The sequence below is a fragment of the Saprospira grandis DSM 2844 genome, from assembly GCF_000275825.1.
Lineage (GTDB): Bacteria > Bacteroidota > Bacteroidia > Chitinophagales > Saprospiraceae > Saprospira > Saprospira grandis_A.
On sequence record NZ_JH719942.1, the window covers coordinates 138,797 to 196,467 of the forward strand.

48 protein-coding genes and 1 riboswitch (2 of these 49 running past the window's edge) are annotated in these 57,671 nt (G+C 45.4%); of the genes, 23 read left to right on the forward strand and 25 right to left on the reverse strand.

Annotated features, from left to right (window positions below; all coding sequences use genetic code 11):
- From SAPGRDRAFT_RS00805 to SAPGRDRAFT_RS00820, 4 genes are all read right to left on the reverse strand, one after another.
- A protein-coding gene (locus SAPGRDRAFT_RS00805) for a S41 family peptidase (RefSeq protein WP_002656393.1) crosses the window boundary here: on the reverse strand, positions 1-1,340 show its 5' portion. Its footprint begins 307 nt before the window's first position; 1,340 of the gene's 1,647 nt are visible here — the first part of the coding sequence; its start codon is at positions 1,338-1,340; its stop codon lies beyond the left edge, outside the window.
- Between the two features lie 30 nt (positions 1,341-1,370).
- The gene (locus SAPGRDRAFT_RS00810) at positions 1,371-3,005 is read right to left on the reverse strand and encodes a S41 family peptidase (protein WP_002656395.1); all 1,635 of its coding nucleotides are present in this window, start codon (positions 3,003-3,005) and stop codon (positions 1,371-1,373) included.
- Between the two features lie 181 nt (positions 3,006-3,186).
- Positions 3,187-4,023, reverse strand: coding sequence for a glutamate racemase (gene murI / locus SAPGRDRAFT_RS00815; RefSeq protein ID WP_002656397.1), 837 nt, complete (start codon positions 4,021-4,023; stop codon positions 3,187-3,189).
- 383 nt (positions 4,024-4,406) lie between these two features.
- A complete protein-coding gene (locus tag SAPGRDRAFT_RS00820; protein ID WP_002656399.1) occupies positions 4,407-5,051 on the reverse strand; it encodes an alpha/beta hydrolase in 645 nt (214 codons plus the stop codon).
- A 36-nt stretch (positions 5,052-5,087) separates the two neighbouring features.
- Between SAPGRDRAFT_RS00820 and SAPGRDRAFT_RS00825 the strand changes: the two genes are divergently transcribed.
- The 3 genes from SAPGRDRAFT_RS00825 (at position 5,088) to SAPGRDRAFT_RS00835 (ending at position 8,941) form a co-directional block, all read left to right on the forward strand.
- Positions 5,088-6,503, forward strand: coding sequence for a hypothetical protein (locus SAPGRDRAFT_RS00825; protein WP_002656401.1), 1,416 nt, complete (start codon positions 5,088-5,090; stop codon positions 6,501-6,503).
- A 45-nt stretch (positions 6,504-6,548) separates the two neighbouring features.
- Positions 6,549-8,006 (forward strand): leucine-rich repeat domain-containing protein, encoded by a 1,458-nt coding sequence (locus SAPGRDRAFT_RS00830; protein WP_002656403.1) that lies wholly within the window; start codon positions 6,549-6,551, stop codon positions 8,004-8,006.
- Positions 8,007-8,128: 122 nt separating this feature from the next.
- The gene (locus tag SAPGRDRAFT_RS00835) at positions 8,129-8,941 is read left to right on the forward strand and encodes a DUF6089 family protein (RefSeq protein ID WP_002656405.1); all 813 of its coding nucleotides are present in this window, start codon (positions 8,129-8,131) and stop codon (positions 8,939-8,941) included.
- Between the two features lie 204 nt (positions 8,942-9,145).
- On the opposite strand, the gene SAPGRDRAFT_RS00845 is transcribed toward SAPGRDRAFT_RS00835, so the two are convergent.
- Positions 9,146-9,493, reverse strand: coding sequence for a DUF5684 domain-containing protein (locus SAPGRDRAFT_RS00845; RefSeq protein ID WP_002656407.1), 348 nt, complete (start codon positions 9,491-9,493; stop codon positions 9,146-9,148).
- 100 nt (positions 9,494-9,593) lie between these two features.
- On the opposite strand from SAPGRDRAFT_RS00845, the gene rpiB reads away from it, so the two are divergent.
- Positions 9,594-10,043 (forward strand): ribose 5-phosphate isomerase B, encoded by a 450-nt coding sequence (gene rpiB / locus SAPGRDRAFT_RS00850; protein WP_002656410.1) that lies wholly within the window; start codon positions 9,594-9,596, stop codon positions 10,041-10,043.
- Positions 10,044-10,302: 259 nt separating this feature from the next.
- A complete protein-coding gene (locus tag SAPGRDRAFT_RS00860; protein ID WP_253271238.1) occupies positions 10,303-12,501 on the forward strand; it encodes a VIT domain-containing protein in 2,199 nt (732 codons plus the stop codon).
- A gap of 57 nt (positions 12,502-12,558) precedes the next feature.
- On the opposite strand, the gene fabD is transcribed toward SAPGRDRAFT_RS00860, so the two are convergent.
- Positions 12,559-13,440 carry an ACP S-malonyltransferase gene (gene fabD, locus SAPGRDRAFT_RS00865; RefSeq protein WP_002656413.1) on the reverse strand — a complete coding sequence of 294 codons (882 nt, stop codon included), beginning with the start codon at positions 13,438-13,440 and terminating at the stop codon, positions 12,559-12,561.
- Between the two features lie 199 nt (positions 13,441-13,639).
- Positions 13,640-14,734 carry an Mrp/NBP35 family ATP-binding protein gene (locus SAPGRDRAFT_RS00875; RefSeq protein WP_002656415.1) on the reverse strand — a complete coding sequence of 365 codons (1,095 nt, stop codon included), beginning with the start codon at positions 14,732-14,734 and terminating at the stop codon, positions 13,640-13,642.
- Between the two features lie 108 nt (positions 14,735-14,842).
- On the opposite strand from SAPGRDRAFT_RS00875, the gene SAPGRDRAFT_RS00880 reads away from it, so the two are divergent.
- Positions 14,843-15,676 carry an ion transporter gene (locus tag SAPGRDRAFT_RS00880; protein ID WP_002656417.1) on the forward strand — a complete coding sequence of 278 codons (834 nt, stop codon included), beginning with the start codon at positions 14,843-14,845 and terminating at the stop codon, positions 15,674-15,676.
- Positions 15,677-16,166: 490 nt separating this feature from the next.
- Here the strand turns inward: SAPGRDRAFT_RS00880 and SAPGRDRAFT_RS00890 are convergent, their stop codons facing one another.
- The 3 genes from SAPGRDRAFT_RS00890 to SAPGRDRAFT_RS00900 are packed head-to-tail and all read right to left on the reverse strand — an operon-like array spanning position 16,167 to position 19,490.
- Positions 16,167-17,108: a hypothetical protein gene (locus SAPGRDRAFT_RS00890; protein WP_002656420.1), complete on the reverse strand. Its 942-nt coding sequence runs from the start codon at positions 17,106-17,108 to the stop codon at positions 16,167-16,169.
- A gap of 41 nt (positions 17,109-17,149) precedes the next feature.
- Entirely contained in the window at positions 17,150-17,797 is a 648-nt protein-coding gene (locus SAPGRDRAFT_RS00895; protein ID WP_002656421.1) for a hypothetical protein, read from the reverse strand.
- 10 nt (positions 17,798-17,807) lie between these two features.
- Positions 17,808-19,490 (reverse strand): 1-acyl-sn-glycerol-3-phosphate acyltransferase, encoded by a 1,683-nt coding sequence (locus SAPGRDRAFT_RS00900; protein WP_002656423.1) that lies wholly within the window; start codon positions 19,488-19,490, stop codon positions 17,808-17,810.
- 294 nt (positions 19,491-19,784) lie between these two features.
- Here SAPGRDRAFT_RS00900 and prmA point away from each other — a divergent pair, with 294 nt between their 5' ends.
- Positions 19,785-20,615, forward strand: coding sequence for a 50S ribosomal protein L11 methyltransferase (prmA, locus tag SAPGRDRAFT_RS00910; protein ID WP_002656425.1), 831 nt, complete (start codon positions 19,785-19,787; stop codon positions 20,613-20,615).
- A gap of 342 nt (positions 20,616-20,957) precedes the next feature.
- On the opposite strand, the gene SAPGRDRAFT_RS00920 is transcribed toward prmA, so the two are convergent.
- From SAPGRDRAFT_RS00920 to SAPGRDRAFT_RS00940, 5 genes are all read right to left on the reverse strand, one after another.
- Positions 20,958-22,202 (reverse strand): NAD(P)/FAD-dependent oxidoreductase, encoded by a 1,245-nt coding sequence (locus tag SAPGRDRAFT_RS00920; protein ID WP_002656429.1) that lies wholly within the window; start codon positions 22,200-22,202, stop codon positions 20,958-20,960.
- Positions 22,203-22,305: 103 nt separating this feature from the next.
- Positions 22,306-22,602: a thioredoxin gene (gene trxA, locus SAPGRDRAFT_RS00925; protein WP_002656431.1), complete on the reverse strand. Its 297-nt coding sequence runs from the start codon at positions 22,600-22,602 to the stop codon at positions 22,306-22,308.
- A 3-nt stretch (positions 22,603-22,605) separates the two neighbouring features.
- The gene (locus SAPGRDRAFT_RS00930) at positions 22,606-22,812 is read right to left on the reverse strand and encodes a hypothetical protein (RefSeq protein ID WP_002656433.1); all 207 of its coding nucleotides are present in this window, start codon (positions 22,810-22,812) and stop codon (positions 22,606-22,608) included.
- Entirely contained in the window at positions 22,796-23,236 is a 441-nt protein-coding gene (locus tag SAPGRDRAFT_RS00935) for a rhodanese-like domain-containing protein (RefSeq protein ID WP_002656435.1), read from the reverse strand. Before SAPGRDRAFT_RS00935 ends, SAPGRDRAFT_RS00930 begins: the two co-directional genes overlap by 17 nt.
- 9 nt (positions 23,237-23,245) lie before the next feature.
- Entirely contained in the window at positions 23,246-23,557 is a 312-nt protein-coding gene (locus SAPGRDRAFT_RS00940) for a rhodanese-like domain-containing protein (RefSeq protein WP_002656437.1), read from the reverse strand.
- Between the two features lie 337 nt (positions 23,558-23,894).
- Here SAPGRDRAFT_RS00940 and SAPGRDRAFT_RS00945 point away from each other — a divergent pair, with 337 nt between their 5' ends.
- Complete coding sequence (locus SAPGRDRAFT_RS00945) at positions 23,895-24,434, forward strand: DUF6794 domain-containing protein (protein ID WP_002656438.1); 540 nt, start codon at positions 23,895-23,897, stop codon at positions 24,432-24,434.
- Between the two features lie 229 nt (positions 24,435-24,663).
- Here SAPGRDRAFT_RS00945 and SAPGRDRAFT_RS00955 read toward each other — a convergent pair whose 3' ends face one another.
- From SAPGRDRAFT_RS00955 to SAPGRDRAFT_RS00970, 4 genes are all read right to left on the reverse strand, one after another.
- A complete protein-coding gene (locus SAPGRDRAFT_RS00955; protein ID WP_002656439.1) occupies positions 24,664-26,997 on the reverse strand; it encodes a TonB-dependent receptor in 2,334 nt (777 codons plus the stop codon).
- A gap of 221 nt (positions 26,998-27,218) precedes the next feature.
- Positions 27,219-28,049 carry a hypothetical protein gene (locus tag SAPGRDRAFT_RS00960; protein ID WP_002656441.1) on the reverse strand — a complete coding sequence of 277 codons (831 nt, stop codon included), beginning with the start codon at positions 28,047-28,049 and terminating at the stop codon, positions 27,219-27,221.
- 97 nt (positions 28,050-28,146) lie between these two features.
- Positions 28,147-29,439 (reverse strand): LVIVD repeat-containing protein, encoded by a 1,293-nt coding sequence (locus SAPGRDRAFT_RS00965; protein ID WP_002656443.1) that lies wholly within the window; start codon positions 29,437-29,439, stop codon positions 28,147-28,149.
- Positions 29,440-29,505: 66 nt separating this feature from the next.
- The gene (locus SAPGRDRAFT_RS00970; protein WP_002656445.1) at positions 29,506-30,261 is read right to left on the reverse strand and encodes a hypothetical protein; all 756 of its coding nucleotides are present in this window, start codon (positions 30,259-30,261) and stop codon (positions 29,506-29,508) included.
- A gap of 1,281 nt (positions 30,262-31,542) precedes the next feature.
- On the opposite strand from SAPGRDRAFT_RS00970, the gene SAPGRDRAFT_RS00985 reads away from it, so the two are divergent.
- The 11 genes from SAPGRDRAFT_RS00985 (at position 31,543) to SAPGRDRAFT_RS01040 (ending at position 44,769) form a co-directional block, all read left to right on the forward strand.
- Positions 31,543-32,835 (forward strand): AAA family ATPase, encoded by a 1,293-nt coding sequence (locus SAPGRDRAFT_RS00985; protein WP_002656447.1) that lies wholly within the window; start codon positions 31,543-31,545, stop codon positions 32,833-32,835.
- Positions 32,828-34,006, forward strand: a complete 1,179-nt coding sequence (locus tag SAPGRDRAFT_RS00990; RefSeq protein ID WP_002656449.1) for a hypothetical protein — start codon at positions 32,828-32,830, stop codon at positions 34,004-34,006. The genes SAPGRDRAFT_RS00985 and SAPGRDRAFT_RS00990 overlap by 8 nt, the downstream gene beginning before the upstream one ends.
- 3 nt (positions 34,007-34,009) lie before the next feature.
- Positions 34,010-36,046 carry a DUF262 domain-containing protein gene (locus SAPGRDRAFT_RS00995; protein WP_002656452.1) on the forward strand — a complete coding sequence of 679 codons (2,037 nt, stop codon included), beginning with the start codon at positions 34,010-34,012 and terminating at the stop codon, positions 36,044-36,046.
- A 521-nt stretch (positions 36,047-36,567) separates the two neighbouring features.
- Complete coding sequence (locus tag SAPGRDRAFT_RS01005; RefSeq protein ID WP_002656454.1) at positions 36,568-37,323, forward strand: glycosyltransferase family 2 protein; 756 nt, start codon at positions 36,568-36,570, stop codon at positions 37,321-37,323.
- A 17-nt stretch (positions 37,324-37,340) separates the two neighbouring features.
- On the forward strand, positions 37,341-38,336 hold the full coding sequence (locus SAPGRDRAFT_RS01010; protein WP_002656456.1) for a GDP-mannose 4,6-dehydratase: 996 nt from the start codon (positions 37,341-37,343) through the stop codon (positions 38,334-38,336).
- 3 nt (positions 38,337-38,339) lie between these two features.
- On the forward strand, positions 38,340-39,245 hold the full coding sequence (locus SAPGRDRAFT_RS01015; protein WP_002656458.1) for a GDP-L-fucose synthase family protein: 906 nt from the start codon (positions 38,340-38,342) through the stop codon (positions 39,243-39,245).
- 672 nt (positions 39,246-39,917) lie between these two features.
- The gene (locus tag SAPGRDRAFT_RS01020; protein ID WP_002656461.1) at positions 39,918-40,328 is read left to right on the forward strand and encodes a DUF7793 family protein; all 411 of its coding nucleotides are present in this window, start codon (positions 39,918-39,920) and stop codon (positions 40,326-40,328) included.
- A gap of 84 nt (positions 40,329-40,412) precedes the next feature.
- Positions 40,413-41,048, forward strand: a complete 636-nt coding sequence (locus SAPGRDRAFT_RS01025; protein ID WP_002656464.1) for an STAS domain-containing protein — start codon at positions 40,413-40,415, stop codon at positions 41,046-41,048.
- A gap of 310 nt (positions 41,049-41,358) precedes the next feature.
- Positions 41,359-42,405, forward strand: a complete 1,047-nt coding sequence (locus SAPGRDRAFT_RS01030) for an NAD(P)H-dependent glycerol-3-phosphate dehydrogenase (protein WP_002656465.1) — start codon at positions 41,359-41,361, stop codon at positions 42,403-42,405.
- Position 42,406: 1 nt separating this feature from the next.
- A complete protein-coding gene (locus SAPGRDRAFT_RS01035) occupies positions 42,407-43,267 on the forward strand; it encodes an SGNH/GDSL hydrolase family protein (RefSeq protein WP_002656467.1) in 861 nt (286 codons plus the stop codon).
- A gap of 5 nt (positions 43,268-43,272) precedes the next feature.
- Positions 43,273-44,769, forward strand: a complete 1,497-nt coding sequence (locus SAPGRDRAFT_RS01040) for an MBOAT family O-acyltransferase (protein WP_002656469.1) — start codon at positions 43,273-43,275, stop codon at positions 44,767-44,769.
- Positions 44,770-44,829: 60 nt separating this feature from the next.
- On the opposite strand, the gene SAPGRDRAFT_RS01045 is transcribed toward SAPGRDRAFT_RS01040, so the two are convergent.
- From SAPGRDRAFT_RS01045 to SAPGRDRAFT_RS01070, 5 genes are all read right to left on the reverse strand, one after another.
- Complete coding sequence (locus SAPGRDRAFT_RS01045; protein WP_002656471.1) at positions 44,830-46,101, reverse strand: T9SS type A sorting domain-containing protein; 1,272 nt, start codon at positions 46,099-46,101, stop codon at positions 44,830-44,832.
- 104 nt (positions 46,102-46,205) lie between these two features.
- A riboswitch (cobalamin riboswitch) is annotated at positions 46,206-46,324 on the reverse strand.
- A 255-nt stretch (positions 46,325-46,579) separates the two neighbouring features.
- The gene (locus SAPGRDRAFT_RS01055; protein ID WP_002656473.1) at positions 46,580-47,569 is read right to left on the reverse strand and encodes a DUF2279 domain-containing protein; all 990 of its coding nucleotides are present in this window, start codon (positions 47,567-47,569) and stop codon (positions 46,580-46,582) included.
- A 292-nt stretch (positions 47,570-47,861) separates the two neighbouring features.
- The gene (locus SAPGRDRAFT_RS01060; RefSeq protein ID WP_002656474.1) at positions 47,862-48,908 is read right to left on the reverse strand and encodes a LamG-like jellyroll fold domain-containing protein; all 1,047 of its coding nucleotides are present in this window, start codon (positions 48,906-48,908) and stop codon (positions 47,862-47,864) included.
- An 88-nt stretch (positions 48,909-48,996) separates the two neighbouring features.
- A complete protein-coding gene (locus tag SAPGRDRAFT_RS01065; protein ID WP_002656476.1) occupies positions 48,997-50,028 on the reverse strand; it encodes a LamG-like jellyroll fold domain-containing protein in 1,032 nt (343 codons plus the stop codon).
- A gap of 146 nt (positions 50,029-50,174) precedes the next feature.
- Complete coding sequence (locus SAPGRDRAFT_RS01070) at positions 50,175-51,017, reverse strand: hypothetical protein (protein WP_002656478.1); 843 nt, start codon at positions 51,015-51,017, stop codon at positions 50,175-50,177.
- 80 nt (positions 51,018-51,097) lie between these two features.
- Between SAPGRDRAFT_RS01070 and SAPGRDRAFT_RS23735 the strand changes: the two genes are divergently transcribed.
- The 3 genes from SAPGRDRAFT_RS23735 to SAPGRDRAFT_RS19755 are packed head-to-tail and all read left to right on the forward strand — an operon-like array spanning position 51,098 to position 53,589.
- Complete coding sequence (locus SAPGRDRAFT_RS23735; RefSeq protein ID WP_002656479.1) at positions 51,098-51,220, forward strand: hypothetical protein; 123 nt, start codon at positions 51,098-51,100, stop codon at positions 51,218-51,220.
- 55 nt (positions 51,221-51,275) lie between these two features.
- Entirely contained in the window at positions 51,276-52,949 is a 1,674-nt protein-coding gene (locus tag SAPGRDRAFT_RS19750; protein WP_002656480.1) for an AAA family ATPase, read from the forward strand.
- Between the two features lie 10 nt (positions 52,950-52,959).
- Positions 52,960-53,589: a retron system putative HNH endonuclease gene (locus tag SAPGRDRAFT_RS19755; RefSeq protein WP_002656481.1), complete on the forward strand. Its 630-nt coding sequence runs from the start codon at positions 52,960-52,962 to the stop codon at positions 53,587-53,589.
- Between the two features lie 44 nt (positions 53,590-53,633).
- Here SAPGRDRAFT_RS19755 and SAPGRDRAFT_RS01085 read toward each other — a convergent pair whose 3' ends face one another.
- Positions 53,634-55,556: a tetratricopeptide repeat protein gene (locus tag SAPGRDRAFT_RS01085; RefSeq protein WP_253271239.1), complete on the reverse strand. Its 1,923-nt coding sequence runs from the start codon at positions 55,554-55,556 to the stop codon at positions 53,634-53,636.
- 1,565 nt (positions 55,557-57,121) lie between these two features.
- Between SAPGRDRAFT_RS01085 and SAPGRDRAFT_RS01095 the strand changes: the two genes are divergently transcribed.
- Positions 57,122-57,671, forward strand: partial view of an efflux RND transporter permease subunit gene (locus tag SAPGRDRAFT_RS01095; RefSeq protein ID WP_002656486.1) — the 5' portion only. The gene runs 1,721 nt beyond the window's last position; 550 of the gene's 2,271 nt are visible here — the first part of the coding sequence; its start codon is at positions 57,122-57,124; its stop codon lies off the right edge, out of view.

Here is a 57,671-nt window from a genome sequence, read left to right on the forward strand (position 1 = left end):
TAGGCGTTTTTATCCATCAAGGCCATAAAATCATCAAAGTCTTTGGCCTGAAGGCTCCAGTTATCCAAATCTTCGGGCAATTTATGCTGGCTGCGATAGGCCACGCCAAAGTCAAAAATAGCGGGACTAGCCAAAAGCTGCTTTTTCAAGCTCAGCCACTCCTGATTCTCATGCACTAAATCGGGGCGAATTCCACCGCCATCATAGACCTTTCTGCCCGCTAGGGTGCTAAAGACCTGTCGCAGAGAGTCGGCAATCACTTTTGGAGCTCCATTTTCATATTCTAGAGACTGGATACAACGGCCCGAGGGAATATAATAACGAGCCGTGGTTAGTTTGATTTTGGCCCCATGCGGAAGATCTACCGTATTTTGCACCAAGCCCTTTCCAAAAGAACGCTGCCCCACAATAACCCCTCGATCCAAGTCTTGGATCGCACCCGCCACAATTTCTGAAGCAGAAGCCGAACGCTCATTGATCAGGACCGCCAAGGCAATGCTGCTATCAATAGGCATATTAAGGGTTCTAAAGATTTGCTGTTGCGATTTCTCTCTCCCCTGAATAGAAACCACCTCCCGCCCTCTGGGCACAAAAACATTGATCACATTGACGGCCTCGCTCAATAAGCCGCCCGTATTGCCTCTAAGGTCGAGAATCACGCCATTGAGCTTTTCTTTTTCTTGCAAGGCCTCTAGGGCTTCTCCCAAATGCTGCCCCGCCTTTTCTGAAAAGGTGCTGAGCGAGAAGTAGGCAATTTTGCCCGGCAAGACCTCATAATGCGGAAGGTTATTGATGAGGATATTTTGGCGGCGCAGACTAAATCTCAGCTTTTTGCTCTGCCCTGGCCGATGCACCGTCAATTGCATGGCCTGCCCCATTTTTCCTCTCAACTCTTGGCTAATTTCGGAAAGGGCTTTGCCTTTTAAAGATACCTCATCGATAAAAAGGAGGGTGTCTCCGGCCATAAGGCCCGCCTTATGGGCAGGCCCCTTAGGGTATACTGCCGTAATTAGACCGCCCGAAGCCGTAACCCGTACTCTGGTCCCTATCCCCGCATAACTACCTGTAATAGAAGAGCGAAAACGCGCTACTTCCTCAGCTGGAATATAAGTGGTGTAGGGGTCCAAGCTCTTGAGCATGGCATCTAAGCCCGATTTCATCAAATCTTCAGGTGGCACCTCATCTACATAGTAGGTATTGAGCTCTCTAAATACATTAGAGTAGAGCTCTAAATTCTTAGCAATTTCAAACTCATCGGTTAGGGTGGTGGCCAAAGCCATCCCGCCCCCCAAAATGAGGAAAGCGAAAAATAGTTTCTTGGCTGATTGTATAGCAAACATCTCTGTAATCGGTTTTAATGTGGAGTGAATTTACTTTTTTGGCGCTTCCAAAAGCTGACCAAAGGCCTTTGCATCCCCAAAAAGAGCAATGGCGGCCTTTACTTCTTTATCTTCTTTCAATCGAGCCATAATAACTTGGTCCTCGCTATAATAACGACGCAAAATGGCCTGGCGAAGCTGAATGGATAAGGCCTCCTTTTCTTGATTCAATAGCCGCTTTTTTTCGGCTTGGATTTTTAGCCGCAAGGCCTCAAAAGCCGCCTTTTCCGAGGCGTATTTTTTCTCTTCTTTGGCCGTTTTTTCTAGCTTGGCCAACTCTTTTTCCGAAGGCAACTCAAAAGCATAGTTCTTCTGGGCCAAAAACTGCAGGTAGTCCGCATACAACTGCTCCGATACCTGAAACTCCAAGGCCGGAGCAATGCTGTCTACCTGCTGCCGAAAATCATTGGCAAACTCAAAGAGTAAGCGGCTTTCCGTTATCGCATCCAATAAATATTTGGTCTCGGCCAAGGCTATTTTATGATCCGGCTCCAACCCCCCCCCATCAAATACTTCTCGGCCATTTTCGGTGCTAAAACTGCTCCGCAAAGAGTCTTCCATCCGCTTAGACTTCCCTCCTTTGTAGGCCAAGGCCTGAATACAACGGCCCGAGGGAATATGATAGCGGGCAGTAGTCAGCTTTACCTTAGAGTTGTAACCAATATCATAGGTGTTCTGCACCAAACCTTTACCAAAAGAACGCTGCCCCAACAAAACTCCACGGTCGTAGTCCTGTATGGCCCCCGCCACAATCTCAGAAGCCGAGGCCGACTGCCCATTGACCAAAACAATCAAGGGAATCTGGCTGTCTAATGGCTGGCTTCTGGTGCTAAACGAACGGTCCCAATTGGCTACCTTATTTTTAGTGTAAACAATCAGCTTGTTTCTAGGCAAAAAGACGTTGCAAAGATTCACCGCCTCAATCAAAAGCCCCCCGCCATTGTTTCGCAAATCTAAAATGACTTGCTTGGGGTTGTGTTTTTCCTGCAGTTCTTGCAAGGCATTAGAAACATTGCCCCCAGCTCGCTCCGTAAAGGTGGTCAAAATAATATAGGCCGTGCTATCATCCAACATACTATAATAAGGAACGTTTTTCCGCTCTACCTTGGTCCGCGTCAAATTGTGCTCCTCCGAGGCAGCCACTCCCCTACGGGTTTCTACCAATACCTGCGTGCCCGCTTTTCCATGCAAACTCCGCTCGATATCCTCTAGCTTTTTGCCCGAAATATCGCTGCCGTCTATCCGCAAAAGCTCATCGCCAACCTGAATGCCCGCCGCCTTAGCCGCCGAACCATCCACCAATTCATTCACCAATACTTGCCCATTATATTCAATGAGCTCCATGCCGACCCCATCCCAAGAGCCCTTAAAATTGATGCGAAACTGCTCAATCTGGGCCTCGGAAAAGTAGTTGGTGTAGGGGTCCAAACTGCCATTCATAGAGTCTATGGCAATCCGCATCAGGGCCGTCGGCTCAGGCTCTTCTACATAATAGCGGTTCACGGCGCGATAGGCGGCTGCAAATATTTCCATGCTCTGGGCCAAACGAAGCAACCGGCCACCACTGGCCAAACTCAGCCCCGCTAAAAGTACTAGCCCTAAAGGCCAAAATTTTCTGTATTTCATACTGTTTTTTGTTTCTATTTTTGGGGCTTCCCCGCCCTGCGGGCGGGTCGGGCTCTGTCGCAGCTCGCTACTCGCTCGGCCCTTCGCTTTTTTTCGCTATCGCTTCAAAAAAGCTTGGTCTGGCCCTGCGGGCCACTGCTATCCATCCCTAAGCCTGCGGCCGCTTCGCGGCCTGTAGGACCTATGTTTTGGCAAAGCTCAAGCCCTCTTCTTTCCAATCCAATTCTTGTAAATGCAGTTTGCGCTTATAAAAAATTGCGGTGGCCTTCTCAAAAGAAGGCGTATAATCAGTAACATAAAACTGGGCCAAGGGCGCCAGATCTGTTTTGGCTTGCATATCATTTTGGACCAACTGCGCTTTTACTTCTTCTACTACTGCCGCAATAGAATCAAAAACAGCCACTCGGCCCTCATAAAAGGCCTCTATCTCTGGCCGAATGAGCGGATAATGCGTGCAAGCTAATAAAAGCGCCTCGATATCCTGAAAATCAGGATAGCTGAGGTACTGATGTAAAACAGCCTGACTCACCGCATTGTTAATAAAACCTTCTTCTATCATAGAAGCCAACATGCCCGTAGCCAAAGAACTAACGGCAATATCTGGCCTTAAGGCCTGCAATTGCTGGGGGTATTGGTCAATCCGAGTAGTGACTTTGGTCCCAATTACCCCCACTTTTTTATAATTTTTTTGGGCCATGCTCTTTACTAAGGGCCTAATTACATCAACTATCGGTAGACGATCCCCCCAGTAGGCTTTGAGCCGCCCCAAAGCCGCAGCCGAAGCCGTATTGCAAGCAATGACCAACATTTTGCAGCCTTGCTCTACCAAAAATCGACTAATGTGCAGGGCATAATTGGCGATGGCCTCTGGGCTCTTCTCCCCATAAGGTAAATGAGCCGTATCGCCCAAATAAATAATAGACTCTTGAGGAAGCGCCTGGCTAATCCCCGCCGCCACGGTTAGTCCACCTATACCCGAATCAAATATGCCGATAGGGCCATGTTTAGCTATTGCCATAAAGAATATAAAAAGATTTTGGGCGAATGCCCGTTTGTGCTGCAGATTTAAGTTTTTCTTTGCTTAGGCCTAAATATAAGCTTGAACTTAATTAAAACCAACTGTCCTTTGCCCTCAAGGCTATTTTTGCCCTCTTGAGTCTGTTTTAAATTTTGTGTTTGCCCTTTTTGCTGATCCTCTCATAAAATTCATAGGGGCCTAAAAACAAAAGCCAAACTGCCGCAGAAAAAAGCTAAAAGAAAAAAAATGGATGAGCGGCCTAGCGATGTGCAAGGGTGGCCGTCAGGCCAGACCGAGCCAGCGGAGCTGGCGAAGGGCCGAGCAGACCTGCGAGCCCTGAAACGTAGCGCCGCAAGGCGAAGCCGCAGCGGAGGCCCCAACCCTTAATCATTATCTTCATGAATAGCCTTGAGGACCATTTTATTGATGCGGTGTGGGCCATCAAAAAGTTGGATATGGGGGGGCTGGGGCAAGTTTTTCCAGAAAGCGATTTGTTGTTCTAGGCGTTCTTTGGGGAAATAGGCATCTTGCTGGCCACAGACCCAATGGAACTGAATTTGGGTTAAAAACTTGTTCTGAACATCTAGTTCGGGCGGGGCATCGGCGGCCCAGATGATCAACTTATTTAGCCTTTGGGGTTGGCGGTGCAAGGCCCAGCGGAGGGCCGTGGCGCCTCCTTGCGAAAAGCCTAGGAGATGGAACTTGGCCTGTGGGGGGAATTTGGGGAGCAGATGCGCATAGAGTTGGTCTAGGTAGGCCAGATAATCTTTAATTTCGTCTTCTCGGTGGTTTTTGGTCATCCAAGAATGGCCAATTTGGCCGCTACTGGCCTTGCAGTAAAAAGAAGAGAGTGCCTCGGGGGCGATAACAAAAGTATGGGGTAGTTCGGCAAACTTTTGGGGCAGGCGGCTGGCATCTTGGCCATAGCCATGCAGGGCCAAATAAATATGCTTAGTTTGGGGATTCAGCTTGCCTAAAGTGTGGTAGTGAGCGGTTTTTTTAACGGTCAGACGTTCTATTTTCTGCATAGTTTTTACTTTTTTGGGGGCTAAAATAAGAAATTCATGCATTCTTCTTCCCTCTCTTCTTCTCGGCCTTGGGCCAAGATAGTTGCTTATAGCCTATCTGCACTGCTTATCGTCCTTGTTTTTGGGCTACACAAATGGACTCAGGCCTCTCCTATTATGTTTGACATTTGGTCTTACTATGCCTATTTGCCTGCTACTTTTATAGAGGGTGATTTGAGCTTAAGTTTTTTGGATGAGCATCCGGAGTACATTGACTTATACTATCAGCCTGTTTATACGGAAGATGGGGAGCGGATCATTAAGATGAGCATGGGGCTGGCAGTTATTTACTCGCCTTATTTTTTCTTGGGGCATCTTTGGGCACATTTGCATACGGGCATGGCGGCCAATGGATTTTCTCAGCCCTATCAGATTACGTTGATGTTGGCGGGGCCTATTCATTTGCTCATTGGGCTATTGAGTTTGCGAAAATTCTTGTTGGCTTATGTGAGTGAAAAAGTAGTAGCTTGGACCTTCATATTCATTGTTTTGGGCAGTAATTTGGCCTATTATGCCTCTAATGAGGGGCCGATGTCTCATGTTCATACTTTTATGCTCTTTAGTTTATTTTTAAGAGGGACACAACTTTGGTTTAGGGAGCAGAGCTGGAAGCATACGCTTTGGCTGGGGCTATTGTCTGGCCTCATCGTTTTGGTTCGGCCCAATAACGTCTTAATTGGTCTGAGTTTTATCTTCTTTGGGGTATATCATTGGCAGAGTTTGAAGGCGCAGCTACAGTTATTTTGGAAAAACGCCCCCAAGTTGGGGGGGCTATTGGCCGTGGCCTTTTTGGTCCTATTGCCGCAGCTCTTCTACTGGAAATACATTTCTGGCGACTGGATTTGCTACTCTTACAAAAATGGCCAATATACAGAGGGTTTCTTCTTTGATCGGCCTAGAATTTACCTAGGGTTATTTTCCTATACCAAAGGTTGGTTACTCTATAGCCCCTTGATGCTGGTGGCTATTTTGGGTTTATTTCGCTTGCCCAAAGGGCTTCGCTGGGCCTTTCCGATCTACCTATTACTCAATGGTTACATCATTTTATCTTGGTGGTGTTGGTGGTATGGGGGCAGCTTTGGGCATCGGGCCTTTATTGATGTTTATCCCTTTTTGAGTTTGGGCTTTGCCCTTTTCTTTCAGGCTTTTTTTAGTTGGTCTAGGCTATTGCGTTGGGGAGTGGGTAGTGTATTGGGGGTATTTTTAGCCTTCAGTATGTTTCAGACTTGGCAGTACATAGGGGGTATTATACACTGGGACAGCATGTCGAAAAAGACCTATTGGGATCATTTTTTACGGACCAAAAAGACGGCAGATTATAAGGACTGGCTCATTAGTCCCGACTATGAAGCGGCCTTAAAGGGAGAAGTTTCTTATTGGAACGACTACCGAAAAAAGGAAGAAAAAGAGTAGAAAAGGTTTTTTATCTTTGTGGCTAAACCATACAAATCCACTAAGATGAGACTAATCTTTTCGCTCTGCCTCTGGCTATTGAGCGCTCCTATTTTATTGGGCCAGCTTAATATGAGCCCAGGGCCCGCTGGCCAAGCCAAGGCCGTTAAAGAACAGTATTTGGTTCTAGAAGATGGCCGTCAATTTTTGAAGGCCGAAAATTTAGCCGATTTAGATATTAGCTGCCAGGCCCTTATATTAGAAGAGGAGGAGCTTGCTGAATTGCCGGCCAAAATTGGCCAATATAGCGAGCTGCGCTACCTTTCGCTTTGGGGGCAAGAAGCGCTAGAAGAGCTGCCCGAAGAAATTGGCCAACTGCAAAATTTAGAAGTCTTAATCCTAAATAGTACGGGGATAAAGCGTTTGCCCGCCAGCATTGGGCAGCTCCAAAACCTCCAAATTTTGGACCTAGGCAATTGCCAACTGCAGGAGCTCCCCGAAGAGCTGGGCCAACTACAAAACCTAGAAGCCCTTAATCTATCGGCAAATCAATTAGAAGAGCTGCCCCCTAGCATTGGCCAATTGCAGGCCCTAAAAATGGCCGATCTAAGCAGCAACCGCCTGCAAGAGCTGCCCAATGAATTTTCTCAACTGACCCAACTAGAAGAACTGGCCCTAGCAAACAATCTGCTCTCTTTTCTGCCCTCCAATTTTGGGCAGCTTCAGGCCCTAAAAACATTACAACTCTCCGAAAATCAACTGGACCAACTTCCCGCCTCTCTTGGCCAACTAAAACAACTAGAACTATTAGAGCTCCAAGATAATGACCTTGGCCAAATCCCCGCCCAAATTGGCCAGCTCCAAAGCCTAGTAGAGCTAGATCTCTCGGATAACTTTATCCAACAACTGCCCCCAGAAATTGGCCAACTCCAAGCCCTGAAAAGCCTATTTATTACAGAAAACGAACTAAGCCAACTGCCCCCAGAATTTGCCCAGCTCAAAAACTTGCAAGAACTACAACTGCAAGAAAATAAATTGATAGCACTGCCCATCAATTTTGGCAAATTGAGCCAGCTAGAAGAACTGCAGCTCTCCGAAAATAAGTTGGAGGCCCTCCCAAAATCCATCAAAAGACTCAAAAAACTATCTAGCCTGAATTTAGGCAATAATGAAATCTATCTCTTCCCCAAAAATGCCTGTAATATCAAAAATTTATTGGCCCTAGACCTAGAAGGGAATTATATAGAAGAACTGCCCGAAGAGATTAGTCAGCTCCAAAACCTAGAGTTTCTCATCCTTTATGATAACGAACTCCGCAATTTGCCCCCCTATTTACAAGATTTAACCGCCCTGCGCCGTTTAGAAATTAGCGATAATGAATTTGAAACGTTTCCAGAGGTCCTCTACCAAATGCGCCAACTCAACGACCTTATCCTAAATGTAGATCAGTTTGATCCCACTAAAATACAAACCCTCAAAAATCGCCTACTCAACTGTAATATAGGGCCCTATGAAGGCGACTAAACCCTTTTCTATCCTCACTCCTTTAAAAACAATAGCGATCGATTCAAATTTTACCTTTTCTTGCATATTTTTTGCGCCACGCCCTAATTTAGCAACTGCGCAAGCCTGACTAAACGAGTACTATGAAACGATTTGCATTGCTTTTTATCTTTGCCGCACTCTCTCTAAACTCCCTATCGGCCCAACGCAACTGGGAACTAGGCGCCGGAGTGGGCCTCGCCTCCTATTTTGGCGACCTCAACCCCTTTTTTACCGTTAAACACCCTGGCCCAGCCCTTAATATCTTGGCCCGAAAAAATTTTGATGGCCGAATCTGCCTGCGCCTCAATGCCGGCTTTGCCCATGTTTGGGCCGATGACGCCCAATCCGCTAGCGATTATGCCCAAGCCCGAAACCTCCGATTTCAATCTAATGTCCTCGAAGGATCAGCCATTATCGAGTTTAATTTCCAAGATTTTCATGGCGATAGCCGAGACGATGCCAATATCTCCCCCTACCTTTTTGCTGGGGCCGGCATGATGTATTTCAACCCCCAAACCCGCTACAATGATGTGCTCTACGACCTACAACCCCTAGGCACCGAGGGCCAAGCTCCCGGCCAAGAATATAGTCTTTTTAGCCCGGTCGTGATTCTGGGCATCGGCCTCAAATTTCATGTCGATTATCACTGGAGCTGGAACGTAGAGTTGGGCCACCGAGCTACTTTTACCGACTACCTCGATGATGTCAGCGGGAGCTACGCCAATGTGCAAACCATTGGCGATTATAACGGCACTATCGCCGCCGCCCTCTCCGATCGCTCAATCGAGATTTCAGATGTTCGCCTAGGTGGCACAGACCGACAAAGAGGCGATAGCAGCACCAAAGATAGCTATATGATGCTTACGGTGGGCTTTTCTTACCGCTTTATGCCCCTGCATTGTCCTGCTTATTAAAAGGTTTTGGGGCTTGCCCGCCCTGCGGGCGGGCCGGGCTGTGTCGCAGCTCGCAGGTCTGCTCGGCCCTTCAGCCCTTCGGGCTTCGGTCTGGCCTGACGGCCACTGCTTTCCATCCCTAAGCCAATCGAAAAGGCGGCGATGCCGCCAAAAGAAAAAGGAGCAAACAGAAAATTTTCTGTTTGCTCCTTTTTTGCGCCTCCCCTACTGCCCAAAATGGTCCAACTCATCTACTTCTCCTTGATAATGAGCCTCGCCAAAGCCAAGTAAAGGGAGAAAAACAAAGGGTAAAAAAATCATCCCCATCGCAAAGCCCGTTCCCTTGCCAAAACGCTTGGCAATTTCTATAGGCACCACAAAAACGGGAATAATCGGTAGGATAATCCACCAAATGGGCTTTTCGGCAATCTCTAAAGCCACAATAATATTGTAAATAGGCACAATAGCCGCCCAGCCGGGCTTGCCCGCCTTCTCAAAAATTTTCCAGCTCCCCGCAATGATGCCAAAAACAACCAAGAGGTAGACAATCAGGAGTACAATTATACTTGCCATAGTAATTAAGTTCTTCTTTTTAAACAGTTGCAAAACATAAATTAGGTATTTTTGCCCGTAAATTGCCGCTTATTCTATTAAAACTAAAAAAATATATTCCATGCTAAGCAGTACTATTGCCCTAGCAGGCGACCATGCCGGATTTGATTATAAAGAAGCCCTCAAGGCGGTTCTGATTGAAAAAGGCTATAGCGTAAAAGACTTTGGTCCAAATGCTAGTGATTCTGTAGATTATCCCGACTATATCCACCCCATGGCCCAAGCCATGGAAGAAGGCGATTTTAAGCTGGGGATTATTGTCTGTGGCAGCGGCAATGGGGTGGCCATTACCGCCAATAAATATCCGCATATTCGGGCCGCCCTTTGCTGGTTGCCAGAGCTAGCCAGTCTGGCCCGCCAACACAATGATGCCAATGTTTTGGCCCTGCCCGCTCGCTTTATTGAACTAGAGGCCGCCAAAAATATTCTGGATCACTTTTTAGCTGCCGACTTTGAGGGAGGGCGCCACGCCCGCCGAGTGGCCAAAATTGCCGATGGCCTTAATTTTTAAGCCCAGAGAAAGAAAAAAAAAAAAGAGAGCTCGGGCTCTCTTTTTTTTGGCTGAGGGATGGACAGCAGTGGCCGAAGGCCAGACCCAGCCAGCTTGCTGGCGCAGGGCCGAGCGAACAGCGAGCTGCGAAACAGCCCGACCCGAGCGAAGCGAGTGGGCAGCCCCAAAAAAACAATCTTAAAATTGTTCTGCGCTGCGCCAAAATGGCCATACTTGCATCTAATAAGGTATAGATTCAATTCACTTAACTGCTATCCTTATGAAATTATTGATGTCTTTTTGTCTGCTGCTGCTCAGTCTCCCCCTTTGGGCCAGTGGCTTTTTGATTGTGATGCCCGACGGTAGTGGCAATGGCCGACAGGTTTTGTTTCCACTAGAAAACCGCAGCACACAGGTCGAAGTAGAAATTAGCGACTTTATGGCCTCTACTTCCATTAAACAAACTTTTTATAACCCAACAAACAGCCGCTTAGAAGCTTATTTTTTGTTTCCTGTGCCCAAAGAGGTCGTGATTCAGCGATTTGCCATGACGGTGAACGGAAAAATGCAGGAGGCCGAGCTGCTAGATGCCAAAAAGGCCAAGCAAATTTATGAGCAAATTGTGCGGCAGGCCAAAGATCCCGCCCTGCTCGAATACTATAATCAAGAGCTGTTTAAGGTCCGAATTTTCCCAATTGAGCCCCGCTCCGAGCAAAAAATTGAGCTTACTTACCATCAAGCGCTCAAAAAAGATGATGGCAGTTTGAGCTATCGACTGCCCATGAATAGCGCTAAATTTTCGGCCAAACCCATCCAAAATATCAGCCTGCGCTTAAAACTCAACAATAAGCAAGCGATCAAAAATGTGTATAGCCCCAGCCATGAAATCGAGCTCATCCGCAAAGGCGAAAAAGCCGCTAGCGTAGGTTTTGAGCAAAAAAATGTACGGCCCGATCGAGATTTCGAGCTCTATTGGCGGGCAGAAGATAAGGCCATTAGCAGCTCTTTGTTGCAATACCAAAAGGGCAAAGAAGATGGCTATTTCTTCCTCAATTTGAGTCCGGGCTGGACCGATCCCAAAGCCGTGATGGCCAAGGATGTCGTCTTTGTTTTTGACAAATCGGGCTCTATGTCGGGCAAAAAAATGGAACAGGCCCAAAAAGCCCTAAAATTCTGCGTCGATAATCTGGGGCCAGAAGATCGCTTTGAGCTCATCCCCTATTCTACCGAGGCCCAAAGCCTTTTTGGGCAGCTCAAAAGCAATAGCAAAACCAACAGAGAAGAGGCCAAAGAATATATTGACGAGCTGCGGGCCATTGGCGGCACCAATATCGAAGAAGCCCTACAAATGGCCCTCAATCGCAAAGAAAAAAAGGCCAAACGCCCCTTTTTCGTCATCTTCATGACCGATGGCAAACCCACAATTGGCGAAATTGAGCCCCAAGCCCTTTTAGATAAATTGGCGGGCTACCAAAAAGATCAGGTGCGCATTTTTACCTTTGGCATTGGTAGCGATATCAATACTAAATTGCTGGACCAAATGACCGAGATGTCTAAAGGCTACCGCGATTATGCCCTAGAAGACGAAGATTTAGAACTCAAACTCTCTAACTTCTACCTCAAGGCCGCCTCTCCCGTCCTCAGCAATATCGAATTGGTCTTTGATAAAAAGGTAAAGGTAGAACAACTCTACCCCCGCAAAACCGAGGACCTCTTCCGTGGCGAAAGCCTCAACATTATGGGCCGCTACAAGGGCGATGGACCCACTAAACTCCAACTCAAAGCCCTAGTCAATGGGGAGGAAAAAACCTTTGAGTTCCAACTGAACTTTAAGAAAAAACAGGAAGAGCACAGCTTTATCCCCGACCTCTGGGCCCTTAGAGCCGTGGGCTATCTCTTGGACCAAATCCGCTTTAATGGGGAACAAGAAGAGCTCAAACAAGAGGTCATCCGCCTAGCCAAAAAGCACGGCATTATTACCCCCTACACCAGCTATTTAATTGTGGAGGACCAGCCAATTGCGATAAATCCAGGCATTCGTCCCATTCCTCGCCCTAGCCCTCAGGTTTTTCAGGAAGAACTAGACGATCAGGCACAGAGAGAAGCCGCCCAAGGACTCAAAGAGAGCTCTGGAACGGCCTCTGTCCGTGCTTCTCGACGATTCAAAAAGATGAATCAGGCCCAAAATATGGCCGAAATGGAGCAAGAACGAGCCGAGCTAAACAATAAAGACTTGGCCCAAGATAATGCCTCGGCTATTGTCAACCGCGCTGGCCGGGCCCTTTACCGACAAGATAACAATTGGGTAGATGCCAATTATTTACTATTGGATAAGGCGCCCAAAAACCTACGTAGAGTGGCCTTTAATTCTAAGGAATACTTTAAGCTACTCGAAGAAGATGGCCTGCAAGAAATTCTGGCCCTCGGCAATAACATTACCTTCGAATGGAAGGAGGAATGGATCGAAATTTATGAATAAAGCAAAAAGGCCAGCTCTTTCCAGAGCTGGCCTTTTTTATCGGTCCAACATGCGCAATTACTTGAGCATTTCCATACCTACGCTACGGTCAATTTTGCGAAGCATACCCAACAAGATGCGGCCACGGCCACCTACTTCGGTAAACTCCTGCATACCGTCCGCAATCATTTTTTCTACCGATTGCTGCCAGCGTACGGCCCCAGTCAATTGCTGAATCAAATTCTGCTTGATAACTTCTGGGTCTTGGCTTGGACTAGCCGTTACATTTTGGTAAATGGGACAAAAAGGCGCATTAAATTGCGTCTGCTCAATAGCCGCCTGCAAACGGTCTTGGGCCATTTTCATCAAGGGAGAGTGAAAAGCCCCGCCTACCTTGAGGGGAATCACCCTAGCGCCCGCTTCCTTCAATGCTGCAGAGGCTTTGGCCACCCCTTCTACAGAACCCGAGATCACCAATTGGCCGGGGTTGTTGTAGTTGGCTGGCACCACAGCTTCTTCCACTTCTGCGCAGATTTTCTCCACCAGTTCAATATCACGGCTCATGATAGCCGCCATGCTTCCCTCTACCGCTTCACAGGCTGCTTGCATAGCCAAAGCCCGCTCAGAAACCAACTTGAGGGCCTCTTCAAAAGAAAGAGCGCCACAGGCAACAAGGGCCGTAAACTCGCCCAAAGAATGGCCCGCCACCGCTTTGGGACGATCCGTCTCTTCTACCTTGGTCAAATAAGTAATAATGGCATGCAAAAATACTGCTGGCTGCGTAATTTTGGTCTGTAGCAAATCCTCTTCGCTACCCTTGCGCATGACTTCCGTAATATCAAATCCAAGAATCTCATTGGCTTGAGCAAAAAGGGCTTGGGCCTGCTCAGAACTTTGGTAAAGCTCCTCGCCCATGCCTGCAAATTGGGCGCCTTGGCCCGGAAAAATAAAGGCTTTCATATAAAGGTTGAGTTATTTCTAATGTTATTTTGGGGCTGCCCCGCCCTGCGGGCGGGTCGGGCTGTGTCGCAGCTCGCTACTCGCTCGGCCCTGCAGTTTTTTTCGCTTCGCTTCAAAAAACTTGGGTCTGGCCCTTCGGGCCCCTGCTGTCCATCCCTCAGCCGAATTGGCCCCAGAGGGGCCAATTTTGGACCAGCTCTTAAGATTGAACATTGACCATAGAAGTGGGCGGCATGGCCTCATTTCTAATGGCTATCTGCCGCAAAGTCTGACGGGCCACATTCATAAAGGCTTCTTTGGTCATAGGGTCTTCATTCAAAATGGCGGGCAAGCCATTATCTCCCCCCTCTCGGATGGCCTGCACCAAGGGGATCTGGCCCAAAAGCACGCTATTAGATTCTTTGGCCAATTGCTTGCCCCCTCCTTGTCCAAAGATGTAGTATTTGTTGTTGGGCAGTTCGGCTGGCGTAAACCAAGCCATATTTTCCACTACCCCCAAAATAGGAACATTCACATTGGGCAGACGGAACATATTCATGCCCTTAACCGCATCGGCCAAAGAAACCTCCTGTGGGGTAGTGACCATCACGGCTCCAGTTACGGCTACCGTTTGGACCAAAGTGAGCTGCACATCTCCGGTGCCTGGAGGCAAATCAATAATCAAATAATCGAGCTCGGGCCATAGGCAATCTTGAAAAAACTGCTTGATGATGCCCGCCAAACGAGGCCCACGAAGTACCACGGCTTGCTCAGGCTCAATAATATACCCCATAGAAATAGAGGGAATGCCATATTTCTCAATAGGGACAATTTTAGGCTGCCCATTGATATCCTTAATTCTAGGGCGCTGCTTTTGCAAACCCAACATCGTTGGCAAAGAAGGACCATAAACATCGGCATCCATAATGCCCACTCTAGCGCCAAGGGCCTTTAGGCCTAAAGCTAAGTTGAGCGCTACCGTGCTTTTCCCTACGCCCCCTTTTCCAGAGGCTACAGCAATGATATTCTTAATCTGGGGCACAATAGAAGTCGGGGCCGTTTGGACCACCGTCGTTTTTACATGTATATGCACCTCGGCCTCTGGAAAAACCGAATTGACGGCTGCTATACAGGCAAAGTTGAGGCTGTTTTTGGTCCCACTATCCATATTGGCGGGCAGGAGTAGACTAAAACTGACATTCTGCTCATCAGTTTCGAGCTGCTCCACCATCTGGGCCGAGATAATGTCCTCGCCAGATTTGGGGTCTTTTACCTCTCGGAGCGCCTCGATAATTTTTTGTTTATTCAGTTCCATAAAATGAACGCTTTTTTAGATGACTGGCTTTTGCTATCTTCAGGCAAACGCCCCCCATCTGAATATGTTTGACAAAAGGGGGCTCAAAACTACGCAACAAAAATTAAAATGAAGAGAACAGAGCGCCCCAAAAATTGGACAGCTTGGCGAGAACGCCTGCATGTGATTATCTTTGAGGCCGATACCTTGGGCGGAAAAACCTTTGATATCTTGCTGCTCATTGCCATCTTTTGCAGTGTTTTGGCGGTTTCTTTAGAGAGTGTGCAGGAGTATCAAAAGGACTATGGAACGCTATTTTACATCCTAGAATGGGTCTTTACTATTTTCTTTAGCCTAGAGTATATCTTACGGATTATGGCGGTTTATCAGGCTAGGCGCTATGTCTTTAGCTTTTTTGGCATTATTGATTTACTGTCTATTTTGCCTACTTATTTGGGCCTCTTTTTTCCTATTTCTGGCGGCTTATTGACGGTTCGGGCGCTGCGGCTTATTCGCATTTTTCGGATTTTCAAGCTGGGGGGCTTTCTCAATGAGGGCAATCTCTTATTGGGGGCGCTCTACCGCTCTAGGGCCAAAATTACCGTTTTTCTGAGCTTTATTAGTTTGTTGGTGGTGGTTTTGGGCAGCCTGATGTACCTAATTGAGGGGCAGGCGGACTCTGGTTTCACCTCTATTCCCCGCAGTATTTACTGGGCCATTGTCACCCTCACTACCGTGGGTTATGGCGATATTGCCCCTGCTACTCCTTTGGGTCAATTTGTGGCCGCCCTCATTATGATTTTGGGTTATGGCGTGATTGCGGTCCCTACGGGCATGGTCACGGCCGAAATCATACAGCAAGAGAAAGGGAGTACGCCTAGCACCCAAGTTTGCAAAGCCTGCCTAAAAGAGGGGCATGCTCAAGATGCAATTTACTGTAAATATTGTGGCGAAGAATTATAAGCTCATGGCAAGACTTCCTTTTTGGAGGTCTTTTTTTTGGCCTCCCTTGCGGATTCTGCGGCCTTAGGTTTACTCCCGATGCTCGTCGAACTGGCGCAGCTATAAGGGCTTATCGAAGCTCGCTAGGCCAAATGCACCCCTGATTTAGCTGACAAGAACCTGTTCGCAATAAAAAAGTGGTCCATGCTGCAGGAAAGAAGCAATCTGAGAATTACAAATCCACTCAAGAGGCTTAATTTTACGGTTTTACAGGCCCGAAGGGCCGCAGGCCTAGCGATGTGCAACAGTGGCGCGCAGCGCCAGACCGAGCAAAAACTTGTTTTTTGCGAAGGGCCGAGCGAACAGCGAGCTGTGGAACGACAACAAGGCCTTTAGGCCGCAGTTCGACGACCAAAGGGAGTAACCGCCGCAGCTTTGCTGCGGAGGCCCCAAAACAGAAAAAGGCCTAGCTCCTTGCAGAACTAGACCTTTATATTGGAGAGGGATCCTCTTATTTTTTGACAATCACAACGATTTTGTCGGTTTTCCAGAACTCCTCGGCATTATTGACCTCTAGGCGGTTGCCATTGATGGTATAAGAGCTTTCGGGGCGGGCGGGAAGCACGGCAATGATATCGCCTTCGGTGCCACATTCGATTTGGTTGCTCTCAAAATAATTGATGCTAGAGCTATTGGCTCGGACGGCAGACTGGTACTGCTTGGTCAGCTTCATGCTAAAGCGGCTAAGGATGCCTTTTCGGCGGAGGGTTTTCTTACTACCGCAGGCCACATAACCTTTAGCTTGCTCATCGATAAAGACATTTTTTCGGTTGAGTTCCTCGATAGTGGTGGTGAGTTGGCGGTTCGTGCTTTCGAGGTCTTCATTTTTAGTTTTGAGTTCCTCATAGGCTTCTGATAGATTGCCTTCGCTTTCTAGCAGCTGCGACTCCATTTTAGAGAGGGCGGTACGGAGGCCATCGATTACGCCCTGGGCTTCTTCTAGTTCCTTTTCTTTGGCCATCACCTTTGTTTCGGCCTGAGAGATCATTTTGCGGAGCTGTTCATTTTCGATGCGGAAGCTATTGAGGCGGGCCTGCATTTGGCGGGCTTGGCCGTTAGACTTTTCGTTGGCATCTTTGAGGGCTTGGAGGCGGGCGATAATTGTTTGGCGTTGCGAGATATCGCCAGACATCTCTTTGCTTTGGCTCAGCTTCTGAATTTCCTTATCGCGGGTTTCGATAGCGCGTAGGGTATCCTCAATAGCATTGAGTGTTTCGATTGTTTCGGAGTATTCGCCACGAATTAGGCGGTCCTCCTCGCTCATGGCATTGAGTTTTTGTTGAATTGCTGAGTTTTCGTCTAGCAACTGTTCGTATTCTGACTTATAATTATTGCAGGCTGAAAAGAGGAAGCTAGCGAGTAATAAAAAGCTAAAAAGGTAGGTGGTACGCATAAAAAAGCTACTACATTAGAAAGTGATAATAATAGATGGTTTTACTTGAGTCGCCAGTATTGTTTGGGGTCTACCGACTCGATAATTAGCTCTCCATTTTTAAGGTATGGCAGAGCTGGCGAGAGGTCGAGGACAAAATCCTGTTGTTCTCCCACTTGCTCGAGGAACATGATGGTATAGGGGGCTTGTTGTTCGATACGGCCAGTAACTTGGCAGCGGATATCGTTAGAGAGGTGTACATCGGCTAGGAAGCTTCCATCGGTTTCCTTAATTTCGACAAACTTCATAGAGAGAATTTCCTTATCGGCGGCATGTTCGTACTCTACTTTGCCTACAAAGGGCTTGGCGGTTAAGATTTCTTTGGAGGGTAATTTAATACTTTTTTGAATATTTGCGAGGGCCTCTTGGGCTTCGGCTTTTCGTTTTCCTTCTGGAAACTCGGCCAAGTACTTTTTATAAAAATAGACGCGGTTTTCCATTTGGGCCTGAGCAAAGAGCAGGCGTTCTTTTTTGTTGGCTAGTTCGTCTTGGAAGCTATGCTCGGGGTATTGGCTGGCAAAGCTATCGAGGGCGGCTAAGCTATTGGCTTTTTCGGCAGTTTGCCAGGCGGCCTCTTCTTCTGGCGATACAGTGGGGCCGCAACTAAAGAGCAGCAGGGCTAGGGGCAGCCATAGGATACGGTAATACATCTTTAGGGTTTTAAATTTTAATCAATCGGTGCAGGCCGTAGGCCTTCATGCGGTTATGGTAATAATATAGCAAATTGAGGTCTTCACTTTCATAGCAGTTCTCTTTTTTGTTCCAAAAGAGAGGTTTATTAACATGAAAGGCGCCAATATTTTGCAGGCCATCGGCCACCAATTCTTCTAAGCTGTTTTTGGCCAACATCTCTGATAGCTTAAGTTCTCCCTTAGCTTCTAGCTCTTTTAGAGCAGTTCGGAGCAGCTTCAAATTATCAAAGAGCAGGGCTTGGCTAATTTGGCTTTCTTCTTTTGGCAAACGCAAGATACCGTATAAATCTTGTTCTTTTTGTCTTGCTTTAATAATATTGAAGGCCGTAAAGGCCAAAAGATGGCTAGAGAGGACCACATTTTCTACCCTAAAGCGTTCGACAATTTTCTGGGCTAAACGTTCTGTATAGACTTCATTGCGCTGACGATCATAAGTCAATTTCTCCCCAGAGGTGTAATAATCCCGAATATCTATCTCTCGACCATGCGCATCTAAACTATGCCCCTGCTCATCCACAAAATTGCCCATAACGTCCATAGGTTGGCCAAAGTTGACCAAAATCTCGGAGCTATTATAGACAAATTGCCGCAAATACTTCAGGATACCCATAGCGCTAAATCCGCTACCTTCAGGGATATAGAGTTCCTTGCCGGTATACTTCAAATGCTGTTCGATCAGGCTTTTGGCCTCTAGCACAAAGTGATAATTGAGGACCACGGGCACAATGTAGACCTTATTTTTTTCGCCTCTTTGCAAAACCGCTCCTTGGGCATCAATGGCTGTACCGAGCAGGCCCAATTTCAGGCGTTCTTCTAGGGCGCCATCTCTAGAGCGGGTACCGCCCGGAAAAAAGAGCGAGTGCACCCCTCTTTCAATAGAGAGTTGAGAAAAAGACTTCAGGCTTTCTAGGTAAAAGGGGTTTTTCTTTCGCCGGTCTAGGGTATAGGCCCCCAATCGGCTAAAGAAATAGGACATAATTTTATTATTGAACAGATTGAGCCCAGCCCCATAAGAAAAGGCCAACATACCAATTCTATCGGCGGCCCAGCCAATCAGAATAGAATCTAGATTAGAAAAATGCGTAGGCACAAAGACCACCGTTCCCTTATCGACCAAAGATCGGAGCTCTTCCACATGCCCAGAAATCCGCAATTTTTTGCGCAAATCCGCCTTGCGGATCGTTAGGGTATTAAGGATAGAATTGAAGAGCATGGGCAGAAGAATTCGGGCCAATTTATAGGTAGAAATCTTAAAATTGCCTGTAATTTCTTCTGTGTAGCGTCTCAAAATTCGCTCAGAGAGTTGCTCATGATGCGCTTGGGCTTCTGCCCCTTCCAATTTGGCCCCTTTGACCAATTTTCGGCGGATATCGCCCCAAAAATCGAGTTCGTCTGGGGGGTCTACTTTCCAAGGGTTTTCTAAAATTCGTTGTCGTTCTTTATAGACTACGGCCGCAATTTTCTGGGCCAACTCCCCCCCCTTTTTCTGCGCAATCAATTGGTCTTGCGTAAAGGCCACCAGCTGGTCCATAAACGCTTTTTTATCTCGATACAATTGATTGATGGGCCATTTATTGAGGTCCTCAATCACAGAGGGCAAGGGATAGGCTTTTTCTGCCTGATAAGACTGATCCTCTTGTTCTATTTTCATGTAAAGGGGGTTAAATGAAAAATTAAAGTGTATTTTTGCAGGCCAATAGGGGCCTAAATTACTCTTTTTTTATTTTGGGGCCTCCCCTCGCCCTTAGGGGCTCGGGGCGCTACGTTTCGGGGCTCGCAAGTCTGCTCGGCCCTTCGCTACTTTTGGGCTTCGCCTCAAAAGCAGCTTGGTCTGCGGCTTCGCCGCCCCCCTACACATCGCTAGGCCGTTCGGCCTAGGGCCGCTTGAGAGAGGGCCTTTTCTAATTTATGATATTTTGCTTGGCTACAAACATATAAAAAACTTATGCAAACTTACCTTTCTTTTTCCTTTTCGGTAGCTGAAGAAGACCAACAAGAGCAGTTAATTGCACTTTTGGCCGATTTTGCCTTTGAGGGTTTTCAGCAAGAGGAGGAGGTCCTAACGGCCTTTTTGCCTCAATCTGCCCTAGATGAGCCCTTAAAAAGCTTTTTGGCCCAATTGGCGCCCAAATGGCCAGAGGCCCAAATTACAGAAATTGCGCCCACCAACTGGAATGCCCCTTGGGAGTCGGACTATCAGCCGGTTGCGGTAGATGACTTCTGTCTTATTCGGGCCAATTTTCATGCCCCTGCTGCAGCGCATATTGAGCATGAGATTGTCATTACGCCCAAAATGTCTTTTGGCACAGGGCATCATGCTACTACCTATATGGTTTTGCAGGCCATGCGTCCTTTGGACCTAAAAGGCAAAAAGGTGATGGATTTTGGTTGTGGAACAGCGGTTTTGGCCATCATGGCGGCCTATTTGGGGGCCAAAGATATTTTTGCCTTTGATTTTGATCCTTGGGCCTATGAAAACTCGGTAGAGAATGTGGCCAACAACTGCCCCGAGGCGCCTTTGCGTTTGGCCCAGGGGGGAAGTGAATTATTGGAAGGGGAAACGGATTATGATTTGATTTTGGCCAACATCAATCGCAATGTAATTTTATCTTCTATCTCGGATATAGTGGCGGCCTTAAAGCCTGGCGGGCGGTTGATCTGCTCTGGTTTTTTGGAGGAAGATATTCCCTTGATTATAGAAAAGGGCCAAGGGCTCCGTTTATTGGAGCAAAAAGCTCGAGAAAAGTGGCGTTGCCTCATTTTTGAGAAAGGCTAAATGAGAAAAGCAGAGGAAGATATCCTCTGCTTTTTTTTGGTCCAAATTCTGGGTGTAGGGGCGAGCGTAGCGAGCCGGCTGAGGGATGGGCAGCAGTGGCGCGAAGCGCCAGACCAAAGCGCTGAAAGCGCTGCAGGGCCGAGCGAACAGCGAGCTGCGATACAGCCCGACCCGAGCGCAGCGAGTGGGCAGCCCCAAAAAAGGATTAGCCTCTTGATAAAAAAAACGAAAGCCAGCAACCGTAGTTACTGACTTTCTATCCTGACAATTACACCATCCATCCTTAAATTCTTCTATGATTCAGCAAGAGGAAACAGAGGCGAATGGATAAAAGAGGAACGCCTAAACTTGTTTTCCTTTCATCATATAGTTCCAGTACAAATAGGGAAGCATATATTTTTTGAGTATCCAGAGACGCCAGTGTTCCTTGGCCGAGTCAAAGACAAGCATTTGCTTGAGTTTGGGGTCGGGGATAAAGTTATTTTTATAGTCAAATTCGGCTAGGGCCATTTTTCCGTAGCCAGTAACGAGGGGGCAAGAAGAGTAGCCATTGTATCGTTTGGCGCTAATATCTTGGCCTTTCATGAGGCGGAGAATACTTTCTACCACGATAGGGGCTTGTTTGCGGATAGCGGCACCTGTTTTTGCGGTGGGCAATTTGGCCACATCGCCTAGGCTAAAGACATTGGGAAACTTGACATGTTGCATTGTTTCGATATTCACATCCACCCAACCTGCCTCGGAGGCCAAAACAGAATTTTTGACAAAATCGGGAGCGGTTTGTGGTGGGGCGAGGTGCATCATATCATAATGAATACCTACTAGGCCGTCTTTTTCTTCAATTTTGGCATTAGAGTTTTCATTATAAAGGCTTTTGTGGTCGGCCATTTCGAACCAAGCGATTTGGTTGGGGCCATCTACCTTAACCAAGCGGTGGCCAAAACGGAGATGAATATCTTTGCGGTCTACTACCTTCATCAGGGTTTCGGCGATAGGTTTCACGCCAAAGATCTTAGAGCCGGGAGAGGCAAAAACGATATCTGTTTTATCCTTCAGGCCAGTTTTTTTAAAGTGGTCTGCGGCTAGGTACATAATTTTTTGGGGAGCGCCACCGCACTTAATGGGCGTAGTGGGCTGTGTAAAGAGGGCTGTACCGCCTTTAAAGTTTTGGAGGACCTTCCAAGTATGTTTGGGGTCGGTATAATTGCTACAAACGACTCCTTTATCGATTGCTTCAGAGAGGCCTTCCACCAAAGAGCAGTCGATTTTGATACCGGGAGCGACCACGAGGTAGTCATAAGTATAGTCTCCTTCTTTACAGTGGAGTTTATTATTATCGGGATCGAAGCCTGTTGCGTAATCTTGGATCCAATCTACGCCAGCGGGAATAAGGCTAGCCATAGGGCGGGCGGTATCCTCATAATTATAAGTATTGGCACCGACTAGGGTCCATGCGGGCTGGTAATAGTGTGTTTTTGCGGGTTCTACTAAGCCGATAGAAAGGCTAGCATTTTCTTTTTTGAGTTGGGAAGAAACCATAATTCCGGCTGTTCCTCCACCGATGACAAGTACCTGATAGTGTTTCATAATATATTGGATAGTTGCTGACTGTCTGGCTCGGTTAAACTGGGCGTTCCTCTAAGCAGAGCAGGCAGTCATTGGTGAATAGTCAGTATAAATAATATAAGGCCTAGCTGTGGGTCTTAATTACTTTTTGCAGTTGGTCGGCTGATGCTACTCCGGCCTGTTGCCAAAGGGCTTTACCATTTTTGAATAGCATGATTGTGGGGATAGAGCGGATACCATATTGGGCAGATAACTTTTGGTTTTTATCTACATCAATTTTGATAATGCGGACCGCATCGCCCATTTTATCTTTTACTTCTTTGAGGATGGGGGGCATCATTTTGCAGGGGCCGCACCAGACTGCGTAGAAATCTACGAGTACGGGGGTATCGCTACTAATAATTTCCTGAAACTTGCTCATAACTTATGATTCTTTTAGGTGATTGTTTTTGGGAGAGTAAGGCAGTTGGCAACTGCCTAGGCAGGGTTTATGGAAAACGCCTTGATAGAGAAGGAGTAGGCCTAAAATCAGCATCCAGGGGCTGTGGCTATAGTAGACATCTATGAGAAAGAAGATGGCCATAGTCAGGCGGAGGATACGCAGAAAGGGCCATTTATTTGACCACTTCATAGCCTGCTCTTTGCCAAGCCATAATTCCTCCATTGAGGTTATAGACTTCTGTGAATCCTAGGCTTTTCATCCGGGCCATAGCACGGCCAGAACGAGCGCCAGATCGGCAATAGATATAGACGGCTTTTGTTTTGTCTAGTCCTTCTATATTTTGGTCAAAGGCGGAGTCATTCCAATTGATTTTATCGGCTCCTTTGAGGGTACCTTGGGCCCATTCTCTGGGGGTTCGGACATCCACTAATTGGACCTCTGGGCCGGCGGCTTCTACTGCGGCTTTAAAGTCGGCGGCAGCAATATTTTTAGCTAGTTGTGCCGAGGCTGCAGTAGCGGTTTCTTTTTTATCGAGCTCTTGTACTTTTTGGGCTTCTTGGGCATTGCAAGAGACAAAAATAAGAGCGGCTACAAAAAGCGATAGATATTTCATTCTACAGATTTAGAGTTGTTTATTCAAACTGCTCCAGGCGCCGCCATTAACGGCTTTGATGCCCCAGGCATTGAGTTGGTTGGCGGCTTGGCCGGATCGGTTTCCGGAGCGGCAGCAAGTAATGATTGGGCTGGGAAGTTGTTTTAACTTTGCCTGAAAGTCGGCCAAATTGCCCAGAGGCATATTGACACTCCCTTCAATATGGCCCATGCCATACTCCATAGGTGTGCGTACATCAATGATAGGGCAGCCTTTTTCAATGGCGTCTTTGACTTCCTGAGGGAGTTCTTGTGGTTTGAACAAAAAATCGAAAAATCCCATTTTATCTTTATTTTGAGGGTGAAGAGAGCAAAAAGCAGCTGTACTTCTTGCTTTTCTTAACCTAAAATTAAAGCATGGCTTATACTTTATTGGTGACAGTCGTCACATCGAAATAGAGCGATGGGCTAAAAATGGGGCGAGATTTTGGTCTAGACTTCAGAAAATGAGGCAAATAAGCCTCTTTAATTAGCGAAATTAAAATGGGGGAATAAAGCTTTGGTCCAAATTTTTTTTCTTTTTCTCTACCTTTATTACTAACCTCTCTACATTTTTGGCACTATTCTGTAACAGGCTGAGCTTATCCTGTATTTCTATTTTATTAAAAACAGATTCTAGTATGCGTCCATTTATGTTTTTGATTTTCTCGCTTTTCTTTCTGCCCCTAAGTTGGGGTCAAATAGAAACAGCCACCGATAATAGTGGGGCCGAAAAGCGGATGTATATTCGTCGGCAAGTGGGGCCTATTGAAAAGCGGATGGATTCGCTTTATCAGCAGCGGATTACCGAAAGAGAAATCAATGGGATTTATATCCCCAGAGACCTTTATGATTGTTTTCGGGTATTGGATGGGGCCATGGAAGATGACTTTAAGGAGTATTTTATGAGTTTATCTGATGAGGAAGTAGATGCTCGCACCCATGGCAGCCTAGGGCTTTGGATGAAGCACCGTTGGCAATTGATGGAAGGTTCTCGTTTGTCTGATTATTTTAGGAAGATGGGAGTTCCTCATCCGGAGTATGCGGTGGGGATTATTATTCAGAGCTATCATAGGAAGTTGCACCAAAGAGATTTGGGGGTAAAGGAGTTGGTGGAGAAGTTTCAGAAGATTTGGGCCAAAAAGCAAGCGGAGGAGGCCAAAGCCCTGTTGGGGCAGTAATTTTGGTCCAAATTAAGGGAAAAGCCCGCTGGCCTTCAGGCCAGCGGGCTTTGTTGTTTGGCTGGGGGCGAAGCCCCCAGGGCCCGAAGGGCCAATGGCCCAGCGCTGCGGAGGGGTGGCCGAAGGCCAGACCGAGGAGCGAAGCGACGAAGGGCCGAACAGGCCTGTGAGCCCCGCAGCATAGCGGCGGCCGCCCCAAATTGAAGGGCGGCCGCGGGCCCCAAAACAGCTACTTTTGTCTCCATTTGAAATTCCAACTGATGGAAGGAATAATGGGAAAAAGCGAGACTTTATAGGATTTGAGTTCTAAATTGCCAGAGTCTTCATTTTCCTCGGGCAGGGTGTAGGTAAAAAAGACATTTTTGCGGTTGTAGACATTATAGATCGAGAAAACGAGAGTTGAGCTAAAGCGTTTTTCCTTCTTTTTGTTGAGGCGGAAAGAGGCCGAGAGGTCGAGGCGATGATAGGCGGGCAGGCGGGCCGAATTGCGCAGGCCGTATTCTAGAACGGGGTCGCTACCGATGATGTAAATGCTTTTGATGGGGGTATAGGGGCTGCCAGAGCCAAAAATGAAGCTCGCGCCGAAGTTCCAGCGTTTATAATCATAGCTACCGACGATAGACAAATCGTGTAGGCGGTCGAAGCGAGAGGGATATTGATTGCCTAAAATGCCCTCAAAATTGCGAGTAGAGCGGGCCAAAGTGTAGGCGATCCAGCCCGTAAAATCGCCTTTTTGTTTGCGTAAAAACAGCTCTAGGCCGTAGGCTTGGCCTTTGCCAGAGATAAACTGTTCTTCTACAACTTGATCGATTGTGGGGGTATAATTTTCGGCATAATCGAGCTGTTGTCTGAGGTCCTTATAATAGGCCTCTACCGAAAACTCATAGGTATTTTCTTTAAAGTTTTGGAAATAGCCCAGGGCATATTGGATGCCCCATTGCGGTTGGACCAGCTCGCCAGAAGGCAACCATAAATCGGTGGGTAAGGTAGTGGCCGAATTAGAGACTAAATGCACATATTGGCGGCCAATATTGATGCCTGCTTTGATAGAAGAGCGCTTTGTCAGGCTGTATTTGCTGCTAATTCGGGGTTCTGGTCCATAGAAGGTTTTAACCGGCTCGAAGCGGCCATAAACCGTACTATCTAGGCTAGAGGTATAGGGCCCCAACTGCTGAAAAATAGAAAATCGCAGGCCTGCATTGAGGGAAAGGCGGTTAGAGATTTTCCAATCGTCCAGAATATAAAGTCCCGCCTCTTGGGCATATTTTATGGGTGGCGCAATATCAAAAGCCTGCTCGCCAGAAACGGCCTCGGCAATATTGGGGGTAAATTGGTGGTGGGTATAATCGCCACCAAACTTAATACGATGCTTGGGGTTGGGGTAATAATCAAAGCTTAGCTTTCCGCCCCAATCGCGGATGCCCGAATTGAGAGAAAAGGAAAATTGGTCCTGTCGGCCCTTGCTACTAAAGTCATAATCATTAAAGATAAAGCTGGCATTCATAAAGAGTTTATCGCCAAAAAGGTGGTTCCAGCGAACGGTAGAAGTGGCATTTCCCCAATTGAGGCCAAATTCTAGGTCTCTGGCGGGGTTATTCAAATTGAGGACATCTCGGCCAAAGTAGCCGCTAAGATAAATGCGGTCTCTGGGCGAAAGTCGATAATTGGCCTTTAAATTTAGGTCATAAAAGTAGTAGTTGGTCCCTTCAAAGGGGCTGCCTTTGAGAAAAGGCTGGGCCAAATCAAACAGGTAAGTTCGGCGGCCAGAGACCAAAAAAGAGCCTTTATTTTTTATAATTGGGCCTTCAAAAGTCAGTCGAGAAGCCACCAAACCGATACCGCCCTCGGCCCCAAACTTTTGCTTATTGCCATCTTTCATTTGGATATCGATAACCGAAGAGAGTCGCCCCCCATAATTGGCCGGCATTCCGCCTTTAATCAGGGTCGTATTTTTAATCGCATCGCCATTGAAGACCGAGAAAAAGCCTAGCAAATGCCCTGCATTATAGACCACCGCCTCATCGAGCAAAAGCAGGTTTTGGTCCACTCCACCCCCACGCACATAAAAGCCCGTATTGCCTTCTCCAGCGGCCAAAACGCCCGGCAAAAGCTGAATGGTCTTTAAAATATCGACCTCGCCCATCAATACCGGCAACTTTTTGATCTGCTCCATGGGCAGGTCAATTGTCCCCATCTGCGTATTATTCACATTGGCATCGCCGCGGACATCGGTCACCACTACTGCCGAATCGAGGGTAATTCCCTCTTCATTGGATAGCGAAAAATTGATGCTCGTATCGGCTTGTAAATTTAGCAAAATGCGCTTTTCGGTATAGCCCGTATAATTCACTTGGATTTCGTATTCGCCAGCGGGCAGGCTCAGAGAATAAAAGCCGTAGACATTGCTCACCACCCCGGCATTGGCCTGAGGGGCATAAACGGTGGCCGAAATCAGGTCTTCGCCAGAGTTGGCATCTTGAATTTGGCCGCTAATTGTGTATTTCTGGGCCATCAGGCTGGCCATTTGCAGGCAGCAAAATAAGAGGACTAAGGGGAATTTCATTAGTTATAGTTTTAAGTTTTTTTTGGGGGGCTGCCCCTTCGGGTCGGGCTGTGCACTGGCTCGCAGGTCTGCTCGGCCCTGCAGTTTTTTCGCTTCGCTTCAAAAACTTGGGTCTGCGGCTTCGCCGCCCCAGTTTCCATCCCTCAGCCAAGGCGCTTCGCGCCTTTCTAGACGCAAAAAAGGACCAAAAGCATAACAGCTTTTAGCCCTTGGGGTTTTCGTTAAAATAATATGCCCACAGAAAGATGAGGCCGAATCATCCATTGTTCTGTAGCAATAAGGCTATTGTTAATTTCCATCTCATAAGCGGCCCGAATAAACTGGTAGCCAAAGCCCATATGCCAGCGAATATGTTTTTTGCCAGCAAAGCGGATACCTAGCTCGGGGCGGGCATAAAATCCACCTTTGGCGCCAAGCATTCTCCGGCTATCGTTCCACCAACCTGCAGAAGTAGCGGCGGTATCTAGCAAAGCCACATTATAGCCTACAGCCAAATTGTAAGTAAAGGCCCAAGGGCGTTTTGTCTTAAAATCTCCACGGATTTCTGCAAAAATGGGAATATGGCTAGAGGGCATAAAGCCATTAGACATACGCAGCATAGACAGGCCAGCGCCAAACATCAAGTTGGTTTTTTTGGCCCAACCTCCAGAAAACTGCATAAAGATACCCAGATCAGGCGCGCCCGTCTGCGTAATACTTCCGGGGATACCCATATTCAGAAAAAAGTAGCGGCGTTCGCTGTAGCTACTATCTCTACGGTTTTCTTCTCCCTTATTAGTGACCAATTCGGGGCGCTCGATCCGCTCTACTTCGCTTAAGGGATAAACCAGTTTGGTCCCTCCTTCAATCTCTACTCGAATATTTCCGTTCTCCCCATAATTGATAATCTTGCAGCGCAATTCGCTACCATTTTTCAAAATAACAAGATCGGGGTAGCCATTGTATTCTTTGCTTAGGCGTCTTTCGCTGCGGGGCGCTTTTAGCGCTCCATCTTGGGCATAGCTATAGGTCGACAAACAAAGACAGAACAAAAAAAGGTATATAGTTCGCATAGTTAATTGGAAATAGGGGGCTTAATAGGGCCTTAAAGATGCTAAAAAAGCAGCAAAAACAGAGAAGTGTTTTTGTTGCTCCAAATAAAACAATTCCTTATTCTTCTACCAAAATGCTGCTAATGCGTTGCAGTTGGTTGGGGTTGCTAATATCATACTGATAAAAGCCGTCGGGGCCAATCACTAGGGCCAAGTCATCAAAGGGAGAAGCAATGACATCATAGGCAGAGAAGCTGGCATCTTGCGCTATTAGGCTGCTGCCAATAGCATAATCATCGCTGGCATCAAAGATTTTGAGGCCCTCATCTCCATCGCAGAGATAGAGCAGGTTATTTTTCAGGCTCAAGCCATGCGGGTTATGCATAGGATGGCTAGTAATTAGCTGCGGGTCGCTTAGGTTGCTCACATCTACTACATCTAGCTGATTATTGTAGCTGTCGCAAATTCCACCGCCACGCAAGGTCACATAAGCGCGGTTGCCCTCTACATAAACGGGGTCGCAGGCGGTAGCATGCTCAAAGGTTCCGCTCAGTTGAGGGGCCGCAGGATCGGCTAGGCTATAGATATACATCCCGCTATTGCTTCCGATAAAGAGGTTATTTTCGTGCGGAAAAATCGTCTCGATGGTTGCCCAACCAATATTTTGTGGTCCTTGATAGCTCGGATTATCCAGTTGGCTAATATTAAAGACTCTAAGATTGGCTTCATCTACCGTATACAGATAATCGCCAGTAATGGTAAAACGGGCCATAGAGCCGCCTAGGCCTACGGCGGTGGCGGTACGGGCATTGCTTCCGTTACTTCCATTAGAGCTCCCCACCATTACGGGACTAATACTTTGGTCTTCTAGCTGAGGATTCCCCCAGCCGCCAGCCAAGGCATCTAGCTCGCTACAGTTTACTTTTCCGGTAACTTCTTCTTTGTGGTAAGCCACCAAAGAGCGACCTTCGGCATCCTGTCCGTAAGTTGGAAAAACGTCTTGGTCTCTGTCTAGCAACTGTACATTTTGCCAGTTCGAAATATCAATCGTGAGTAGGTCGGTATAATTGTCTGCATAGAGAATGTTGCCCTTAATGGCCATATCTAGGTTACCAATAATATTGATAAAGCCAATTTTCACGGCTGCGGCAGGATTGCTATTATCAAAAACGTGAATCCCTTCTAGTTGCTCATTGATGAGCAAGAAGTTGCGATAGATATAGAGTTTGCCTGGATTTTTGAGGGGCCGAGCGGGCAGCATCGTCAGGGGCTTGCGGTAATCCTCTCCATTTAGGTAAATGGGGTCATACTTAATGTAAGTCGTGGTGGTCTTACATTGGTCTTTAGTACAGCTTCCCAGGCCTAAGACAAGGGCCAGCAATCCGAGGTAGAAAAAGGATTTTAAGTACATAGATTATCTTGTTTAGTGGGGAGATAAATTTCTCATTTAAACTTTCCTCTAAAACGTTCGTCTTCCTTAATTCGTTGGACTGCTTGTTGCTTTTTGTCGATCTCGGATACCTTGAATTAAATCTTGGCGGCTCAGTTGTAGCATGGCGGCATAGGTTTGCACCTTTTGCGGGCCCATAATCGGAGCGGCTTCTTTGAGCAGGGCATCAACACTTTCTCTCGTTTTTTCTTCTTGGCCCAAGAGCAGCAGGCTATGCGATTTCCCCGCCCAATTATCATAATAGTAGATAATATTTTCTGGCTGTCGGTACTTTTTGCCTTTGGCTAGGCGGGCATCAAATAAGGTAATGCTTTTTTCATAGTACTCAAAGGCCTGCAAACTATCGCCTTCTAGGTCTTTAAAAAAGCCCAAAGATTGCCAGCCCTCTGCCAATTCGGGTTCTTGAGCTAGGCGTTGACGCAGGTATTTTTCGGCCTCGGCCATACGGCCTTCTTGCATTTCTAGAGCGGCCATATTGCTATACAGAAGGCCATAACTACTATCTTGGGCTAGAGCTTGTCTGTAATAATAGCGGGCCGAATCTAAATAAATTTCTTGCGTTTCAAAACTGATGGTAGGGTCGGTTTCGGCCTGTGTTTGGTAGCGAATACCGAGGTCATTTAGGCGGAGCACTTCTGCAGTCGCCTCATAGTTAGGGGGCAACCAGCCCTCTTCTGTATTTAGTTTAGCCGCTTCTTTGGCGGGCAAATTCTGTTGGTCTTGGCAGGCCGTTAGGCCCAAAAGGATAAACCCCAAACAAGATATAGATTTGAGCATTTGCATACGTTCTTTTTTTTTGCAAAGCTAAATATTATAAATAGAATAGCCAGCGGTCTTGCTGTTTTTTACGCCTCAGGCAGTACGCTACACTTAAATCCTTCTCCCTTTTCTAGATGCTTATTCGAAGCTTCTTTTTTTGGGGCCTGCCGCCTTCGGCGGCCGGGCTGTGTCAGGGCTCGCAGGTCTGCTCGGCCCTTCGCAAAATTCGCTACGCTCGTTTTGCTCGGTCTGCGGCTTTGCCGCCCCCTTATCCATCCCTAGGCCTGCGGCCCTTCGGGCCTTTGCGGCGGCTTCGCCGCCTGCTAGCTGTGGCTGCAGGTTAAAACCAGCAGCCATACAACAACCCCATTCTATATCTATAGTGCGGAGAGGGTTAAAATCCTCTACCGCTTTGAACAAGGGTTATTTTTTCTTCAGTTGTTTGATTTTGTTTTTGTCTCCCCCATAAATTTCATAAGAACCCTAGGGCCAAGGCCCTAGGCTATCGAAAAAATCGTCATCCCCTCATTCGAGGGGATTTTCTGTTCCACTAGGCTTCATCAGCAAAGAAGGGCTAAAATGTTTATTTATGGAGGGTTTCAACCCTCCATTGAACACAAAAATGCATTCGTTAATTGGCTGTAGGTTTCAACCTACAGGCCCATATAGCAGGCCCCTAGGGCCGCAGGCCTAGCGATGGTAGGCAGTGCGGCAAAGCCGCAGACCCAGCAAAAACTTGTTTTTTGCGCAGGGCCGAGCGAACAGCGAGCTGCCGAACGTAGCGCCGACGAGCGAAGCGAGGTGGAGGCCCCTAAACAACAGCGAGCCCCGACAACCAGCCTCGAAGAGGCGCCAGTTCGACGAAGTAAACGACAACAAGCCCTTTAGGGCGCAGTTCGACGACCGAAGGGAGTAACCGCCCGCCGAAGGCGGGAGGCCCCAAAAAATCGCTCTACTACCTTAGAGAGGAAGAACTCCAATGGCCATATTTAAGGAGTCTGTTCTTCGGGAACGATCAGACGTTGCTGACCTAAAGGAGGTAAATCTTTTGTTTGGGTGGGGCGGTCCATTTTATGGGCCAAAGTATAGTTTTTAGTCTATTGTTTCTTGGCTATATGGATTGTAGAGTGGTTCTGCGGCTAAAAAAATGGCCTAAGCGGTATGCTTAGGCCGTTTTGGGGGATGTATTCCGAATCAGTTCTAAGCGTACTTACCACAAAAAACGTTCTTATTTGGAGACAGTTGAAGAAAACACTATATTACATGGCGTAAGATCATTAGTTAGTTATTTTCACTAAACAAATCATGAACATAAAACACTTTTCAGTCCATTTTAAAGATGGACCTAGTTTCGTCAACCTCCCCTTTATTAAAAACACTTTAATGCTGGTTGGGAGTAATGGAGAAGGTAAAAGTCGTGTATTAAAAAGCTTTTACTTATTTCTTACTGGACAATGGGAAGTACTTCAAACTTTATCTGTAGAGTCAGCAGAAATGCAGTTCGAAGATGACTCTACATTACAGTTTAACAGTAATCATCTTAATGTAAATCAGGATGCTTTACAAAGTGCTTTCTTAAAAGAACAACCTAGATCAAATGATAGCTGGCAAGAAATAGTACACAACTACGAGAAGCAAAAAGCAGGGAGTCCACTTACACTCAAACAATACCTTGTAAAATATGAAGCCATTCTTACAGAAAGCTATGACTTTCCCCCAAACCTTATAAACAAGATCCTTACTCATGCAGAAGGAACACAACGTCTCGAACTAGATAAACAATTAACTCAAAAACTATCCTTGTCAAAGGAAAACAGTTTACTGATCTTATACTATCCTACATACAGACAGAGTGAACGTTCCTTTTCTGAAGTATTTCCAAGTCTAAAAGGCAGTCTAGCTACAGCTATCTTTAACAAGTACTCTAAATTCATATCTCCAGAAGAAAATCTAAGTAAAGACTTTGAAGATACAGAAGGTACAAATGAAGACTTTAAAGAGAATAGTATCCAATCTTTTATAGGTGATGAGCTAGAAGAGTATTACAGTAAAAATCAGAATAGACAAACCTCTGATAATATTGATCATCTAAGCTATGAGGAGGTAATTAACTTTGGAGGAGAGCCACTTTATCAGCAAATTATCCTAAGTGACGAACAAGCTGAAGAAAGAAGTGCCTTACTTAAGCAACTTTTAGGCACTTACTTCCCTAGTCTTTTATCAAAAATAAGCTTAGACACTACTGAGCGTCACGAAGATGTGCTCCAGCAATTTAACCAGCTTTCTTCAGGAGAAAAACAGCTGCTTGCCTTCTTAATTCCGTTAATCTACACCAAAGAAAAGCGTATCTATATGGTCATTGATGAGCCGGAGATTTCGTTTGACACAAACTGGCAACGTCAATTTTTAACCGTTCTAAATACCTTTTTCAAAAAAAATCTTCTAGAAAGTGACGATGATAGTATGGCTAACACTCAGAAATTAGTAGGTATTTGTATAGCGAGTCACTCCCCCTTTTTAATCAAAAAAGATTTTAATAATTACCTATGGGGATTATCTAGATTTTTAACTAAACCCAATTCAAATAATAATGGCTGAAGATAGTTTTTTCATACAAGAAGGTGCAGAACAAGAGGGAATTATAAACCTTCAAAAAGAGATAAGCAAATTATCTAAGATGTATAAAGTAATCTGTGTTGTAGAAGGTGGTGATGATGTCTTGTTTTACAGGCCTCTAGTAGCTGAAGTTTTTACTAAAATTGGAAATATTACCACTTTAGATATAGGTTTTTTAGTTACTTCAGGTAAGAGTGCAAACTTAGCACTTGCTGAAGAAATAAATAGTCGTCCAACACGATACAAAACCTTTCAAAATAATCAGCATCTATACTACATGCATTTTGTAGATCGAGATCAAGATAGCTATTTACTGCATTTTGCAAAAGCAAAGCTTTCATGTGAAAATTTCATCCATGAATACCCTAAGATCTATACATATCCAAATGTTTTCATAACAAAGTACTACTCATATGAAAGTTACTTTTTAGAAGGAATTGACAGCTCCGTTCATCAAACAAATTTATATAGAATTACTGAGCGAATTACTGAATACAATCAACTAGGTGGTGGTGGTGACAATACTCCATCTTCTTGGGTTGAGAAATGTGAAATAGGAGTTGCTTCTCTTTTTACAAATGAAGCAACAACTGCATTTATAGAAAAAATCAGGTCTATCCGGCAACACATACTTTATCTTGGAGCACTAGATATTCTCCAACGCATAAAACATAATACAGAAGATAATGTCCCTGCTATAAATGATGCTCAGGGCATGATTATATCTCAAAGATTTAATACCAAGAATAATCTTCTTAAGAAGATCCGAACTACTTCTCAAGATTTAACTATGAAAGAAGTAGAATTTATTATATCGTCTTCTGAAGAAATAAAAAAAGAGCAGCTTCCTTCTGAACTCTTCAGCGAAGAAGATGTAAATAATATAATAAATGAAATAAAAAAACTTGAAGGAGATGAGGGCCAACTCTGGCTAAAAGTATTTAAGGGTAAAAATTTTTCTCCAGTTTTATCAGAAGGACTTAAGGGTATAAATCTTATATTTAAGGACGAAAAGCTCCCCTTTGTTCAAAACCTCAAAGGCATTTTCCCTGCTCTAACCTATTACTTCCACCAAGAAAGAATCTTTCCCCAAGACATCAAGGATTTCTTAGAAGAAAACTATAAACAATTTACAAACGAACAATCAGCATAAAACATGAGTGATATAAAGTACAAAACACTCCGGTCAGTACTAGATGAAGGACTTTTCACCATTCCAAACTATCAAAGAGGCTATAGCTGGAAAGAAAAACACTTAGAAGACCTATGGAAAGATATAAATAGACTATACAAAAGAATATACCATAAAGAAGGAGACAAAAAAAAGGAAAATTTTTACCACTATACAGGGTCTTTATTGGTCACTTGTGTTGATGAAAACAAATACCCACTCATATGGAAAGAAAAATGGTGGGGGGGGATGAGTAGCCTAAAAGTTTATGATATAGTAGATGGTCAGCAACGCCTAACAAGCATTCTTATATTTTTATTAACCTTGTATGAGCGAGGTAATAAGTCTAAATATGTTCTAAAGAATCCAGCTAATGGACAACCACTTCAAGGAGAATACATTGGGTTTGGTCTTAATTTATTCATCATGAATGATGATGAAAAAAAATTTAAATTATCATACTACAGTGAAAACCCTTTAAATGAATATCTTACCAAAACTATATTTCAAGATATACCCACTCCTGTTCAAGCTAGTGTATATGCAGAGAAATTAGACATGGCTAAAAAGTTTTGGCGAACCAAAGTTGATTCTCATATCGACACTGAAGATAAATTCCAAGCCTACTGTCAGTTAATAATGAATCACCTCAAATTTGACTTTCGAGAAATTGATTCTGAGTTAAATACTCACATGATTTTTGAAACAGTTAATAGTCGAGGAAAAGCTTTATCAAATTTAGAAAAACTCAAAAATAGATTACTCTATTTGTGCTCTCTTAAGACACAAGTAGCTGCTAGTGGTGACGAAAAAGTCAACTCTACAATTAAAGTAGTCAATAGTAGTTGGACAAAAATTTATGAGCTACTGGGTAAACACCCTCGGTTATTTGAAACGGATGATGCCCTACTAAATAGCCATTGGATTGCAACAGATTCTTTTTCAAAAGAGAAAGAACCTTATAAAAAAGCACTCTTTGATATAATATTTGATGTCGATAAGAATTTTCCTGCAGAGTTAGATTTCCCTACAGGTGGCAGCGAAATGATTGACAAGATCAGTCACTATGCACTTTCGCTAAAACGTGCAGCTAAATTTTGGTACTTAATCCGTCATCCTGAAGATGCTTGGAATGATAAAGATCGTGAGATTTTGTTTCCAAATTATAGTAAGGAAATTTTTGTTCGCTTAAAACGGATTATAGATTTACAGAATAGCAATTTTACGCCTTTTTTCTTAGCTAACTTTATGGCAATTGAAGAAAAACGGGACTTAAATGGTTTAGATGGAGCTCTAAAGTATTTAAAAATACTAGAAGCATTTACGCTACTAATCTACAAAGTATCGGGACGCCGTTCTTTTACTGGACGCAGCCACTTTAGAAACCTAGCATCTCATTACTATAATTGTAGAATCTCGATGGACAATCTCAATTCCAAATCTTTCAGGGAGAGAAGAGTTAATGATATTGACCAGCATATGACAAAAGTAATCTCTGATTGGGTGATTCCACCTGATGGATATCTAAGATATGACCAACTTAAGTTAAGTCTAGAAGAGCATTTTCGCAATGAGTTTGGATATGAAAGTTACAACAAACTGTCCTATATTCTTAGTCGCTTTTATTATGAAGAAAAAGTTTCAGGTTTGGAAAAACTAAACTTAGCTGAAAATGGCGAAGCCGTACAGCTTTATAATGAACAAGACTTACATGATGCAAACTGGAAGACCGCTAACAAAAGTATTAAAGCTCATTACAGCCTAGGCAACTACTATTACCTCACTGGTGATAAATTGAAAGAATTTAGATCGGCTCTATCGATAGAAGAAAAAAAGGAAATTTTAGCTAAAGTTGGTTATGAAGACATTATTGACTGCACTAAAGAAGATTTTGCCAAACGAGGAATCAAAATCTGGAAATACATTTTACTTAATGCATATGCCGATGAAGGTCAAGAATTAGATATTGACTTCGCAAAAGATGACGAAAAACTTCGAGGTCTTTTATTCCTAGATCGATAATGAATTGTAGAGAAAAGTCTATAAGCTTGTATTTGCTTATAGGCTTTTCTTTAATCGTCCAATTAGCAACAAACAAACAGCTTTACCGCCATGGCCGAAGGCCAAACGGCAAAGGCCAAATGAAAGCTCTGCCACTTCTATCCTTTGCTTTAATTTCCTGCTATTCTGCGTTATTTTTCTCCCCCATAGCTAGGGCTATGCCTTTAAAAAATGCCTTGACTAGCCTGAAATTTTTATCAAAGGATGGCCAAAGCGCAGGACTTCCATTTGGCCTAGCGATGTGCAGGGGTGGCCGAAGGCCAGACCAAGCGGGCGCAGCCCGTGCAGGGCCGAGCGAGCAGCGAGCCCCGAAACGACAACAAGCCCTTTAGGGCGCAGTTCGACGACCAACGGGAGTAACCGCCGCAAGGCAAAGCCGCAACGGAGGCCCCAAATCCCTCCCCCACAAAATATTTTAGGCATTTCTCCCCTACTTATGCTTAGGGCTTCTTACATTTGCGAGAATCTAATACAGCGAACATTTGGAAAAGAAGGAACTACCCAAAATATCTATTGTTACCGTAGCTTATAATTGCGAAGCGGTTTTGGCCCAAACCATGGAATCGGTGGCGGCCCAGGATTATCCCAATATTGAATACCTCATTATTGATGGGGGCAGTAAGGATAATACGCTAAAGATTGTAGAGCAATATGGAGAGCAGGTGGATTTTTTGCTCTCGGAGCCAGACAAAAATAATTATGATGCCATGAATAAGGGCATGAAACACGCCACCGGCGATTATGTCTGGTTTTTGCATGCTGGCGATCTGGCCCTAGAACCCACTACCCTCAGCCAAGCTTTTGCAGCCGGACAAAATGATGATTTTGTCTATGGCCGAGTGAAAGTACTGGATGAAGCCGGAACCGAAATCCCTTGGCATAAACAGCATCCCTCGCCAGAGGAGTTGAGCTGGAAAAGCTTTCGGAATGGGATGGTGATTTGCCATCAGGCCATGTTTCCACATAAAGATATTTGGACCGATTACCGCTTTGAGGATTATGGCCTAGTGGCCGATCTCGATTGGTCGATCCGTACGCTCCAACAAGCCAAAAGCTTTCGAGATACCGAAACGGTGCTTTGTTCCTTTCTCAAAGGAGGACTCTCGGCAAAAAACCGCAGAGCTTCTCTGATTGAGCGATTCCATATTCTTCGCCAGCATTTTGGCCTCTTCCCCACCCTATGGGAGCATGTTCAGATCTTTGGGCAGGCCATCAAAAGAGGTAAAATTTCACACTAAAGTTAAGTTAGCGTCTCATGAAAAAAGCATTAATTACGGGTATTAACGGACAAGACGGCTCTTATTTGGCCGAGTTTCTTCTCGATAAAGGCTATGAAGTTTGGGGAATCCTCAAGCGAAATTCTGTAGCCGAAAACCAAACCTATCGCCTCAATGATATTTATGGGCACGAACGCCTCAAACTGGCTTATGCCGATATGCTCGATATGGCTTCGCTGATTCAGGTTTTGCAGAAGGCCCAACCCTCTGAAATCTATAATTTGGCCGCTCAATCTCATGTTCGCATTAGCTTTGACCAACCTATTTATACCGCTCAGGTGACGGGGATGGGTACCCTGAATTTGCTGGAGGCCGTGCGCCTAACTTGTCCCAATGCCCGCATCTATCAAGCCAGCTCTTCAGAGATGTTTGGCAATAATATCGATGCCGATGGCTACCAAAGAGAGACCACGCCCATGAATCCGGTTTCTCCTTATGGTTGCGCCAAGGTGTTCTCCTATAATATCTGCCGCAATTATCGCAACTCTTACAAAATGTATATCTCTAATGGCATTCTCTTTAACCATGAGTCGCCTAGACGAGGAGTGAATTTTGTAACGAATAAAGTAGCCAAAGAGGCGGTGCGCATCAAATTGGGCTATACGGATAAGCTGATTTTAGGAAATACTCAATCTACCCGAGATTGGGGACATGCCAAGGATTATGTGCGCGCTATGTGGATGATTTTGCAGCAAGAACAGGCCGATGATTTTGTTTGCGCTACGGGCATTTCACATTCGGTCCAATATCTAGTCGATTATGTTTTTGCTCGCTTAGGTTTGGATACCGAGACGCAGCTGACGACTTCTGAGCGCTATTTCCGCCCCGAAGAATTGCACGACCTAAAAGGTGATGCTAGCAAAGCTAAAGAACTGCTAGGCTGGATCCCCGAATATAGCTTCGAGCAGATGATGGACGAGATGGTCGATCACTGGTTTGATTTTTATGAGAAAAATCCTAATATCCGCAGTTAAGTTATGATAAAACGATTAGTGACTGGCGGCACGGGCATGGTGGGTTCTGCTATTCCAGCCGACCTGAAAATTGGCCGCAAAGATTGCAATTTGAGCGATTGGCAGGCCGTTAATGCCTTTTTTGAAAAAGAAAAGCCCGAGGAGGTCATTCATACCGCCGCTAAGGTGGGGGGCGTTTGGGCCAATATGCAGCAAAAAGGAGATTTCTTTCGAGAAAATGTCTTGATGAATACCCATGTTATTGAGGCCGCCCGCCTGCATGGAACCAAGCGCTTGCTGGCCTTTTTGTCCACCTGTGTGTTTCCCGACCAAGTGAGCTACCCTCTCAATCCGCAAAAGATCCATTTGGGTCCCCCTCACCGCTCCAATGACGCCTATGCCTATGCCAAACGCATGGTCGATGTGCAATTGCAGGCCTATCGAGAGCAGTATGGTTTGGAGTATGTTTCGGTCATTCCCACCAATATTTATGGACCCAACGACCTCTTTGATTTGGAAAATGGACATGTGGTGCCCGCCCTCATTCATCGCTGCTTTTTGGCTCGTGAAAAAGGCGAAGATTTATCGGTTTGGGGATCAGGCAAACCCCTCAGAGAGTTCATTTTTTCAGAAGATGTGGCGCAGCTGAGTGACTGGGCCGTCAGCAATTATACCGAGGCCGAACCTTTGATTTTCTCTACTTCCGAGGAGGTCTCTATCAAAGAAATGGTCGAGATGATTGTCGAGCTCTTAAACTTTAAGGGCAAGCTCATCTGGCAAAGCGATAAACCCGATGGGCAGTTTCGCAAACCCAGCGACAACAGTAAAATTCGTTCGCTGCTGCCCAACTTTCAATTTACGCCAGTTTATGAGGGCCTAAAGAAAACAATTAGCTGGTTTGAGGAGAATTATCCGCAGATCCGAAAGTAGTTGGTCCGCTGTTTATTCCTGTTTTTTTGGGGCGTTACTCCTTTCAGTCGTCGAACTGCGCCCTAAAGGGCTTGTTGTCGCTGCGGCTACGCCTTGCGGCGCTACGTTTACTCCCTTTGGTCGTCGAACTGGCGCCCCTATAGGGGCTGGTTGTCGGGGCTCGCAGATGTTTTGGGGCCTCCGCCTCCCTTCGGTCGTCGGCGCTACGCTTCAGGGCTCGCAGGTCTGCTCGGCCCTTCGTCGCTTCGCTCCTTGGTCTGCGGCTTCGCCGCCCCCTTTCGCATCGCTAGGCCAGGCCTCCCTTCGGTCGGCCTTCACAAAAGCTTAAGAAAATATTAAACCTTATAACCCAAAAAGGCTCAAAGCAATAGTTTTGAGCCTTTTTTTATGCTTGGCAACAAATACTATTTTTTTTTTATTTAAAAAAATGTACATTAGCGCAAGAACACCAATCCTCAAATAATTATGATGACTGAAGATTGGGTATATGTTTTACTTTCTGTAGTAAAGGGCTATAATCTTAAGCTTTTTACTAATGAAGAAAAAGCGATGGACTGGCTAAAACAACTCTAAAGGATTAGCGTAAAATTAACAGCTAGTTCATTCTTACAATTAAATTATTTTAAAATAATTTAATTAGCTTCGGCCCTCAAACAATACTTAAAAATTCTGATGAACAACAAACAGCTAGAACTACTCAAAACTATTGGCCCAACACAATACTATAGAACAGCAGATAATTTTATATACTTAAATTCAGAACAAGAAAATGTTCCCTTAGAGCTAGAGCATATGAAAAGTAGTTATCTCTATCTAAAAGAGCTGTCTACTCAAGAAAATAGGCCCTTAAAAGTACTTGTTGATTTTTCTAAAGTACGGAGAATTGCTAAAGAAACTAGAGAGTATATGCGTAGTGCAGAAGCAAAAAGCTTCTCTCCTTATATTCAAGGCACTGCACTAATTACCTGTAGTCAGCTCTCTAAAATGCTAGGGAACTTTGTGTTGGGCACCCTAAAAGGCGATCAAGAAACTAGGCTTTTTACTAATGAAGAAAAAGCCCTTGACTGGCTAAAACAGCTCTAAAGGAGCATGAAAATTTAGCATTTTTTATTTAGTTTTGTTACCTTGAGTTTTACAAGGGCCTTCTGGCCATAAAACAACATAAAGATGGACTTTCTTAACGATGAAGATCGCTTAAATAACCTCATTGAAGTCATTAGTGGAATGGCTGGCCTTGATTTTTCACAAAAGGCCCTTGTTGATGAGTCTGACAACCCACTAAACACAATTGCTCTAGGTATCAATATGTTAGCAGAGGAGCTAGAGTCTTCTGTGGTCAGTCGTTCTGAATTGGAGGAACAAAACGAAGAATTAGAACGTCTAACCCGTGAGCAGGAAGGGGCGCTACTAGAGATGTCGACGCCTATCGCCCAGCTTTGGGAAGGAATCTTGTTACTTCCTTTGGTTGGTTTTATGGATGCTAAACGTGCAGAAGATGTTTTGCATACGGTTTTGCATGAAATTGCTCGCAGTCAGGCCAAAATTTTCATCCTAGATATTTCTGGTGTGACGGTAGTAGATACTTTTGTGGCGAATCATTTTATTAAGATTGCCAAAGCGACTCGCTTGATGGGCTGCCGCTCTATTTTGTCGGGGATTACGCCTGCGGTTTCTCAAACTATTGTGGACCTAGGCATTGATATTGACAAATTGAAGACGACGGGCAGCATGAAAGATGCCCTAGATTATGCCTTCCGCCAAACGGGCTTTCAGCTGGATCGCCAAGATGAGGAAGAAGATTAAATAAGGGCCTCAAAAAGAATATTCAGCCATTTTCTGTCTAAGTTGCCAGAAAATGGCTTTTCTTTGCCTCTAGGAAAAGGGGCGCTTTGGTCCAAATAGCGGCTAAAGCCGCTATATCATAAACATGCCTTTGGCGGCGGAATCGCCGCATTGGCTGAGGGATGGATAGCAGTGGCCCGAAGGGGCAGACCCAGCAAAATGAGCGAAGCGAATTTTGTGCAGGGCCGAGCGAACAGCGAGCTGCGACACAGCCCGACCCGACCATAGGGAGGGGCAGCCCCAAAAAAAGAACAGTAAAAATAAAAGCGTCTTGAGTAAGTATCAAAAAATACAGATTAAGCAGGCCGTAGGGGTAGTGGGGGCCGGTAGTTTTGGCCTGACCATAGCGGGTTTGCTAGCCGAAAATGTGGAGGATATTCTGATTTATACCCGCAGAGAAGAAAGTAAGGCTAAAATGCAGGCTAGGGAGGGAGAATATGCCCAGCTTTCGCCTAAAATTAGGATTACCACCTCTTTGGAAGAAGTGGCCCGGGATTGTCAGCTTATTTTTCCGGTGATCCCCTCTAAGGGTTTTAGGAGCATGATGCAGCAATTGGGGCCCTTGCTCAATCCGCAACACTTTTTGATTCATGCCACCAAGGGCTTGGATAGTTCTTTGGCGCCTAAGGAAGGAAAAATCAAGCCCGAGCATATAAAAACCATGAGCCAGCTGATTGAATTGGAGAGCTTGGCTTGTCGGGTGGGTTGCCTTTCTGGCCCTAATTTGGCCTCTGAAATTCAGGAGCATCAGCCAGCGGCTACGCTCATTGCCAGCAAATATACCGAAGTCATTAAGATGGGACAGGCAGCCTTGCGCAGCTCTCGTTTTCAGGTTTATGGCACCCATGATATTTTGGGAGCCGAGCTAGCGGGCGCCCTAAAGAATGTGGTGGCTTTGGCGGCTGGACTTTTGGGTGGAAAGGGCTTGGGCATGAATATTTGGGCCTTATTGGTTACTCGTGGACTTTCCGAGATGGTTCATATTGGCAAAGCGATGGGCGCCGATGTAAAAGCCTTTTTGGGTGTAGCGGGAATTGGAGATTTGATTGCCACCGCCTCTTCGACCAAAAGCCGAAATTATAAGGCGGGAGTAGCTTTGGCCCAAGGCACCCCCATGCAAGAAATTGTGGGGGCAGATGGCGATATGGTAGAGGGTTTTCGGACGCTGGAGATTATCAACCAGCTTTGTCAGGCCCTAGAAATCAATAGCCCCATTTTTGAAATTGTGCATCGGGTGGTGTTTAAGGGGATGGAGCTAGAGCGGGCCATTCATTTTCTCATGACCTACCCTTATGCGGTAGATGTAGACTTTTTATAGGATGCGGTATTATTGGCAAATTTTGGGCATCTTAATTTTGCTTTGGCTGGGCCTTTTTGCCTTGGCCAAAATAGAACTGCCGCCAAGTTGGAGTATTTCATTTGATGCGCCTGGCCTAAGAGCCTGGCTGCAAGATGAAGAAGTAGAGGAGCAAGCAGTTCGTCTGCCTCAAAGCGATAGCTTGGTTCAAGAGAAGGAGCAAAAAGAAGATAAAACGGCGGCCAAGAGCCAGCAAGATAGCAGCTCAAAATATATCTTATTGGCTGGCGACTCTATGATTGAGCATTTTAAGGCGACGATCAAGAAGGAAGCTAGGGCTCATGGGCATCAAATCATTAGCTGCATTTGGTATGGCTCGCATACGACCCAATGGAGCAAAAAGAAAAAGCTCAAGGAGTTAATCAAGGACTATCAGCCCGATATTATTTTCTTTTCGGTAGGGGGAAATGAAACCCTCTTTAGAAATATAGAAGATCGCCGGCCTTACATTAGGGATATCAAGGCGCAGGCCAAGGGGATTCCCTTTATCTGGATTGGCCCGCCCAACTGGAAAGAGGATAATGGCTTTAACCAGATTTTGAAAGAAGAAATTGGCGATAGCTGCTACTACCCTTCTATTGAATTGCGCAATCAGTTGGCCCGAAAAAGCGATGGGGCGCACCCCACACGAAAGGCCAGCGTTATTTGGGCCAAGGCCTATTTAGAGTGGTTTGCCCAGCAAAGTGCCTATAAAAATCACTGCTGGATTTGGCCCTCTTTGCCCAAGGCAGAGCGGCGATCTTATGTCAAAACCGAATTAGACAGCCTTTTGCCACAGCGGGCATTGGGACATTCGGTCCGTATTCTAGAACTCAACAAATAAGCGAGATGCAAGCGCTCTTAGACCTGCTGACTTATCAGGAGAATATGCCCTTTATCTTTAATAGTGGCCGTTTTCTCTTCTTTTTCAGCCTTTTATTTGCAGCCTATGGCTTGGTGGTGGGCCATAAAACGGCTCGCTTGGCCTATTTGACGGCCTTTAGCCTGCTTTTCTACTATATTTCTAGTGGGGGTTTTCTGCTATTACTGCTCTTTTGTATCCTCTTCAATTTCTTTTTTGCCCAATTACTGCCTCCTAAAGAGGAGGAAAAATCGCCGCCAGCACTCTTAAGCCTGGGCATTTTGGTCAATCTTAGCTTTTTGCTCTATTATAAGTACGCCAATTTTTTTATTGGCAACCTCAACGGCTTGGGCTTAGATTATCCTTTGATTCACAATTTGGTCTTGCCCGTGGGCATTTCCTTTTTTACCTTTCAGACGATTAGTTATTTGGTGGATGTGCGGCAGGGAAAGATTCCCGCAGCTACTTCTTTGCTCGATTTTGCCTTTTACCTCAGTTTTTTTCCGCAATTGGTGGCGGGGCCCATTGTGCGGGCTATTGATTTTCTGCCCCAATTGGGACGCAAAATTTATTATCGGCCAGCTCGGGAAGAGGAGGCCAACAGCAAGGCTTTTTTCTTAAATAAAGCGCTTTTGGGCACAGGGCTTTTCCTTATTCTAAAGGGTTTACTCAAAAAGGCGCTTTTAGCCGATTATCTGGGCCAATATGTAGATTTGGTCTTTAGTCAGCCCGAAGGACAAACGGCCTTAGAGGCTTTGCTGGGCATTTATGCCTATACGATCCAGATTTATGGCGACTTTTCGGGCTATTCGGATATGGCGATTGGCATTGCCTTGCTTTTGGGTTTTGAGCTGCCCGACAACTTCCGTCGGCCCTACCGCGCCTTGAATATTACAGATTTTTGGCGGCGTTGGCACATCAGTTTATCTTCTTGGTTGCGCGACTATATCTATATTCCCTTGGGGGGCAACCGCAAGGGGCCGCTTAAGCAATATCTCTTTTTGATGATCACCATGTTGGTCGGTGGGTTTTGGCATGGAGCCTCTTGGGCCTTTGTGTTTTGGGGCGGCATGCATGGTTTGGGCTTGATGTTGCACAAAGCCTGGAAACTTTGGGCCAATCGGCCCAAGGGCAAAGTTTGGGCGGTTTTGGCTTGGGTCCTCAACTTTCATTTTGTGGCCTTTCTTTGGGTCTATTTTCGGATGGGCAGCTTTGAGGGCAGCAATTTATTGATTGGCCGCTTGTTTACCCATTGGCAAGCCGCCCAATGGGAAGCCTTCTGGCTGGCTCGGCCTACGGTGGTCGTCTTTTTGGGCTTGGCCCTTTTGCTGCATTCGTTTTCGGATAAAGACAAGCAGAATATGCAAAACTTTTTTGGGCAGCTGCCTTGGGCCTTTCAAGCGTTGATTTTTTTGTTGGCCCTTGTCCTCATTTTTCAGTTTCAATCGGCTGATGTGGCGCCTTTTATTTACTTTCAGTTTTAAACAAAAAAAGGTCCTTTCTAGTTTAGAAAGGACCTTTTTAAGCTGCTGGCCAATTAAGCTTTATCGCTTAATAAACTGCTGAGTAGATTGTTGGCCTTGCTCAGTTTGTAGCAAGATATGGTAAATGCCAGCATCCAAGTTTTGGACATCAATTTGTTTTTGCTGGCCAGAAAACAGTCCTTGCCCTAGCAATTGGCCCAAATTATTGTAAATCCGGTATTGCCCAAGCTGAGCTTCTTCCAAGTTGATTGTTAGGCTCTGGCTAACGGGGTTGGGAAAGAGCCCAAAGTTTAAAGTGGGGCTTGCTACTTCTGTCAAGTTGTTGAGCAGTTGGGTATTCCAAATGACCAAAACCTCTGGAGAAAAGCCCACAGGGAATGTTCCCAAGCTATCGCCAGAAAGGTTGTAGCGAATGCCTGTATTTGTGCTTTGATCGCCAAAGTTAACCTGACTAACATACAAGAAACCATTTTGGGCATCTAAGGCAAAAGCACCAGAAGCATAGGGAATTAAGGCCGTATCAATTACGGTATTATTGATAAAATCATAGCTGCCGACTGCCCCATCATAAACGGTGTAGGCGATGCCGTTTTGGTCCAATTGAACCGCATGGCCATAGCTAGGCGCCTGAAAGTTTACGGCAGCGCTCTGCGTCCATTTTTGTCCGCTATTGATATTCAAATAAGAGAGGCTGTTGCTTTCGTTATTAATGCCAATAATGAGGCTATCCCCTAGGCTGAATAGGCGGCCTAGCTCATTTCCCGTACTGCTCAAAGTATCATTACCAATATAACTATTATCTGTCAAATTGACCTTGGCCAAATAGCCCAAAGTATCGGTATAGCTAGCGGTGCTGCTATTTTGCGCAATATAAAGGGTGTCGCCAAGCACAACAAAATCCTTCACGCCCTTATCAATTTGGCTAATGGAGCTCTGAAAGCTCAGGTCGCTTTTATCAAAAATGCGCAGATTATCGGAGCTGCTGCCATACCAGTTGCCCACCAATAATTTGTTCTGATAAAGGCCCAATTTGATGGTACTGACGCTACCAAAAGCGGCGGCAGCTAGGCGGTCGCCCGTTTGTAAATCATATTTATAGATACTGTCTTGAGCCGCCACATAGGCATATTGGTCGTCCTCAATCAAAAGATCTTGCACGGAATTGGTCCCCATACTATCCAAAAACTGATAGCTATCATCGGCGGGATCATAAACGCCCAAATTGGCAGTTTCTGTGGCCGAGCCAAACAAGCCCCCGTTCAAGACCAACAATTTTTGGCCCCAAAGGCCGGTGCTCAAAAGAGCAAAGCAGCATAAACTTAATAAGCGCATAAATAAAGATTAAGTATAAAAAAATAGCGCAAAGTATACACAGCTCGCCCCCCCTTTGTGCAGACAAAGCAGGCCCAAGCCGCCCATCTTTGACGCGAAGATGTTCTGGCGGAAACCTCAGGGCAGCGATCCGGCTTTACGGTTGCGCGACAGCAAGGGAGTTTCACCCTTTTCCCTTTTAACTTGCCCATCTTTAGACAAGACCCTTAGGTTCTTAAGTCGGAAAAATCTAGTTGTTTTTGTTTTGGGGCTGCCCCTCCCTTCGGTCGGGTCGGGCTGTGTCAGGGCTCGCTGTTCGCTCGGCCCTTCGCAAAATTCGCTTCGCTCATTTTGCTTGGTCTGGCCCTGCGGGCCACCCTTTTCCATCCCTCAGCCGAGGCGCTGGCTGCCAGCCAGCGCCTTCTAGGTCCAAAAAGATCTTTCCTTCATTTGGCCGCAAAGCTAGTAGTTTTTGGCAGCTTTGCAACTTATATCTTTGTTAAAAATGGAGGAAGTGGCCTCGCCACTGCCCTTGGCTGTTGTATTCTAGGGCCGGGAAAGGCAGTTTAAAGACATTGAGCATCATGAAAAAGGACTTTAAGCTTTTAGATTTGGTTGGGATTCGCTCAAAGTCTACATCTAAGGATAAATAGTATTGGCTCATGCGGGGATAATTGGCGGGGGCCTCAAAAACGGCCAAATCTTCATTGTACCAGCGGTTGCGCTCGGCCCCAAAAACGTTTTCTATGCCATAGCCAAAGGCTACATTTAGCCAAGGGGGCAGATATTTTGGGCGTTGGGGCAGAAAGGAAGCAATATTGACCGACATCCAGATCGTTTGCCCATTATATTCCTTAAAAAAGAGTTCGGGGAAGCTGCTCCCATAGAGTTGGTTGGCTCGTTCTTGCAAACTCGTTTGGGCCAAGGGGGTGTTTCGGGCATAGATGGGCGAGGTAGAATATCTCGGTCGGTGTACTGATAGCTTAAATAATATTCGCTGCTCTTCCCAGGCTAGCTCTTGGACCAAATAGGCCGAGGCGCCTAGGGTATTAAAGCCAACATCTCCCCAACTAAAGCCCCAGGCCTCCGAATAGCCATCCATTAGCTCAACGGTGCCTTGGAAGAGCATGCTGCCGCCAAAGCCGACCCAAGCCGCCTGTTTTTTTGGCATTCCGGCCCAATGGTACAAATGGCCCAGCCATTTGGCCTCAAAATTAGTGGTCATCAGGTGGCCCATTTTATCCATTTGTCGCCAGCCATAATTATCATTAAAAAAGTGGAAAGAGCTTCGGTCGTAATTGGCGTACCAAGCTCTGGCCAGGGCATAAGAAGTGGCGGTATATCCTGCTCCGACCGTTCCTGTTAGGGTCCAAAAGCGGCCCCGATGAAATTTTGGGGCAGGCTGCCAAAAAGAGAGTTGGCTACTATCTTGGGCAAAACTGCCTAGGGCCAAGCAAGAAAAGAGGAAGAGAAGAAGTAGTTTTTTCATGCCTAAAAATAAAGAACTCCGTCAAGAAGATAGGCTTCTTGGAGTTTAAATAAGGGGGTTTTGGGTCTTTTTGGGTGCTTAGTTATTGGTCCAGAAAGGAGCGAAGCGACTTGGCCTAGCGATGTGCAGGGGTGGCCGCAGGCCAGACCGAGGCGGCAAAGCCGCCGAAGGGCCGAGCAGACTTGCGAGCCCCGAAACGTAGCGCCCGCCGAAGGCGGGAGGCCCCAAAAAAAGGAAAAGGTCCCTCCTTAGAAAGGAAGGACCTAATAGTTTAGATCAGAAGAAATCGATCTTATTGTTTTACAAACTGCTGGCTGAGTTGCTGTCCGTTGGTGGTTTGCAAAACGAGCTGGTAGAAGCCAGCGTTTAGAGCAGTGGTATTAATTTCTTCTTGTTGGCCTACAAACTGTCCTTGCGCCACCAATTGGCCCAAAGCGTTATAGATGCGGTATTGTTCGGCATTGATCTCTTTCAAACTAACCGTTAGGCTATTTTGGGTAGGATTGGGGAACAGGCGGAAAGCGGTTTGGGCTTCGGCGATGATATCATTAGAGAGTGTAGGGTTGCCATAAGCAGCAGTAAGGTTGAAGATAGCGGCCACCTCTTGGGCGTTGATGGCACGGCTATAGATCATAGGATCGTCAAAAGCGGCTACTCCAGCATCGCCAAAACCGGCAGCACCAAACTGGATAAACTCTAGACTAGGGCCACCACAAACATTAGGGCTAGGCGCTGCGGTAGAAACCATTACCGTGTCCACATAAAGGCGCATTGTATCATTGACTCGAGTTAGGGCCACAAGATGCCAGTTTCCATCGCCAATATCCATAGTATTCACATCAGAAGAGACAGATCCGATCGAACTGCAAGGAATTGTTCCCTCTTCTGAATTTTGGCTAGCATCTACAGTAACGGTAGAGCCAGAGCCCGCCAATTCTAGTGCTATACTGTTCACTGCATTAGGGTTACTAATGTTAGTGCCGTTAACATAAACCAAGCGGCCATCATTTGTTGTTGCGGCTTGTTTGACCCAGACCACGATACTATAATGAGTTTCATCGAGCAAGACACCGCCGCCCAAATTGCCCCCATACAGGCGTCCATTGGTGGTATTATTTACATAGCTAAAAGCGGCATCGGCATTACCAAAGCGGTCGGCCACTAGGGTAAGGTCGGCTCCTACGGTCAAGTCGTTAGGGGCTGCGGTACTTCCAGAGAGGTCTTCTCCGCTGTTATTACAGGGGTAATAAGCTTGTAGGCCATTGGCCAAGTCTACTTGAGCATAAAGGCCCTGCATAGAGAAGCAGAGCAAGAAAGCGAATAGGGATAGGTTTTTCATCTATTTAGATTGAATAGTTATATAATGTCCTTTCAAGTTAGTTGGCCCTCAAATGTAGCAAAAAACATAAAGGAAGAAGAAATCGATCTTATTGTTTTATAAACTGTTGGCTGAGTTGCTGGCCGTTGGTGGTTTGCAAAACGAGCTGGTAGAAGCCAGCGTTTAGAGCAGTGGTATTAATTTCTTGTTGTTGGCCGACAAACTGTCCTTGCGCCACCAATTGGCCCAAAGCGTTATAGATGCGATATTGTTCGGCATTGATCTCTTTCAAGCTAACCGTTAGGCTATTTTGGGTAGGATTGGGGAACAGGCGGAAAGCGGTTTGGCTAGTCGCTAAAACGGCATTAGAGAGCGTACCATTATAAGTAGCGGTAAGGTTATAAATAGCGGCCACCTCTTGGGCGTTAATTGCGCGGTCGTAGATCATCATATCATCGAAGCTAGCGACGGTAGCATTACCAAATCCGCCAGAACCGAAAGAGATATCTTGGAAGGGGAAAGCTCCGCAGGGGTTGGCTGGATTGGCAGCGAGCTCCATCATTAGCGTATCTACATAAATGCGCATTGTATCATTGGTTCGGCTTAGGGTAAGCAAATGCCATTCGCCATCTTGGATGCCCATTGTATTGATATCAGAGCTCAGGTTAGAGGCATTGGTACAGGCACTTGCTTGCAAAACAGACTCTTGGCTAGCGTCTATCTCGATGCCCTGTACTTTTCCGTCCAAATTGATTTCTATTTCTTGATAATGTACGGGAGAAGAAGAAGTTTCTCCTCTAAGGACAAACAAATTAGTATTGAGCGTAGTACTATCTTGGCGGACCCAAATAGAGATCGTATAGTCAGTAGAAGAATTCAGGTTCATTCCGCCATAAAGCGATGAATTACTCACATCGTTGGTATATTCAAAGGCGGCATCGGCATTGCCAAAGCGGTCGGTAGTTGTTCTTAAATTGCTTCCTACGGTTAGATTAAAGGGACCATTAGCAGAGCCAGAATAATCGGTCCCGCTATTATTGCAGGGGTAGTAAGCTTGTAGGCCATTGGCCAAGTCTACTTGAGCATAAAGGCCTTGCATAGAGAAGCAGAGCAAGAAAGCGAATAAGGATAGGTTTTTCATCTATTTAGATTGAATAGTTATACAATGTTCTTTTAAGTTAGTTGGGCGCCAAATGTAAATAAAAAAGCCAAAGCAATGAAACATCAGGCTTTGACTTTTTATTGAAAAATAAAATTTAAACTTAGGCTAACATAAAAGAACAGTCCTTAGTCTATTTTAAAATCTAGGCTATTGAGCCATTCAAAGGTTTGGATGCTACCATCTGGATTTTTGCATTCTACAGCAGGTGGATTTCTGGGGCCTTCTCCCCCGGCATAGCTGAGGATATATTTTTGAGGCTTGCCTTGAAACTGCACCGTACTGCCGTAATAGACGCCCATATCGGTTCGTTGTTCCTCGCTAGAGATTAGTTTTTCGAACTTCTGGCGTTTATCGGAAGCATAATAAATGTTTTTCCCTTCATTTTTGAAGTAGAGGTATTCGGTGCTACCATCTGCATTTTTACAGCGGAACATGCCTCGGCTACCTTCGGCCTCCCAGAGTGATTTAAACTCCTGTTTGCTTCCGTCGGGATTGATAGAGATTAGGCCACAGGGTCCGCAGGGGCGGTAAACTTTGTAGACCGTTTTTTGGCCGGGGAAGCTAAAGCTGGGGGCCTTTTTGGGCTCTTCTAGCTGCATATCTTCCCATTTTCCAGCAACCAATTGCAGCTCTACTCCCTTGGGGTATTTTTTAGAGTGGTACATCAACTTATTGTTGGCAGTTATTTTGAGCAGCTCCTTGCCTAGGCCGGGACTAGAAGAGACAAAAACATCTGTATACTCCTTTTCTTGATAGTCAAAGGGGAGCGCTTCTGGCTGCTCTCCTATGAGTTGGATGCCTTTGGGGGCGGCTTCTTTGGGGGCGGCTTTGCTTGGGCCCTCGCTTTGGTTATTGGTGGTAGAGGCCGTAGTTGGTGTTTCTTGGGGCGCTTGTGTTTTTTCGGCGCTGCAGGCAAGGGTAAAAAGGGCTAAGGGGATAGCGAGGTAGGTCCATTTTAGTTTTTGCATCGGGTAAATTTTGGGGATGAAATAAGGGGATTATTTTGCTATCTTGCAATAATCTCATTTTACAGCCAAAAGATAAGAAGATGTTTCTTAAACGCCTAAAAATACCCGACTTCAAAGTCTTACAAAATATTGATATCGAATATGAGCGGCATGATGGTCGGCCCACTTATCCGGTGATTAGTTTGAATGCCTTTTTTGTATAACCCCTTAATATTTCTTATACTTAAGCCACAAAGCTATCTACTAAAAAGTAACAATATGCTTCTAAAAAGAATAAATATCCCCAAATTTAAGGTTTTAAAAAACATTAATGTCGATTACACAAGACAAGAAGATGACAGGATATACCCTATTGTCAGCTTAAATGGTGGAGGAAAAAGTTCTCTTCTACAATTTATTTTCACAATGCTTCATTGCTCTTTTGTCGAGCATAGGAAATTTGCCCTTGACAATCTTTTGTCTGAATTTGACTTTACAGAAAGTTCAGACAAACTGGCTTCATTTACTTTAGAGTACAACAACTACCAAGTAGAGCTAAACTTTACTATCGAGACTGATGATGAAAGTTATCGAGCTATGATAGATTATAAAGAACTAGAAGAGAAGAAAAAGGAGACCATAACAATTATGGATCGACTTGGAGAGCTTCAGTATATTGAACAACAAATAAAAGATACAAAAAGAGTTAGTACTTTAATCCATAGAAAATTAAGGAGGTTCATAAGAAGAGAGGAAGAACACGATCTTATTATTGATAGAGATCCAGAAGATAGTTTAAACGCCATTGAGTTAATTAAAAACCGAATCCAAGAAGAATATATATCAGACGAGGAACTAGAAAGAATTTTCAAAAAGACAAAAATCCTAAAGAGTAATTTAGAAAAAACTCTTTATAAAAACTCTCAGATATACATACACCACATAAATGACAATAAGAACGTCTTAATTTGTGAAGCTTTGATCCCACAGGAGCTACTAGCGACTGAATTCCCCCAACAAAAAGAACATCTTGAAAAGCAGAGAACACAACTTCTGGAAAAAATTTCTAACCAAGTTTTTCTAGCAGCTCCTCGTACTCAAATTTTTCACTTTTTAACAGATGATTCTAACGAAGAGCTTTTTGAGCAACCCGCAGGCTACTCCTTTAACTCCTACGACAGTATTCTTCGTCGAATAAAAGAAAAATTGAGCGGCTTTTTCACCTATGAATTTGCTTCTAATCAACTAATTATTGACTCGTTCAAACAGGCTAGAGATAAGGATTTTGAGCAAGCGCTTTTAACCGGAGAATATGGTAAGAACCTAGAAGAAACAAAAAAAGAATTAAATAACTTTCTTACAGGTAAAGAGATTACCGTTGACGGTAAAATCTCTGAGGTAATATTTAAAGAAAAAAATACAGGCTACAAATTGCTCCCTAGAGACCTTAGTCATGGTGAACTAAAAAAGCTGAGTATTTTCATCTGGGTCAAAAGAAATGCTAACAAGCACTCACCTCCATTATTTTTAATGGATGAAGTAGACATAGGATTACACCCCAGCTGGCAATATGAAATCTCTGATGATTTGCAAAAATGGGGAAAAAACAGCCAATTTATAATTGCCACCCACTCTCCTCAAATTATAAGTGCAGCGCATCATCGAAACCTAGTCGTATTAAATCAAATTGAAGATAGTAACTGCTCTACCTCTCGACAGTATGAGCAACCATTTGTAGAGCCTGATTTAAATACTGTCATCAAAACGATCATGGGATCAGATTATGTCCCTAAAAAAGTACAGCGACTCCGCAAAGAGTATCTACAACTCATAGAAAACCGACAAGAAGAGAGTGAGAGAGGCAAAGAGCTAAAAGCAAGATTATTAGAACATGAAAGTGAGCAATCAGCATTTTTGCAAGAGATGAAGTTTTTAATTCAATTCAGAGACTAAAACTAAGCAAATGAAACACATCAAAAAGACGAGCCCTCCTCCTTTCTTTTCTTCTACAGTTGCTGGCTTGACAGCATGGAGACATTTCTCCAAAAAAAGAAGTACAAAGCAGCATATTCTTCAGGAAGAACAAAACTATCTATGTTGTTACTGCGAAAAACGAGTATCTCTTGACAACTCTCACTTAGAACACATCTACCCTAAAAGTAAATATCCTTCTCAAACTTTTGACTATAACAACCTTATTGTTTCCTGCGAAGGAACCCATTGCAACCTAGATGAAAGTACCAGCAAAAACATCTGTGGGCATAAAAAATTAAATGAATTTAATCCTATAAACTTTTTAGACCCTACGACTACAACAGATATTGGAGAGTATTTTATTTACAATAAAGAAGGAGAAATTCTTGCATCAACAAAAGACTCAGTAAAAGCCGACTACATGATTAACACCCTTAATCTGAATTACTCTGGGTTAATTGAAAGCCGAAAAAACACAGTGCGCGCCTTAGTTAATGCATTTAGAAGACTATCATTAAATCAAGGACAGCAAGAACAAAAACTAAAAACCATTTTAGCAAATGAATCTCAAGACTTTATTAGCTTTCTTCGCCATTATTTCAATCCTATAGTTTCCTAAACCCAAAAGGCCCAAGCTGCTTCAGCTTGGGCCTTTCTCCTCTCCTACTCCAACGCCTTCAAGGCCGCTGCCGCCTTTGCATGTCCTGCCAAACGTTCCAATAGGGCTTTGGCGGCGGCCTTATTGCCCGCTCTTACGGACAGAGCGGCTTTATTAAAAATAGCCGACTCTTGCAGGGGGTCCAAGTCTAAGGCCTTGTCATAAAAGTAGTTAGCTCGTTTAAGATCGCCTTTTTGGGCGGCAATAAAGCCAAGGTTGGCATAGGTCAAAGGCCGTTTGCGGTCCTCTAAAAGGACCTCCTGAAATAGTTGCTCGGCTGATGCAGTTTGCCCCAAACGCGCATAACAAACGCCCAGCTTTTCTCTAAAATCTAAATGGTAAGGCAATAAAGCAACGGCCTGGCTGAAAAAGGGCAACGCCTTGGCCCAATTCTGCTGCCGATAACAAGCCTCGCCCAAACGATAGGCGGTCCAAGCATCTTTTTCTTCCGCTGCCTTGGCCTGCAAGGCCAGCTCTTCTAGGGCCGTATAACGACCCGCAGCAAAAAGTAAGTGAATTTTGGTCTGCCGCTGCAATTCGTTTTCTTCCTTTTCCTGATCCAAATAGTATCGAGCCGAATCTAAAACAGCTGATTGCCCCATAAATTTGTCGTAAAGGGCCAAATAGCCCCTAGCCATATCCAAATTGCTGGGCGAGTCTTTGCTCAAACAAGCCAAACCCAAAAAAGCCGCTACTTCTTCGGTCTCTTCTTGGGTAAGGGCCATGGCCGAACGGGCTGTTGCCTTAGATATATTGTGGTCCGTAATGGTCACATGCGGAATATCAATGCTGCCCGATCTCGGCATATGACAACTCACACAATCATCTTGCTTTTCTAAACGCTTGGCCGGCTCTACCGAACAAAAATTGGGCGCAGTAGGCGCATGACAACCCAAACAGCTTTCATTGTAGCGGTTTTCAGTCCTCGATTTTACATCATGATGCGGATTATGGCAGCTAATACATGATAATTCTTCGCTTTTTAGATAGCAGGGACTCAAACGCAGACGGTCGGCCTGTGAGGCCATAATAAAACGCTTATCCGAATTGCTAAAACGAGGCAAAAAGACCTGCATGACCGATGATAAGGGCATGCCTGGCTTAAAATCATAGAAGCTTTTACCCGGATTCAAGACCGCTACCCCCTGCAAATGACAACGCTGACAAAGGTCCATTTGTAGCTCTCTCGACAAATGCCGCGGATTCACAATGCTGTAATCTATATGCTTGCTAGTGTCTACCATTAAACCCGCCAATTTCTCTTTAACATGAATGCTCCCTGGCCCATGACAACGCTCGCACTCTATCCCCTCAGGCATTTCTAGGTATTTGTTGAGCCCGCCCTCCGCCGCCTTGGGCAAATGGTTGTGACAGGTCAAACATTCATGCGCAATCAAACGATCAAAACGGCTATTGTGGCCATCTTCAAAGCCCGGCGCCAAGTCCCAACGCCCATCCTGCGTATAATAGGTCACTGGCGCCTGATATACATAGCCATTGCGGTTGATTAAATGAGAGTTGGTATGATGCCCCGAACCAATAATGTAGCTGATTTGCTCCAATCGCTTATGGGTGGTGTCGCCTTCTGGCCCCAAACGATATTCCAATACATAAAGCTGCGAGTCTCGAGCAAAGGGCAGATAATAGTACTGGCTAGCCGTATCAAATATGCTTTGATGCCCCGCCCAATCTGCCGCAGAATTGGCCTGATGCGCCTTGGCAAAGGATCGGCCCATACCCGTTTTCACATAGCTCTGATGCACATTCCCATGGCAACTCTGGCAGCTCGTCATGCCCACATAAGTCGCCGAATCCCCCAAATTCCGAAAGCGATGATCTGCCGAAACTACCTCTTCTTCTGCTCCCCCACTACAATAAACCAATAAAAGCGCCAGCGCAAAGCCCAGCATATATATCCATTTTTTCATGCCTTTCTTTTCTCCCAAAGATACAAACTGTAAAAGATTTTCTGATCATTTCTGTTTTTTTGGGGCTGCCCCTCGCCTTTGGCTCGGGTCGGGCTATGTCGCAGCTCGCAGGTCTGCTCGGCCCTGCGTTTTTTTCGCTACGCTCAAAAAAACTGGGTCTGGCCTGCGGCCACTGCTATCTATCCCTCAGCCAAATAGAAGCTCTGCGCTTCGGCCAGCCTTTGATAAAAATTTTAAGCTAGTCAAGGCATTTTTTAAAGGCATAGCCGTAGCTATGGCTGAAAAAAATAACGCTGAATGGCTGGAAATTAAATCAAAGGATAGAAGTGGCAGGGCTTTTATTTGGCCTTTGCCGCTCATCCATTTTTTTCAGGCCATTATTTTTCTTCGGCGGTTTTGGTTTTCGTTTTCTGGACCAGTGGGTTAAAACCCTTTCCTTTTCCAGCAAACAAGGGCTTTAGCCCGCCAGTTTGCATAGCCCCACAACCATGGGCTTCAGCCCATGGACCTAAACCAACTCGCCGCTAAAAGAGCTTCTTCTCTATTCGCCCTCTTCACACAAACCAAAGAAAAAGTTGAGGGACTAATAAAGAACAGGCAGAATTTTCTTCGGCGGTTTTGGTTTTGGTTTTCTGGACCAGTGGGTTAAAACCCTTTCCTTTTCCAGCAAACAAGGGCTTTAGCCCGCCAGTTTGCATAGACTTGCAAGCATGGGCTTTAGCCCATAGACCTAAACCAACTAATAGCTGAAAGAACTTTTCCTTCCACCCTATTACAAACTACCAAGAAAAAGTTGAGGGACTAATAAGCAGCTATGCTTACCGCCCTGGACTGAAGCCCAGGGTTCTTGCCTGAGCGAACTGACGGACTAAAGTCCTTGTTCGCTTTCCCTACTTCTAAGGACCAAAAGCTGCCCAGCTCAGCCTTTCTCTCCATTCTCAAATATCCTCAGAAAAAGTTGAGAGACTAATAAAAAACAGAAGCTGTTTAAAATTTTGTGTTTCTCCTTTTTGCGGCCTAGGGACAAGCCCCTAGGCGACTATATGATATGAAGACCAGTGGGTTAAAACCCACTGCTACAAAAGAGGCCAGACTAAACCCAATAAATATGAGCCGAAGGTTAAAACCATCGGCCCATAACGAATTCTAATAGAGGCTTTATCAATAAAAAAGCTTCTTCGCTATTTCCTCTTCCCCTACCTTGCCCTCAAAACTTCCACAGAAAAAGTTGAGGGACCAATAAGATAACGTTGGGGGTCAAGATAGCGCTCCAATAAGTAGCCCATGCAGAAAGGGAGCTCACACAAAATATCAAACAGGATCAGAGTTCTCTATTATTTTTGCGAACTTGGGCCCCTGCAAAACAAATCTGGGGAAACCAACTGGTCCAGAGGCGGGCGAAGCCCGCCCGGCTTAGGGATGGACAGCAGTGGCCCGAAGGGCCAGACCCAAGTTTTTTGAAGCGAAGCGAAAAAAACTGCAGGGCCGAGCAGACCTGCGAGCTGCGAAACAGCCCGACCCGAGCAAAGCGAGGGGAAGCCCCAAAAACAGAAAACAAAACAAAATTGAATAAAAAACAGCATATTAGCATCCTGCTAGCCACTGCCCTGATTAGCCTTTTTATGCTTTGGGGCATCATTAGCCGAATACAATTTGATTTTGACCTACGCAATTTTTATCCGCTAGAGCATGAAGAAACCGAATATTTTGAGGAATATGTAGAGCATTTTGGCTGGGATAACAATTATATTTTGTTGGGCGTAGAATGCAAGGGGGCACATATTTATCAGCCGGCTTTTCTAAAAGAGGTAGATAGTTTGAGTAATAGTTTGCTACAATTGGAAGAAATTGTGCAGCTGATTGGGCCAACAAAGCAAGAAATTTATCGTTATGTTCCTTTTATGGACCTGATGAATAGCAGTCCGTTATTGGCCCTAGATAGCTCGGCGGCCCGCCTAGCTCAGGATAGCCTAAAGGTAGTGGAGCGGCCCGATTTGTTGGGCCAACTTTTTGCCGAAGACCAGCAATCTGTCTTGATTTTGATGCAGCAAAAAGAAGGCATGCAATATGAAGATTGCAAGCGGCTAATTGGGCGGATAGATAGCCTGATTCAGC

Coding starts and splice junctions, on each gene's coding strand:
- SAPGRDRAFT_RS00810 (WP_002656395.1), bottom strand. CDS start 3,005: ATGAAATACAGAAAATTTTGGCCTTTAGGGCTAGTACTTTTAGCGGGG.
- murI (WP_002656397.1), bottom strand. CDS start 4,023: ATGGCAATAGCTAAACATGGCCCTATCGGCATATTTGATTCGGGTATA.
- SAPGRDRAFT_RS00820 (WP_002656399.1), bottom strand. CDS start 5,051: ATGCAGAAAATAGAACGTCTGACCGTTAAAAAAACCGCTCACTACCAC.
- SAPGRDRAFT_RS00825 (WP_002656401.1), top strand. CDS start 5,088: ATGCATTCTTCTTCCCTCTCTTCTTCTCGGCCTTGGGCCAAGATAGTT.
- SAPGRDRAFT_RS00830 (WP_002656403.1), top strand. CDS start 6,549: ATGAGACTAATCTTTTCGCTCTGCCTCTGGCTATTGAGCGCTCCTATT.
- SAPGRDRAFT_RS00835 (WP_002656405.1), top strand. CDS start 8,129: ATGAAACGATTTGCATTGCTTTTTATCTTTGCCGCACTCTCTCTAAAC.
- SAPGRDRAFT_RS00845 (WP_002656407.1), bottom strand. CDS start 9,493: ATGGCAAGTATAATTGTACTCCTGATTGTCTACCTCTTGGTTGTTTTT.
- rpiB (WP_002656410.1), top strand. CDS start 9,594: ATGCTAAGCAGTACTATTGCCCTAGCAGGCGACCATGCCGGATTTGAT.
- SAPGRDRAFT_RS00860 (WP_253271238.1), top strand. CDS start 10,303: ATGAAATTATTGATGTCTTTTTGTCTGCTGCTGCTCAGTCTCCCCCTT.
- fabD (WP_002656413.1), bottom strand. CDS start 13,440: ATGAAAGCCTTTATTTTTCCGGGCCAAGGCGCCCAATTTGCAGGCATG.
- SAPGRDRAFT_RS00875 (WP_002656415.1), bottom strand. CDS start 14,734: ATGGAACTGAATAAACAAAAAATTATCGAGGCGCTCCGAGAGGTAAAA.
- SAPGRDRAFT_RS00880 (WP_002656417.1), top strand. CDS start 14,843: ATGAAGAGAACAGAGCGCCCCAAAAATTGGACAGCTTGGCGAGAACGC.
- SAPGRDRAFT_RS00890 (WP_002656420.1), bottom strand. CDS start 17,108: ATGCGTACCACCTACCTTTTTAGCTTTTTATTACTCGCTAGCTTCCTC.
- SAPGRDRAFT_RS00895 (WP_002656421.1), bottom strand. CDS start 17,797: ATGTATTACCGTATCCTATGGCTGCCCCTAGCCCTGCTGCTCTTTAGT.
- SAPGRDRAFT_RS00900 (WP_002656423.1), bottom strand. CDS start 19,490: ATGAAAATAGAACAAGAGGATCAGTCTTATCAGGCAGAAAAAGCCTAT.
- prmA (WP_002656425.1), top strand. CDS start 19,785: ATGCAAACTTACCTTTCTTTTTCCTTTTCGGTAGCTGAAGAAGACCAA.
- SAPGRDRAFT_RS00920 (WP_002656429.1), bottom strand. CDS start 22,202: ATGAAACACTATCAGGTACTTGTCATCGGTGGAGGAACAGCCGGAATT.
- trxA (WP_002656431.1), bottom strand. CDS start 22,602: ATGAGCAAGTTTCAGGAAATTATTAGTAGCGATACCCCCGTACTCGTA.
- SAPGRDRAFT_RS00930 (WP_002656433.1), bottom strand. CDS start 22,812: ATGAAGTGGTCAAATAAATGGCCCTTTCTGCGTATCCTCCGCCTGACT.
- SAPGRDRAFT_RS00935 (WP_002656435.1), bottom strand. CDS start 23,236: ATGAAATATCTATCGCTTTTTGTAGCCGCTCTTATTTTTGTCTCTTGC.
- SAPGRDRAFT_RS00940 (WP_002656437.1), bottom strand. CDS start 23,557: ATGGGATTTTTCGATTTTTTGTTCAAACCACAAGAACTCCCTCAGGAA.
- SAPGRDRAFT_RS00945 (WP_002656438.1), top strand. CDS start 23,895: ATGCGTCCATTTATGTTTTTGATTTTCTCGCTTTTCTTTCTGCCCCTA.
- SAPGRDRAFT_RS00955 (WP_002656439.1), bottom strand. CDS start 26,997: ATGAAATTCCCCTTAGTCCTCTTATTTTGCTGCCTGCAAATGGCCAGC.
- SAPGRDRAFT_RS00960 (WP_002656441.1), bottom strand. CDS start 28,049: ATGCGAACTATATACCTTTTTTTGTTCTGTCTTTGTTTGTCGACCTAT.
- SAPGRDRAFT_RS00965 (WP_002656443.1), bottom strand. CDS start 29,439: ATGTACTTAAAATCCTTTTTCTACCTCGGATTGCTGGCCCTTGTCTTA.
- SAPGRDRAFT_RS00970 (WP_002656445.1), bottom strand. CDS start 30,261: ATGCAAATGCTCAAATCTATATCTTGTTTGGGGTTTATCCTTTTGGGC.
- SAPGRDRAFT_RS00985 (WP_002656447.1), top strand. CDS start 31,543: ATGAACATAAAACACTTTTCAGTCCATTTTAAAGATGGACCTAGTTTC.
- SAPGRDRAFT_RS00990 (WP_002656449.1), top strand. CDS start 32,828: ATGGCTGAAGATAGTTTTTTCATACAAGAAGGTGCAGAACAAGAGGGA.
- SAPGRDRAFT_RS00995 (WP_002656452.1), top strand. CDS start 34,010: ATGAGTGATATAAAGTACAAAACACTCCGGTCAGTACTAGATGAAGGA.
- SAPGRDRAFT_RS01010 (WP_002656456.1), top strand. CDS start 37,341: ATGAAAAAAGCATTAATTACGGGTATTAACGGACAAGACGGCTCTTAT.
- SAPGRDRAFT_RS01015 (WP_002656458.1), top strand. CDS start 38,340: ATGATAAAACGATTAGTGACTGGCGGCACGGGCATGGTGGGTTCTGCT.
- SAPGRDRAFT_RS01020 (WP_002656461.1), top strand. CDS start 39,918: ATGAACAACAAACAGCTAGAACTACTCAAAACTATTGGCCCAACACAA.
- SAPGRDRAFT_RS01025 (WP_002656464.1), top strand. CDS start 40,413: ATGGACTTTCTTAACGATGAAGATCGCTTAAATAACCTCATTGAAGTC.
- SAPGRDRAFT_RS01035 (WP_002656467.1), top strand. CDS start 42,407: ATGCGGTATTATTGGCAAATTTTGGGCATCTTAATTTTGCTTTGGCTG.
- SAPGRDRAFT_RS01040 (WP_002656469.1), top strand. CDS start 43,273: ATGCAAGCGCTCTTAGACCTGCTGACTTATCAGGAGAATATGCCCTTT.
- SAPGRDRAFT_RS01045 (WP_002656471.1), bottom strand. CDS start 46,101: ATGCGCTTATTAAGTTTATGCTGCTTTGCTCTTTTGAGCACCGGCCTT.
- SAPGRDRAFT_RS01055 (WP_002656473.1), bottom strand. CDS start 47,569: ATGAAAAAACTACTTCTTCTCTTCCTCTTTTCTTGCTTGGCCCTAGGC.
- SAPGRDRAFT_RS01060 (WP_002656474.1), bottom strand. CDS start 48,908: ATGAAAAACCTATCCCTATTCGCTTTCTTGCTCTGCTTCTCTATGCAG.
- SAPGRDRAFT_RS01065 (WP_002656476.1), bottom strand. CDS start 50,028: ATGAAAAACCTATCCTTATTCGCTTTCTTGCTCTGCTTCTCTATGCAA.
- SAPGRDRAFT_RS01070 (WP_002656478.1), bottom strand. CDS start 51,017: ATGCAAAAACTAAAATGGACCTACCTCGCTATCCCCTTAGCCCTTTTT.
- SAPGRDRAFT_RS23735 (WP_002656479.1), top strand. CDS start 51,098: ATGTTTCTTAAACGCCTAAAAATACCCGACTTCAAAGTCTTACAAAAT.
- SAPGRDRAFT_RS19750 (WP_002656480.1), top strand. CDS start 51,276: ATGCTTCTAAAAAGAATAAATATCCCCAAATTTAAGGTTTTAAAAAAC.
- SAPGRDRAFT_RS19755 (WP_002656481.1), top strand. CDS start 52,960: ATGAAACACATCAAAAAGACGAGCCCTCCTCCTTTCTTTTCTTCTACA.
- SAPGRDRAFT_RS01085 (WP_253271239.1), bottom strand. CDS start 55,556: ATGAAAAAATGGATATATATGCTGGGCTTTGCGCTGGCGCTTTTATTG.